Origin of the sequence: Allobosea sp. Leaf344, from assembly GCF_001426225.1 — a bacterium.
Lineage (GTDB): Bacteria > Pseudomonadota > Alphaproteobacteria > Rhizobiales > Beijerinckiaceae > Allobosea.
The window spans coordinates 56,471-111,220 of sequence record NZ_LMRT01000015.1 but is presented as its reverse complement, the minus strand read 5'-3'; the positions used below and the strand labels follow the sequence as shown (position 1 = coordinate 111,220).

55 protein-coding genes (2 of these 55 only partly in view) are annotated in these 54,750 nt (G+C 68.6%); 27 read left to right on the top strand and 28 right to left on the bottom strand.

The genetic code is table 11. From position 1 onward, the window contains the following. The 12 genes from ASG72_RS17600 to ASG72_RS17550 form a co-directional block, all read right to left on the bottom strand. Nucleotides 1-1,143, bottom strand: partial view of a phage major capsid protein gene (locus ASG72_RS17600; protein ID WP_056715556.1) — the 5' portion only. 108 nt of this gene lie to the left of the window's left edge; only the first 1,143 of its 1,251 coding nucleotides appear in the window; its start codon is at nucleotides 1,141-1,143; the stop codon falls past the left edge of the window. Between the two features lie 23 nt (nucleotides 1,144-1,166). Further along, on the bottom strand, nucleotides 1,167-1,688 hold the full coding sequence (locus tag ASG72_RS17595; RefSeq protein ID WP_056715189.1) for an HK97 family phage prohead protease: 522 nt from the start codon (nucleotides 1,686-1,688) through the stop codon (nucleotides 1,167-1,169). Continuing rightward, nucleotides 1,685-1,867 carry a hypothetical protein gene (locus ASG72_RS17590; RefSeq protein ID WP_056715186.1) on the bottom strand — a complete coding sequence of 61 codons (183 nt, stop codon included), beginning with the start codon at nucleotides 1,865-1,867 and terminating at the stop codon, nucleotides 1,685-1,687. The genes ASG72_RS17595 and ASG72_RS17590 overlap by 4 nt, the downstream gene beginning before the upstream one ends. Further along, a complete protein-coding gene (locus ASG72_RS17585; RefSeq protein ID WP_244488861.1) occupies nucleotides 1,864-2,064 on the bottom strand; it encodes a hypothetical protein in 201 nt (66 codons plus the stop codon). Before ASG72_RS17585 ends, ASG72_RS17590 begins: the two co-directional genes overlap by 4 nt. Further along, a complete protein-coding gene (locus ASG72_RS17580) occupies nucleotides 2,061-3,245 on the bottom strand; it encodes a phage portal protein (RefSeq protein ID WP_056715184.1) in 1,185 nt (394 codons plus the stop codon). The genes ASG72_RS17585 and ASG72_RS17580 overlap by 4 nt, the downstream gene beginning before the upstream one ends. Nucleotides 3,246-3,290: 45 nt before the next feature. After that, nucleotides 3,291-4,556 carry a terminase family protein gene (locus ASG72_RS17575; RefSeq protein ID WP_244488870.1) on the bottom strand — a complete coding sequence of 422 codons (1,266 nt, stop codon included), beginning with the start codon at nucleotides 4,554-4,556 and terminating at the stop codon, nucleotides 3,291-3,293. Continuing rightward, nucleotides 4,537-4,932 (bottom strand): hypothetical protein, encoded by a 396-nt coding sequence (locus ASG72_RS21345; RefSeq protein ID WP_056715181.1) that lies wholly within the window; start codon nucleotides 4,930-4,932, stop codon nucleotides 4,537-4,539. Before ASG72_RS21345 ends, ASG72_RS17575 begins: the two co-directional genes overlap by 20 nt. Nucleotides 4,933-5,100: 168 nt before the next feature. Further along, nucleotides 5,101-5,532: a hypothetical protein gene (locus tag ASG72_RS20895; RefSeq protein WP_156396036.1), complete on the bottom strand. Its 432-nt coding sequence runs from the start codon at nucleotides 5,530-5,532 to the stop codon at nucleotides 5,101-5,103. Nucleotides 5,533-5,629: 97 nt separating this feature from the next. After that, nucleotides 5,630-5,926 carry a hypothetical protein gene (locus tag ASG72_RS17565; RefSeq protein WP_056715179.1) on the bottom strand — a complete coding sequence of 99 codons (297 nt, stop codon included), beginning with the start codon at nucleotides 5,924-5,926 and terminating at the stop codon, nucleotides 5,630-5,632. Nucleotides 5,927-6,058: 132 nt separating this feature from the next. Then, nucleotides 6,059-6,640, bottom strand: a complete 582-nt coding sequence (locus tag ASG72_RS17560; protein ID WP_056715176.1) for a TIGR00730 family Rossman fold protein — start codon at nucleotides 6,638-6,640, stop codon at nucleotides 6,059-6,061. After that, on the bottom strand, nucleotides 6,637-8,034 hold the full coding sequence (locus ASG72_RS17555; protein ID WP_056715174.1) for a dipeptidase: 1,398 nt from the start codon (nucleotides 8,032-8,034) through the stop codon (nucleotides 6,637-6,639). The genes ASG72_RS17560 and ASG72_RS17555 overlap by 4 nt, the downstream gene beginning before the upstream one ends. A gap of 150 nt (nucleotides 8,035-8,184) precedes the next feature. After that, nucleotides 8,185-9,723, bottom strand: a complete 1,539-nt coding sequence (locus ASG72_RS17550; protein ID WP_244488860.1) for a helicase HerA-like domain-containing protein — start codon at nucleotides 9,721-9,723, stop codon at nucleotides 8,185-8,187. 146 nt (nucleotides 9,724-9,869) lie between these two features. Between ASG72_RS17550 and ASG72_RS17545 the strand changes: the two genes are divergently transcribed. The 4 genes from ASG72_RS17545 to scpA all read left to right on the top strand — a co-directional run bounded on the left by ASG72_RS17545 (nucleotide 9,870) and on the right by scpA (nucleotide 15,323). Beyond that, entirely contained in the window at nucleotides 9,870-10,256 is a 387-nt protein-coding gene (locus ASG72_RS17545) for a DUF2267 domain-containing protein (RefSeq protein WP_056715171.1), read from the top strand. Nucleotides 10,257-10,414: 158 nt separating this feature from the next. Further along, a complete protein-coding gene (locus ASG72_RS17540) occupies nucleotides 10,415-12,313 on the top strand; it encodes a methylmalonyl-CoA mutase family protein (RefSeq protein ID WP_082540450.1) in 1,899 nt (632 codons plus the stop codon). A gap of 20 nt (nucleotides 12,314-12,333) precedes the next feature. Further along, complete coding sequence (gene thiD, locus ASG72_RS17535; protein WP_056715544.1) at nucleotides 12,334-13,167, top strand: bifunctional hydroxymethylpyrimidine kinase/phosphomethylpyrimidine kinase; 834 nt, start codon at nucleotides 12,334-12,336, stop codon at nucleotides 13,165-13,167. Continuing rightward, a complete protein-coding gene (scpA, locus tag ASG72_RS17530) occupies nucleotides 13,164-15,323 on the top strand; it encodes a methylmalonyl-CoA mutase (protein ID WP_056715165.1) in 2,160 nt (719 codons plus the stop codon). The genes thiD and scpA overlap by 4 nt, the downstream gene beginning before the upstream one ends. A 49-nt stretch (nucleotides 15,324-15,372) precedes the next feature. On the opposite strand, the gene ASG72_RS17525 is transcribed toward scpA, so the two are convergent. The 5 genes from ASG72_RS17525 to ASG72_RS17505 all read right to left on the bottom strand — a co-directional run bounded on the left by ASG72_RS17525 (nucleotide 15,373) and on the right by ASG72_RS17505 (nucleotide 19,734). Then, complete coding sequence (locus tag ASG72_RS17525) at nucleotides 15,373-15,642, bottom strand: hypothetical protein (RefSeq protein ID WP_056715164.1); 270 nt, start codon at nucleotides 15,640-15,642, stop codon at nucleotides 15,373-15,375. A gap of 99 nt (nucleotides 15,643-15,741) precedes the next feature. Beyond that, entirely contained in the window at nucleotides 15,742-16,530 is a 789-nt protein-coding gene (locus tag ASG72_RS17520; RefSeq protein ID WP_056715161.1) for an ABC transporter permease subunit, read from the bottom strand. Continuing rightward, entirely contained in the window at nucleotides 16,527-17,435 is a 909-nt protein-coding gene (locus ASG72_RS17515) for an ABC transporter permease subunit (RefSeq protein WP_056715158.1), read from the bottom strand. The genes ASG72_RS17520 and ASG72_RS17515 overlap by 4 nt, the downstream gene beginning before the upstream one ends. Continuing rightward, nucleotides 17,432-18,625: an ABC transporter ATP-binding protein gene (locus ASG72_RS17510; protein ID WP_056715156.1), complete on the bottom strand. Its 1,194-nt coding sequence runs from the start codon at nucleotides 18,623-18,625 to the stop codon at nucleotides 17,432-17,434. Before ASG72_RS17510 ends, ASG72_RS17515 begins: the two co-directional genes overlap by 4 nt. Next, nucleotides 18,622-19,734, bottom strand: coding sequence for a polyamine ABC transporter substrate-binding protein (locus ASG72_RS17505; RefSeq protein ID WP_156396035.1), 1,113 nt, complete (start codon nucleotides 19,732-19,734; stop codon nucleotides 18,622-18,624). The genes ASG72_RS17510 and ASG72_RS17505 overlap by 4 nt, the downstream gene beginning before the upstream one ends. A gap of 177 nt (nucleotides 19,735-19,911) precedes the next feature. Between ASG72_RS17505 and ASG72_RS17500 the strand changes: the two genes are divergently transcribed. Then, entirely contained in the window at nucleotides 19,912-20,649 is a 738-nt protein-coding gene (locus ASG72_RS17500) for a DUF3750 domain-containing protein (RefSeq protein WP_056715149.1), read from the top strand. Nucleotides 20,650-20,757: 108 nt separating this feature from the next. Here the strand turns inward: ASG72_RS17500 and ASG72_RS17495 are convergent, their stop codons facing one another. Then, a complete protein-coding gene (locus ASG72_RS17495; protein ID WP_056715146.1) occupies nucleotides 20,758-22,041 on the bottom strand; it encodes a cystathionine gamma-synthase family protein in 1,284 nt (427 codons plus the stop codon). 166 nt (nucleotides 22,042-22,207) lie between these two features. Here ASG72_RS17495 and ASG72_RS17490 point away from each other — a divergent pair, with 166 nt between their 5' ends. Continuing rightward, nucleotides 22,208-22,666: an Lrp/AsnC family transcriptional regulator gene (locus ASG72_RS17490; RefSeq protein WP_056715143.1), complete on the top strand. Its 459-nt coding sequence runs from the start codon at nucleotides 22,208-22,210 to the stop codon at nucleotides 22,664-22,666. Between the two features lie 27 nt (nucleotides 22,667-22,693). On the opposite strand, the gene ASG72_RS17485 is transcribed toward ASG72_RS17490, so the two are convergent. From ASG72_RS17485 to ASG72_RS17475, 3 genes are all read right to left on the bottom strand, one after another. Further along, nucleotides 22,694-23,590 carry a hypothetical protein gene (locus tag ASG72_RS17485; protein ID WP_056715140.1) on the bottom strand — a complete coding sequence of 299 codons (897 nt, stop codon included), beginning with the start codon at nucleotides 23,588-23,590 and terminating at the stop codon, nucleotides 22,694-22,696. A 46-nt stretch (nucleotides 23,591-23,636) separates the two neighbouring features. Further along, nucleotides 23,637-24,647 carry an alpha/beta hydrolase gene (locus ASG72_RS17480; protein WP_056715137.1) on the bottom strand — a complete coding sequence of 337 codons (1,011 nt, stop codon included), beginning with the start codon at nucleotides 24,645-24,647 and terminating at the stop codon, nucleotides 23,637-23,639. Nucleotides 24,648-24,733: 86 nt separating this feature from the next. Further along, entirely contained in the window at nucleotides 24,734-25,933 is a 1,200-nt protein-coding gene (locus ASG72_RS17475) for an alpha/beta hydrolase (RefSeq protein ID WP_056715135.1), read from the bottom strand. A gap of 71 nt (nucleotides 25,934-26,004) precedes the next feature. On the opposite strand from ASG72_RS17475, the gene meaB reads away from it, so the two are divergent. From meaB to ASG72_RS17460, 3 genes are read left to right on the top strand one after another with little or no spacing between them, the layout of a single operon-like run. Then, a complete protein-coding gene (meaB, locus tag ASG72_RS17470) occupies nucleotides 26,005-27,003 on the top strand; it encodes a methylmalonyl Co-A mutase-associated GTPase MeaB (protein ID WP_056715132.1) in 999 nt (332 codons plus the stop codon). Next, on the top strand, nucleotides 27,000-27,671 hold the full coding sequence (locus ASG72_RS17465) for a hypothetical protein (RefSeq protein ID WP_056715129.1): 672 nt from the start codon (nucleotides 27,000-27,002) through the stop codon (nucleotides 27,669-27,671). Before meaB ends, ASG72_RS17465 begins: the two co-directional genes overlap by 4 nt. Nucleotides 27,672-27,697: 26 nt before the next feature. After that, nucleotides 27,698-29,074, top strand: coding sequence for a TIGR03808 family TAT-translocated repetitive protein (locus ASG72_RS17460; RefSeq protein WP_082540448.1), 1,377 nt, complete (start codon nucleotides 27,698-27,700; stop codon nucleotides 29,072-29,074). Nucleotides 29,075-29,094: 20 nt separating this feature from the next. On the opposite strand, the gene ASG72_RS17455 is transcribed toward ASG72_RS17460, so the two are convergent. After that, nucleotides 29,095-30,093 carry an asparaginase gene (locus tag ASG72_RS17455; protein WP_200939971.1) on the bottom strand — a complete coding sequence of 333 codons (999 nt, stop codon included), beginning with the start codon at nucleotides 30,091-30,093 and terminating at the stop codon, nucleotides 29,095-29,097. Between the two features lie 160 nt (nucleotides 30,094-30,253). Between ASG72_RS17455 and ASG72_RS17450 the strand changes: the two genes are divergently transcribed. Both ASG72_RS17450 and ASG72_RS17445 read left to right on the top strand, forming a co-directional pair. Further along, nucleotides 30,254-31,078 carry an alpha/beta hydrolase gene (locus ASG72_RS17450; RefSeq protein WP_056715119.1) on the top strand — a complete coding sequence of 275 codons (825 nt, stop codon included), beginning with the start codon at nucleotides 30,254-30,256 and terminating at the stop codon, nucleotides 31,076-31,078. Between the two features lie 51 nt (nucleotides 31,079-31,129). After that, complete coding sequence (locus tag ASG72_RS17445) at nucleotides 31,130-31,366, top strand: Lrp/AsnC family transcriptional regulator (RefSeq protein ID WP_056715116.1); 237 nt, start codon at nucleotides 31,130-31,132, stop codon at nucleotides 31,364-31,366. Between the two features lie 104 nt (nucleotides 31,367-31,470). Here the strand turns inward: ASG72_RS17445 and ASG72_RS20890 are convergent, their stop codons facing one another. After that, entirely contained in the window at nucleotides 31,471-31,653 is a 183-nt protein-coding gene (locus ASG72_RS20890; RefSeq protein WP_156396034.1) for a hypothetical protein, read from the bottom strand. Between the two features lie 575 nt (nucleotides 31,654-32,228). Beyond that, complete coding sequence (locus tag ASG72_RS20885; RefSeq protein WP_156396033.1) at nucleotides 32,229-32,414, bottom strand: hypothetical protein; 186 nt, start codon at nucleotides 32,412-32,414, stop codon at nucleotides 32,229-32,231. Nucleotides 32,415-32,676: 262 nt separating this feature from the next. On the opposite strand from ASG72_RS20885, the gene ASG72_RS17440 reads away from it, so the two are divergent. After that, complete coding sequence (locus ASG72_RS17440) at nucleotides 32,677-34,974, top strand: NADP-dependent malic enzyme (RefSeq protein ID WP_056715113.1); 2,298 nt, start codon at nucleotides 32,677-32,679, stop codon at nucleotides 34,972-34,974. A 6-nt stretch (nucleotides 34,975-34,980) separates the two neighbouring features. Here the strand turns inward: ASG72_RS17440 and ASG72_RS17435 are convergent, their stop codons facing one another. From ASG72_RS17435 to ASG72_RS17425, 3 genes are all read right to left on the bottom strand, one after another. Continuing rightward, complete coding sequence (locus tag ASG72_RS17435) at nucleotides 34,981-35,964, bottom strand: D-2-hydroxyacid dehydrogenase family protein (RefSeq protein WP_056715110.1); 984 nt, start codon at nucleotides 35,962-35,964, stop codon at nucleotides 34,981-34,983. Nucleotides 35,965-36,080: 116 nt separating this feature from the next. Then, nucleotides 36,081-37,055: a tripartite tricarboxylate transporter substrate binding protein gene (locus ASG72_RS17430; RefSeq protein ID WP_056715107.1), complete on the bottom strand. Its 975-nt coding sequence runs from the start codon at nucleotides 37,053-37,055 to the stop codon at nucleotides 36,081-36,083. Between the two features lie 145 nt (nucleotides 37,056-37,200). Beyond that, nucleotides 37,201-37,761 (bottom strand): hypothetical protein, encoded by a 561-nt coding sequence (locus tag ASG72_RS17425; protein ID WP_056715102.1) that lies wholly within the window; start codon nucleotides 37,759-37,761, stop codon nucleotides 37,201-37,203. Between the two features lie 265 nt (nucleotides 37,762-38,026). Here ASG72_RS17425 and ASG72_RS17420 point away from each other — a divergent pair, with 265 nt between their 5' ends. From ASG72_RS17420 to ASG72_RS17410, 3 genes are all read left to right on the top strand, one after another. Then, nucleotides 38,027-38,269 carry an AbrB/MazE/SpoVT family DNA-binding domain-containing protein gene (locus ASG72_RS17420; RefSeq protein ID WP_056715099.1) on the top strand — a complete coding sequence of 81 codons (243 nt, stop codon included), beginning with the start codon at nucleotides 38,027-38,029 and terminating at the stop codon, nucleotides 38,267-38,269. Next, nucleotides 38,223-38,612 (top strand): type II toxin-antitoxin system PemK/MazF family toxin, encoded by a 390-nt coding sequence (locus ASG72_RS17415; RefSeq protein ID WP_056715096.1) that lies wholly within the window; start codon nucleotides 38,223-38,225, stop codon nucleotides 38,610-38,612. The genes ASG72_RS17420 and ASG72_RS17415 overlap by 47 nt, the downstream gene beginning before the upstream one ends. Before the next feature lie 134 nt (nucleotides 38,613-38,746). Beyond that, a complete protein-coding gene (locus ASG72_RS17410) occupies nucleotides 38,747-39,604 on the top strand; it encodes a D-amino-acid transaminase (protein WP_056715093.1) in 858 nt (285 codons plus the stop codon). Between the two features lie 7 nt (nucleotides 39,605-39,611). Here the strand turns inward: ASG72_RS17410 and guaD are convergent, their stop codons facing one another. Then, nucleotides 39,612-40,925 (bottom strand): guanine deaminase, encoded by a 1,314-nt coding sequence (gene guaD / locus ASG72_RS17405; protein WP_056715542.1) that lies wholly within the window; start codon nucleotides 40,923-40,925, stop codon nucleotides 39,612-39,614. Nucleotides 40,926-41,033: 108 nt separating this feature from the next. Here guaD and xdhA point away from each other — a divergent pair, with 108 nt between their 5' ends. The 12 genes from xdhA to ASG72_RS17345 all read left to right on the top strand — a co-directional run. Beyond that, nucleotides 41,034-42,509, top strand: coding sequence for a xanthine dehydrogenase small subunit (gene xdhA / locus ASG72_RS17400; protein ID WP_056715091.1), 1,476 nt, complete (start codon nucleotides 41,034-41,036; stop codon nucleotides 42,507-42,509). After that, entirely contained in the window at nucleotides 42,502-44,856 is a 2,355-nt protein-coding gene (xdhB, locus tag ASG72_RS17395; RefSeq protein ID WP_056715088.1) for a xanthine dehydrogenase molybdopterin binding subunit, read from the top strand. The genes xdhA and xdhB overlap by 8 nt, the downstream gene beginning before the upstream one ends. Next, a complete protein-coding gene (xdhC, locus tag ASG72_RS17390) occupies nucleotides 44,853-45,689 on the top strand; it encodes a xanthine dehydrogenase accessory protein XdhC (protein WP_056715085.1) in 837 nt (278 codons plus the stop codon). Before xdhB ends, xdhC begins: the two co-directional genes overlap by 4 nt. A gap of 92 nt (nucleotides 45,690-45,781) precedes the next feature. Further along, nucleotides 45,782-47,320, top strand: a complete 1,539-nt coding sequence (locus tag ASG72_RS17385) for an ABC transporter ATP-binding protein (protein WP_056715083.1) — start codon at nucleotides 45,782-45,784, stop codon at nucleotides 47,318-47,320. 31 nt (nucleotides 47,321-47,351) lie between these two features. After that, nucleotides 47,352-48,377 (top strand): ABC transporter permease, encoded by a 1,026-nt coding sequence (locus ASG72_RS17380; RefSeq protein WP_244488858.1) that lies wholly within the window; start codon nucleotides 47,352-47,354, stop codon nucleotides 48,375-48,377. A 73-nt stretch (nucleotides 48,378-48,450) separates the two neighbouring features. Further along, complete coding sequence (locus ASG72_RS17375; protein WP_056715080.1) at nucleotides 48,451-49,374, top strand: ABC transporter permease; 924 nt, start codon at nucleotides 48,451-48,453, stop codon at nucleotides 49,372-49,374. A 30-nt stretch (nucleotides 49,375-49,404) separates the two neighbouring features. Continuing rightward, entirely contained in the window at nucleotides 49,405-50,484 is a 1,080-nt protein-coding gene (locus tag ASG72_RS17370; protein ID WP_056715077.1) for a BMP family ABC transporter substrate-binding protein, read from the top strand. A gap of 178 nt (nucleotides 50,485-50,662) precedes the next feature. Next, complete coding sequence (locus ASG72_RS17365) at nucleotides 50,663-51,832, top strand: ABC transporter substrate-binding protein (RefSeq protein WP_056715073.1); 1,170 nt, start codon at nucleotides 50,663-50,665, stop codon at nucleotides 51,830-51,832. Between the two features lie 196 nt (nucleotides 51,833-52,028). Further along, on the top strand, nucleotides 52,029-52,955 hold the full coding sequence (locus ASG72_RS17360) for a branched-chain amino acid ABC transporter permease (protein ID WP_056715069.1): 927 nt from the start codon (nucleotides 52,029-52,031) through the stop codon (nucleotides 52,953-52,955). Further along, on the top strand, nucleotides 52,952-53,947 hold the full coding sequence (locus ASG72_RS17355; RefSeq protein WP_056715067.1) for a branched-chain amino acid ABC transporter permease: 996 nt from the start codon (nucleotides 52,952-52,954) through the stop codon (nucleotides 53,945-53,947). Before ASG72_RS17360 ends, ASG72_RS17355 begins: the two co-directional genes overlap by 4 nt. After that, a complete protein-coding gene (locus ASG72_RS17350) occupies nucleotides 53,940-54,689 on the top strand; it encodes an ABC transporter ATP-binding protein (RefSeq protein ID WP_056715064.1) in 750 nt (249 codons plus the stop codon). Before ASG72_RS17355 ends, ASG72_RS17350 begins: the two co-directional genes overlap by 8 nt. A 5-nt stretch (nucleotides 54,690-54,694) precedes the next feature. Further along, nucleotides 54,695-54,750, top strand: partial view of an ABC transporter ATP-binding protein gene (locus tag ASG72_RS17345; RefSeq protein ID WP_056715061.1) — the 5' portion only. Its footprint extends 643 nt past the window's final position; only the first 56 of its 699 coding nucleotides appear in the window; it begins with the start codon at nucleotides 54,695-54,697; its stop codon lies beyond the right edge, outside the window.

Genomic DNA, 54,750 nt, shown 5'->3' with positions numbered 1-54,750 from the left:
CAGGATCCGCACCCCGGCCCGGTCGACCACGAGATAGCCGCGGCGGAAATCGCCGAAGGCGAGCGCCAGCGCGTTGTTGGCGGGATTGGGCATCTCCTCCGCTTCCGCCACGGGGAAGCCCATCAGCGTCGCGGCGGCACCGGCCGAGGCCGGTGGCTGCCAGAGGTAATGGCCGCTGGCATCCTTGAACTTGCGCAGCAGCGCCTGCGTCTTGCGGTTCATCACGAAGGCCGCATTCTGCCGGTAGCCGGCCTTCAGCGCATAGACGAGATCGACCAGGATGTCGGAGGGGTTGGCATTGGCGAAGCCGCCGGCGACGCCGGTGTTCAGCACGCCGATCTGGCCCCAGTTCCAATTCGGCTCGGGAGCGACGGGATAGGCGAGGAAGCCGCGGGGCTTGTCCACCCCGTCACCGCCCACGAAGGCGGCGCCTTCCTGCTCGGCGAAGACGGTCTCGACCTCCTCGGCGATCCATTGGTCGATGTTGACGATGGCGTCGTCCAGTAGCGTCTGGGTCGCGGCCGGCATCGCATAGAGCTCCATCGCCGGGAAGGAGAGCTCGGCCAGGACGGGCGAGCCGGTCTGCGGCCGCGCCGCCGTCTCTCCCACCCAGCCGGAAGCCGGGCCGGTGGTGGAATAGGCCTTCCTGTAGACGCCGGACGAGATCGTCCTGACGCTGGCGAGGCTGCGGATCGGCGAAGCCAGCGAGAGCCGGCGCATGATCTCCGTCTCCACCGTGGCGGGGGCGAGATAGCCGCCATCCGGGCCGGAGCCGGCGGAGAGCGCCTTGGCCTCCAGCCGCTTCAGCCCGCCGGCCTCGCCGCTGCGGATATAGGCGGCGAAGGCGGCCTTGTGCTCGGCGATCTCGGGATCGCCGGGGCCGTCCTGCGGCTGGCCGAGCGCCGGGCGGCCGCGGTCGAGCGTCAGCCGGTCGATGCGCGATTTCGCCTCGTCGAGCGCGGCGTCCAGGCGCGCCATCTTCTCCTCCGTCAGCGGATCGACGCCGCGGCGGGTTTCCATTTCGGCCAGGCGCTGGTCGTTGCTGAGGCGGTAGCTGTCGAGCGTGTAGCGCAGATCCTCGAAAGCCAGCGCGAGATCGCCGGTCGCCGCCTTGGTCTCGGGAGCTTGGGGCAGAATGGTCATGGTCTCTCCTTGCATGGACGGGGTCAGGCGTGGGCGGGGATCGCCGCGCCCGGCAGCGCCTTGACGGCGCTGACCCGGGCCTGCGGCAGCATCGGGAAGGTGACGAGCGAGATTTCCCAGAGATCGACGCGCTCGAGCCGCCTCAGACCGCTGCGCGGTTCGGTGCGGGCGCGCTCGCAGCGGAAGCCGATGGAGAGCCCGTCGACCGCGCCCTCCCGCATCAGCGCGTGGATCTCGCGGGCGCGGGCCACGGCCAGAGAGAGCTGGCCGCGGACGAAGAGCCCGCGCCGGTCCTCCACCAGGCTGAGCCAGCGGCCGATCGGCTCGGCCGGATCGTGCTGCCAGAGCAGCTTTACCCCGGCCGGGCCGCGCCGGACCAGGCTGTCGCGGAAGGCACCCGGCTCGACCAGATCCTTGCCGAGGTCGACGACGCGGAACAGGCTGGCATAGCCCTCGAACAGCCCGTCGCGCGGCAGCGGGCGGGGCGGCTGGGCCAGGAACTTGGATTCGCAGGCGAAAGGGTGCGGCAGCGGCCCCAGGCTCATCGCCGCGCCCCCTTGCCCTGCGGATTGCCGCGCTTGTCGCCCTCGAGTCGCGACAGCGTGCTGACGAAACGGCCGAACACCTCGCGGCAGGCCGGCGGGCGGCCGGTGCCGGCGCCCTGCCCGCGCTTGCCCCCCTGCGGGACCGGTGCGGCGGGGCCCTTCTTGCCGGAACGCGTCATGACTGTTCTCCTTCCTGGCGGGCGTTGAAGCGGTTGAGCTCGCGGACGAAATCGTCGAAGCGCCGGTTGGCCGCCGTCAGCTCGCGCAGCGAGAGCGCTGCGAAGAAGGAGGCGGCGAAGGCCCAGAGCAGCAGGCCGAGATGGCCGACATCGGCGCGTCCGACGAAGGCGGTGATGATCTGTTCGATGGCGTTCATGAGGTTGCCCCTTTCTCCGGATCGCGGCGGCCATAGCCGACCGCTTCGCGCTTTTCGTCGGCGCTGAGGAAGTCCGCCCCGCCGACCCTGCGCCAGAGCGATTCCCGCTCCTGCGCCAGGGCCTCGATGGCGTCGATGTCGGGCTCCAGCGTCAGCCCGTCGCCGAAGGCCGGGCCGAGCCATTGCGCCAGCGACTGGGCGCTGCGCCGCACCAGCGGGATCGCCGTCTGGCGCCAGAAGGCGCGGTTGGCCTCGGCGAAATTGGCGTGGGTATTGTCGCCCTGCAGGCCGAGCAGCAGCGGCGGCACGCCGAAGGCCAGCGCGATCTCCCGGGCCGAAACGCCCTTGGCCGCGACGAAATCGAGCTCGGCCGGCGTCAGCGACAGCGGCTTCCAGTCGAGCCCGCCTTCCAGCAGCAGCGGCCGGCCGGCATTGCGCGCGCCCTGAAAACTCTCCTCCAGCTCCTGCTTCAGCCTGGCGAATTGCGCCTCCGTCAGGCTCGCACCCTCGGGGCCGTCATAGACCAGCGCGCCGGAGGGCCTGGCCGCATTGTCGAGCAGGGCCTTGTGCCAACCGCTCGCGGCGTTGTGGATGTCGAGCGCGCAGGCCGCGGCCTCCATCGGCGAGAGGCCGTAATGATCGTCGCTGGGATGGAACAGGGTCAGATGCAGGATCGGCGGCAATGTCGCCGCGCCCTGCCGGAAGCGCATGGTGTCGCCGCCGACCGTGTAGTCATAGGCCTCGGGCCAGCCGTCCCGTCCGGGCACCACGCGCATCCGGTCCGGCCGCAGCGCATGGAGCTCGCGCGGCTCGTCGCCGACGCTGACGGCCTCGACATAGGCGTTGCCGGCCACGAGCAGATGGCCGTAGAGCGCCTCCAGGAAGGCGATGCCGCCCTGACGCGGATTGGGCCGCTCGATCAGCGCCAGCGCCGGATGCTCGGGCGTCTCCCGCCCCTGGCGCTTGGCGATCAGCGGGGTCTGCGCCGCCGCCTCGGCGATCAGCCTGATGCAGCGATGCGCGACCGGGTTGCGCTCATAGCCCTCCCGCGCCAGGGCGCCATAGTCGCGCGGGGTCCAGACCGGCCGCCCGGATTCGTGCAGAGCGATCAGAGGGCCGGTGCGCGAGCGCTTCCGGTCCGGCGCGGCGAGGCCGCGCAGGTTGCGGAGAAGATTGATCATGATGGATCCCGCTATTGACGAAAGGGCCGTCCCGCCGCGCTGGTTCTAGAGGCCGCGCACGCGTGGCCGGCCGCGTTGCGACAGCATCAGATGCGTCAGCGCCCAGACCAGCGCGTCCAGCCTGTCGGGCGAGCGTCCGGAACCGAGACCGCCGGGCCCGAAATCGCAGAGCTCGTCCTCCAGCGCCGGAAAGCAGCCGGCATGGCGGATGCGGCCCTGGGCGTAGAGCGCCGCGACCGGCTCGGCCCGCAGATATTTGCCGCGCGTCGCCCGCACCGGCGTCACCGGCACCCCCGGATCGACCTCGCGGATGACGCTGGTCGCCATCTCGCCGCCCTGGTTGATCTCGACGACGAGCGCATCCGCCTCGTGACGGCGATAGAGAGCCACCGCCTTCTCTGCCCATTCCTGCGGCCGCGCGCCGGAAAGCGTGCCATCCTCCAGCACATGGCCGATGCCTTGCGCATCGAGCCCGGCGACGACGAGGCCGCAGGCATCGGCCCGGCGCGAGGAGGAGGCCGGCGGATCGACCGCCACCACGATCCGCGCCAGCCCCGGCGCGGCCGCCTCGCGGCAGGCCTCGATCATCGCGCGGGTCCAGAGCGCATCGGCGTTTTCCTCCACCATCTCGCCCGCGATTTCCTGCCGTCCGAGCCTGGTGCCGCCATAGCTGCGCTCGATGCTGCGGATGAAGTCGGCCGCGAGATTGGCGCTGTTGGCATGGGTCGAGGCCCGGCTGACGGCGACATGCGCCTCGCCGAGCAGGCGTTTCAGCAGCGGCACGGGGCGCGGCGTGGTGGTGATGATCTGGCGCGGCCTGTCGCCGAGCCGCAGACCGAATTGCAGCATGTCCCAGCACTCCCCCGGATTGGGCCATTTCGCCAGCTCGTCGGACCAGGCGGCGGCGAATTGCGGGCCGCGCAGCCCTTCCGGATCCTCCGCCGAATAGACCTGCGCCACCGCGCCGTTGCGCCATTCCAGCTTGCGCAGCGACGGGTACCAGCTCGGCCGCTCCCAGCGATGATGGATCGCCATCAGCCCCGAAACGCCCTCGATCATGACGTCGCGCACCTGGCCCTGCGTCTCGCCGACCAGAGCGATGCGTCCGGCCGGCGCCTCGGCGAAGGGCGGCAGGCCGAGCGCCATGCCCTTCACCCATTCGGCGCCGGTGCGCGTCTTGCCGGCGCCGCGCCCGCCCATCACCAGCCAGACCGACCAATCCGCATGAGCGGGCGGCAGCTGGTCGGGACGGGCCCAGAACAGAAATTCGCTCTGGATCAGCAGCAGGAGCTCAGGGCTCGCCTGCTCCAGCAGCGCCTTCAGCAGCGGGATCCGCCGCCGTGGCGGCAAGGCTCTCCACGCGGCGTGCCAGCTCGGCGCGCAGGCTGGCGAGCCGGTCGAGGCCGGCTTCGGCGGTGAGGTCATCGCTGGCTTTCGTCGCTTGCGTGGATGTCGAGGCTTCGAGCGCCACCAATTCGCGGACCGTGCGCGCCAGGATCGCCAGCGCCTTGGCCTCGCTCTCGCCGGCGGCCGCTCCCGGCGCGAGCCGGTCGAGCCGGGCTTCATGCGCCGAGAGCTGGCGCCGCGCGGCGGCCCAGAGCTTGTTCACGACCAGCCTTCGCCCGGGCGGCATGCGGCCGCGCCTGCCGGCCGGCAGCGCCGGCGCGTCATCCTCATCATCGGACATGGGTTTGAAAACTCCCAGACCGGACATGCGAAAGCCGCCGGCGGAGAGCGCGGCGGCTGCGGTTCAGGTCAGATTTCTTGAGCGTGAGGAATGTCTAGCCGATCAGCGTGACGCTGTCAAGGATTGTTTTCCTATGTTACGCTGCTCGAGCAAGTTCGAGCCCATGGGTTAGGGGATTTTAGCAGGCGCAACCAGCTGCAGCTCCTTTTGAACCATGTCCCTGACTTGCGCCCCTAGCGTGAACGCAGACGGCCCCAAGGTCGTGATAAGCGCCGCAGTCCCGACGATCACACCGACTATAACCGCACAAACCGCCCAGATATTGGATCGTGTCGTACGGTTATCCGAGCGAACGTCATCCATTTTCTCGCCGAGACCCGCGATTTTTGCGAGCACAAGATCAAATTTGCTTTCCAGTTGAACTGACCGAGTCTCGCTGCGAGCCTCGGAAGCGGCAAGCTTAGCATCGATTTCTTCGCGCGTTGGACTGGCCATTGTTTCAGCTTCCCCACTCGCCCAGCCTTCTGAGGAGCTTCCCTTCAAGATATCTATGAGGCCCGCGACAGCTGATGCGGTTGCCGTGGCCTCCCCTTCGCGCATTAATTCGTGCGATCCTGCCGGGCGGCTGGGGCCGAATGGTCCACTAATCTCGCTTGAATACCCTAAGAGTCTTTCCAGCTCAGATGTCGACACCGGCTCAGCTACCATGAACCGCCCCCGCCATGATGGCCGCTAGAAACATGCGTATTTCGTTCTGGCTTTCGATAAGCAGTCTCTTTGAGCGCAGCAGTGCTTCGTTCGCTTGTGCGGTATCACCATTTGACCAGGCAATAATACAATTGTGGGTTTCTTCCTGAGCTTGCAAACCCTTCACCGCAGAAAAGAAGAATTTATCAATGTCCCTCTTTGTAAGACGGACGTCGATATAGTCCGTCGACTGCAGGTGCAGCCAAGGCTCGACAAGTTGCCTCGGGATATCGATCAGTTCTGGCATCGGGTGCTGCGTCGACGCTGGGGAATTCTGATCTTGCTGGCCCATTCTACGATTGAAGCAGGCCTGATTTGGATTTGCTAGTCCAGTTTGCGCAGCGTCTATCCGTTTGAACGCGACGTTCAGCTAATCCCCTCAAACCTCTTCCTTCTCCACCCATTTATAGACCGCCGCCGGCACATAGGCCTCCATCCGGTCGAGCAGCGCGGCCGGGTCGGTGTCGGTCATCGCCATGGCGCGGTGCTGGTCCTTGAGGAAGCCGGCGCCCACGGTCGCGTCGAGAAACTGCGCCAGCGGATCGTAGAAACCGGCGATGTTGAGCAGGCCGAGCGGCTTGGCGTGGATGCCGAGCTGGCCCCAGGTCCAGATCTCGAACAGCTCCTCGAAAGTGCCGATGCCGCCCGGCATGGCGACGAAACCGTCCGACAGCTCGGCCATGCGCGCCTTGCGGGTGTGCATGGTGTCGACCACTTCGAGCCGCGTCAGCCCGTGATGGCCGACCTCCTTCTGGCGCAGCGCATAGGGGATGACGCCGTGAACCTCGCCGCCGGCCTCCAGCGCCGCATTGGCGACGATGCCCATCAGCCCGACGGCGCCGCCGCCATAGACCAGGACGAGGCCGCGCCGGGCGATCTCGGCACCCATGGCGCGCGCGCCGGCGGCGTAGACGGGGTCGCTGCCCGGATTGGAGCCGCAGAAGACGCAGATCGATTTCATCGGCCGGCCTTCATCGCGCCCAGCGCCTCGAGGATCCGGGCCCAGGAGCGCTGACCCTTGTGGAAGGAGGAGAGGTCGTATTTCTCGTTGGGCGAATGAACGCGGTCATCGTCGAGGCCGAAGCCGACCAGCAGCGTGTCGATGCCGAGCAGCCGCTTGAAATCGCCGACCACGGGGATAGACCCGCCCGAGCCGATGGTCACGGCCTTGCGGCCCCATTCCTCGGTCAGGGCAGCGCGCGCCGCGGCGAGCGCCGGGGACTCCGCGGGCACGGCGATGGCCGGCGACGCGCCATGCGCGGTGAAGCTCGCCGTCACGTCGCCGGGCAGGCGCTCGCGTACGAAGGCCTGGAAGGCCTCGCCGATCTTCTGGGGATCCTGCTTGCCGACGAGCCGGAAGGAGATCTTGGCCGAGGCCTGCGAGGCGATGACGGTCTTGGTGCCCTCGCCGGTATAGCCGCCCCAGATGCCGTTGACGTCGCAGGTCGGGCGCGACTGGATCTGCTCGATCAGCATGCGCCCCTTCTCGCCGATCGAGTGCTTCAGGCCGATCTGGCCCAAAAACTCGTCCTCGGTGAGGTTGAGGTCGGCCCAATCGGCCTTCTGCTGGTTGGTCGGCTCCTCGACGCCGTCATAGAAGCCGGGGATGGTGATGCGGCCGGTCTCGTCATGCAGCTGCGCGACGATCTTCGCCAGCACATGGATCGGATTCGCCGCGGCGCCGCCGAACAGGCCGGAATGCAGATCGCGATCGGCGCAGGTGACGGTGACCTCCTGATAGACCATGCCGCGCAGCGAGGCGGTGATGGCCGGGGTCTCGCGGTCCCACATGCCGGTGTCGCAGACCAGAGCGACATCGGCCTTCAGCGCCGCCGCATTCTCGCGCACGAAGGCCGGCAGGTTGACCGAGCCCGATTCCTCCTCGCCCTCCACCATCACGGTCACGCCCACCGGCAGGTCGCCGGTTTCGGCGAGGGTGGCGCGCAGCGCCTCGATGAAGGTCATGACCTGGCCCTTATCGTCGCAGGCGCCGCGGGCGACGATGACGCGGCGGCCGGGGGCGATCTCCTTGACCACCGGCTTGAAGGGTTCGGAGTCCCAGAGATTCAGCGGATCGACGGGCTGCACGTCGTAATGGCCGTAGAACAGCACATGCGGCGCTCCCGGCTTCGGCCGGTGGGCCAGCACGATCGGATGGCCCGGCGTCTCGGCCAGAGCCGCCTCGAAACCCAGCGATTCCAGATCCTTCGCCAGCCATTCCGCCGCCCGGCGGCTATCCCCGGCATAGGCCGAATCGGTCGAGATCGAGGGGATTTCGAGCCAGGAGGACAGGCGCGCCAGCGAGGCTTCGAGATCGGCGTCGAGGCGAGAGAGGATGGCAGGCAGCTTTGTCATGGAATGCTCGTTTCCGCAGGAGGGCCGGCGGCGAACGAAAGCCGCGGCCCGGTATCGGACCCTCCGCCATCGCCCGGCGGCAGGTCAAGGCATGGCCGATGTGCGACCGCGGCATTCGCGGCCAGGCGGCACGCCGGCGCGAGGACCGGCTCAGCGTTTGCCGGTCATCGAGCCCAGCACGCCGCGCAGGATCGCATTGCCGATCTGGCGCCCGACTGAGGAGGCCACCGAGCGCGCGGCGGAGGTGATGATCTTCTCCGTCATCGTCTGCGGCACGCGCCCGCCGCGGCTGCCCGGCCCGGTCGCCGGCTTGCCGCCGCCGGCCGCGCCGCCGAGCCAGCCGCCGATCGTATCCATGATGCCGCCACCGCCGGCGCCGGCCTCGACCGGCGAGCCGTCCGGCCTCAGCCCCTTGCGCTCCATCAGCATCTCATAGGCGGAGTCGCGGTCGATCATCGTCTCGTATTTGCCCTTGAGCGGCGAGGCGTCGATCGCCTGCTGGCGCTGCTGGGGGGTGATCGGCCCGACCTGCGCCATGGCGGGCGCGATCAGCGTGCGCTCGACGATGGTCGGCGTGCCCTTGCCTTCGAGCGTCGAGGTCAGCGCCTCGCCGACGGCGAGCTGCGTGATCGCCTCCTCGGTCTTGAATTTGGGGTTCTGGCGGAAGGTTTCGGCCGCCGCGCGCACCGCCTTCTGGTCCCGCGGGGTGAAGGCGCGCAGTGCGTGCTGGACGCGGTTGCCGAGCTGCGCCAGCACGGTGTCGGGAATGTCGAGCGGGTTCTGCGTCACGAAATAGACGCCGACGCCCTTGGAGCGGATCAGGCGCACCACCTGTTCCACCGCCGTCAGCAGCACTTTGGGGGCGCCGTTGAACAGCAGATGCGCCTCGTCGAAGAAGAAGACCAGCTTCGGCTTGTCGAGATCCCCGACCTCCGGCAATTGCTCGAACAGCTCCGACAGCAGCCAGAGCAGGAAGGTGGCGTAGAGCCGCGGATTGGCCATCAGCTTGTCGGCGGCCATGATGTTGACGACGCCGCGGCCGTCGCGATCGGTGCGCATCAGGTCGCCGATCTCGAGCGCCGGCTCGCCGAAGAACATCTGCCCCTTCTGGTTCTCGAGCACCAGCAATTGCCGCTGGATCGCCCCGACCGACTGCGCCGAGACATTGCCGTATTGCGTCGTCAGCGAAGCCGCGTTCTCCGCGATATGCGCGAGAACGGCGCGCAGATCCTTGAGATCGAGCAGCAGCATCTTGTTCTCGTCGGCGATGCGGAAGGCGATGTTGAGCACGCCCTCCTGCGTGTCGTTGAGATCGAGCAGGCGAGAGAGCAGCAGCGGCCCCATTTCGGAGATGGTGGCGCGCACCGGGTGGCCCTGCTCGCCGAACACGTCCCAGAACACGGTAGTGAACTGGTCGGGCTCATAGGGCACCCCGATCTCCTGGGCGCGCTTGACGAAGGGCGGCTTGGAATCGCCCGGCGCCGCGATGCCCGACAGATCGCCCTTGATATCGGCGGCGAAGACCGGCACGCCATGGCGGGCGAAGCCCTCCGCCAGCACCTGCAGGGTCACGGTCTTGCCGGTGCCGGTCGCGCCGGTGACGAGGCCGTGGCGGTTGGCGAGCTTCAGCAGGAGCGATTCAGGCTTCCAGCTCTTGCCGATCAGGATCGTGCCGTCTTCCGCCATCATGTCCGCCTGTCCATTGCCGAGAATGCGAGGACAGGATGTAGCGAAAGGCGCCAGTTTGCGGAAGTCCGGCGCAGACTTGATTTGGATCGTCAATATGTGAACTATCCGCCGCGACCGCGCGAGAGCGCCAATGGGAGTGACAATCGATGGAAGAACTCGTCTCGCGCATCATGGCCGCATCCGGCCTCGACGATGCCACCGCCCGCAAGGCGATCGGCATCATCCTCGCCTTCCTGCAGAAGGAGGGTCCCCCGGCCGAGATCGGCCAGCTGATGGCCGCCCTGCCCGGCGCCCAGGAGCTCGCGGACAATGCCGATGGCGGCAAGGGCGGGCTGATGGGCATGGTCGGCGGCATGATGGGCGGCGGCGGCGGCGTGATGGCGCTCGGCGGCCAGCTGATGGCGGCGGGGCTGTCGATGGGGCAGATCCAGTCCGTCTCCAAGGAGATGTTCGCGGTCGGCCGGGAGAAGGCCGGCGAGGACACGATGGGCGCGATCGTCGGCGCCATCCCCGGGCTCGGCCAGTTCGTCTGAGATCGACGCCCGTATCGGCTCTTCGATGCCGCCGCGAGGCGGCATTGTCGTTTTGCGTAATCGCGTTGCGACGAAGTAGGCATGGCGCCCGATGGCTGCCCATGGCAATCAACCGCCCGCGACTGCACAATGCGGGATCACCGGGAGCATCTTCGCGCATGACAACGGTCTCAGCCCCAGAGGTCTCGGCCTCGGACCTGCCCTTCATGGCGGCTTTCCCCACCCCCGAGCTCGGGCAGTGGCGGGCCGCGGTCGATAAGGTGCTGAAGGGCGGCGATTTCGAGAAGCGGCTGGTCTCGCGCAGCGCCGACGGCCTGCGCATCGAGCCGCTCTATCCGGCGGCGGCCCCGTTGGCGCGGCAGCTGCGCGGGGAGACGGGCCGCTGGCGCGTCACCGCCCGGCTCGACCATCCCGATCCCGCCCATGCCCGCGACCTCGCTCTGGCCGATCTCGAAGGCGGGGCGGATGCGCTGGCCCTGAGCTTCGCCGGGGCGCCGGCCGCCCGCGGCTACGGGCTGCAGGCGGATGACGTCGCGGCGCTGGACCGGGCGCTGGATGGGGTGATGCTCGAGCTGATCCGGCTGCGGATCGACCCGCTGCCGCAGGGACCGGAGAAGGCGCTCCTCCTGGCGCAGCTGGTCGCCGAGAGGCGGCTGGCGCCGGCCCGGACGCAGATCGATTTCGGGCTGGATCCGATCGGCAGCTTCGCCGCCTCGGGGGCTGCGCCGCATTCGTGGAACGCCTGCGGACGGCAGCTGGCGGAGACGATCCGGCAGTTGCAGCGGCAGGGTTTCCGGGGCCCCTTCGTCACGGTCGATCTGCGCCCATGCCACGAGGCCGGCGCGAGCGAGGCGCAGGAGCTCGGCATCGCCATGGCGACCGCCATCGCCTATCTCAGGCTGCTGGAGGCGGAGGGGTTTTCGCTCGCCGAGGCCCGCGACGCGCTCTCTTTCCTAATGGTCGCCGATACCGACGAGTTCCTGACCATCGCCAAGTTCCGGGCGGCACGGCTGCTCTGGGCCCGGATCCAGGAGGCCTGCGGCCTCGCCCCGAGCAGCATGGTGCTGCATGCGGAGACGGCCTGGCGCTCGCTGACCCGGCGCGACCCCTGGGTCAACATGCTGCGCGCGACGGTGGCGACCTTCTCGGCCGGCATCGGCGGGGCCGATAGCCTCACCGTGCTGCCCTTCACGGCGGCGCTGGGCCTGCCTGACGCCTTCGCCCGGCGGGTCGCGCGCAATACGCAGCTGGTGCTGCTCGAAGAATCGCATCTCGCCAAGGTCGCCGACCCCGCGGCCGGATCGGGCGGGTTCGAGGCGCTGACGGAAGCGCTCTGCGAACAGGGCTGGGCCGCGATGCAGGCGCTGGAGCGGCAGGCGCAGTCCGGGCTGCCCGGCGTCGTCGCGGCCCTGGCGAGCGGGGCCTTGCAGGCGCAGCTGGAAGAGGCCTGGCAGAGGCGCGCGCAGGCCATCGCCACGCGGCGCGAGCCGATCACCGGCACCAGCGAATATCCGAACCTGCAGGAGGGCGCGGTCACGCTGCTTGATGCGGCGCCGGCCGGAAACGCGCCGGCCACGGACAATCCGCTCGCCCTGCCCTCGCGCCGCCTGGCCGAGCCGTTCGAGGCCTTGCGCGCCAAGGCGGAGGCCTGCCCCGGCGGGCGCCCCGGCGTCTTCCTGGCGACGCTCGGGCCCGTCGCCGACTTCACGGCCCGGGCCGGTTTCGCGCGCAATCTGTTCGAGGCGGGCGGGATCGCAGCCCCCGTGGGCGACGGTTTCGCGGCGGGCGACGGCACCGACAGCGCCGCGCTGGTTTCGGCCTTCACCGCATCCGGCGCGCGGCTGGCCTGCCTGTGCGGAACCGACGCGGCCTATGCCGCGGAAGGCGCTGAAGTGGCGCGCGCGCTGCGGCAGGCCGGCGCCGACATCTGGCTTGCGGGCCGCCCCGGCGAAAGCGAGGCCGGGCTGAGGGAGGCGGGCGTCAGCGAATTCATCTATGCTGGCTGCGACGCGGTGGCGGTGCTCGAGCGGGCACTGTCGATCGCCCAGCCGACTTGATCTCGACCGGAAAGAGCAGCGTGAGCGCCTCCCCTCCCATCGCCTTGACCATCGCTGGCTCGGATTCCAGCGGCGGCGCCGGCATCCAGGCCGATCTGAAGACCTTCGCCGCGCATCAGGTCTACGGCGCCAGCGTCATCGTGGCGCTCACCGCGCAGAACACGCGGGGCGTCAGCGCCATCCATGCGGTGCCCGCCTCCTTCGTGACGGCGCAGATGGATGCGGTGTTCGGCGATCTCGACGTGGCGGCGGTGAAGATCGGCATGCTGGCCACCGCCGAGCTGATCGAGGCGGTCGCCGACGGGCTGGAGCGGCATCGGGCCGCCAATATCGTGCTCGATCCGGTGATGGTCGCGGCCTCGGGCGCCAAGCTCCTGGAGGACGACGCGGTCGACGCGATCCGCCGCAGGCTGTTCCCGCTGGCGATGCTGGTCACACCGAACCTGCCGGAGGCGGCGGCGCTGCTGGAAACCAGCCTAGCCGAGACCGAGGCGGCCATGGCCGCACAGGCGGAGGGGCTGGCGGCGCTCGGCGCGGCCAATGTGCTGGTCAAGGGCGGGCATGGAGCCGGCGAGACCAGCAGCGACCTTCTGCTGCTCGCAGGCGGGCAGCGCCAGCGCTTCACCGCGCCCCGCCACGACACGCTCAACACCCATGGCACGGGCTGCACCCTGTCATCGGCGATCACGGCCGGGCTCGCCCGCGGCCTCGCCCTGCCGGAGGCGGTCGGCCATGCCAAGACCTACATCACCGCCGCGATCGCCGCCGCCGATTCGGTGAAGGTTGGCCACGGGCACGGGCCGGTGCATCATTTCCATCATTGGTGGGACAGGCCGGAGGGGGTTTCCAGATGACGACCATCCCGGATTTCGCGACGCTCTCCTACAGCCCGCCGGCCTCCGGCAGCGCGCCGATCCCGGCCGAGCCGTGGCAGACGCCGGAAGGCATTCCGGTCAAGCCGCTCTACACGGCCGAAGATCGCGAGGGGCTGCCCTTCGTCGCGACGCTTCCCGGCATCGCGCCCTATCTGCGCGGCCCCTACCCGACCATGTATGTCAACCAGCCCTGGACCATCCGGCAATATGCCGGCTTCTCCACGGCGGAGGATTCAAACGCCTTCTACCGGCGCAATCTGGCGGCGGGGCAGAAGGGCCTGTCGGTAGCCTTCGATCTCGCGACGCATCGCGGCTATGACAGCGACCATCCGCGCGTCGGCGGCGATGTCGGCATGGCGGGTGTCGCGATCGATTCGATCTACGACATGCGCACGCTGTTCTCCGGCATCCCGCTCGACCAGATGAGCGTCTCGATGACCATGAACGGCGCGGTGCTGCCGGTCCTGGCGCTGTTCATCGTGGCGGCGGAGGAGCAGGGCGTGCCGGCGGCGAAGCTGTCGGGGACCATCCAGAACGACATCCTCAAGGAGTTCATGGTCCGCAACACCTATATCTACCCGCCCGCCCCTTCGATGCGGATCATCGGCGACATCTTCTCCTACACCTCGGCCAATATGCCGAAATTCAACTCGATCTCGATTTCCGGCTACCACATGCAGGAAGCGGGAGCGACGCAGGATCTGGAGCTCGGCTACACGCTCGCGGACGGGGTGGAATATATCCGCGCCGGCCAGCGGGCGGGGCTGGGCGTCGACGCCTTCGCGCCGCGCCTCTCCTTCTTCTGGGCCATCGGCATGAATTTCTTCATGGAGGTGGCGAAGCTCAGGGCGGCGCGGCTGATCTGGGCGAGGCTCGTCAAGGATTTCGGCGCGCAGAACGAGAAATCCCTGCCGCTGCGCACCCATTGCCAGACCTCCGGCTGGTCGTTGACGGCGCAGGACGTGTTCAACAACGTGCCGCGCACGATGATCGAGGCGATGGCGGCGACGCAGGGCCATACCCAGTCGCTGCATACCAACGCGCTCGACGAGGCGCTGGCGCTGCCCACCGATTTCTCGGCTCGCATCGCCCGCAACACGCAGATCCTGCTGCAGCAAGAGAGCGGCACCAGCCGCATCATCGATCCCTGGGGCGGCTCCTATTACGTCGAGCGGCTGACGGCGGAGCTCGCCGCCAAGGCCTGGGCGCATATCCAGGAGGTCGAGGCGCTGGGCGGCATGGCCAAAGCGATCGAGGCCGGCATCCCGAAGCTGCGCATCGAGGAAGCGGCGGCCAAGACGCAGGCGCGGATCGATGGCGGCCAGCAGGCGATCATCGGCGTCAATCTCTACAAGCCGGAGAACGAGGCCAGCATCGACGTGCTCAAGGTCGACAACGCCTCGGTCCGGGCGCAGCAGCTCGACAAGCTGCGCCGGCTGCGCGCCGAACGCAGCGAGGCCGATGTTCAGGCGGCGCTGACCGCGCTGACGCAGGGCGCGGCGGGAGACGCCAATCTGCTCGACCTGGCGGTCAAGGCCGCCCGCGCCAAGGCGACGGTCGGCGAGATTTCCATGGCGATGGAGCAGGTCTTCGGCCGCCATCGCGCCGAGATCAAATCGATCTCCGGCGTCTACAAGCGGGAGGTCGGCACCATGAACCCTGCCGTCACGCGCGTGCAGATGATGACCGAGGCGTTCGAGGAGGCGGATGGGCGCCGCCCGCGCATCCTCGTCGCGAAAATGGGCCAGGACGGCCATGATCGCGGCCAGAAGGTCATCGCCTCGGCCTTCGCCGATCTCGGCTTCGACGTCGATATCGGGCCGCTCTTCGCGACACCGGGCGAGGCGGCGCGGCAGGCGGTGGAGAACGACGTCCATATCGTCGGGGTCTCGTCGCTCGCGGCGGGGCATCTGACACTGGTGCCGGAGCTCAGGCAGGCTCTGGCGGAAGCGGGCCGGCCGGAGATCATGATCGTCGTGGGCGGCGTGATCCCGCCCCAGGATTTCGACACGCTGATCCAGGCCGGCGCCAGCGCCATCTTCCCGCCGGGAACGGTGATCGCCGACGCCGCCGAGAAGCTGCTGATCGAGCTGAACCAGCGGCTGGGCTATGCCCAGCGCAGCGCCGCGGAATAGCGGAGGCGGGTGCGCGCCGGCGCGGCCCCGCCTCCCCCCGGCGCCGCCGTCAGCGCCAGCCGCCATAGCCGTAGCCATAGCGCGGCGGCGGCGGCGCACGGAAGCCGTAGCCGTCATGATGGCGGCGCCAGTGACGATGGCCCCAATAGCCGTGATGGACGGGCGGAGCCGGGCGGAAGACGTGGCCGCGCTCGAAGCCGGGGCCCGGACGGCCGTCCCAGGCCGCGGCCGGGGCTGCGCTCATGAGGCTCGATCCCGCCAGCGCTGCCGCGCCGATGACGAGGGTGGTCAGGCTGGTGGTGAGGCTGATGCGGGACATGGGTTAGGTCCTGTTGGCGGGCGGAGGTCATCCCCGCCCTGATCAGGACCGTCGCATGATGCGGCTGAATGGCGGTTGAGGCGGGTATTCAGCCGGCGTTTATCCCGCGGCCAGGCGCTGCCGCTTCAGCAGCAGCGAGGAGGCGATCACCGCCACGGCGACGGCCGCGATCATGATCGTGCAGGCGGCGTTGATCTCCGGCGAGACACCGAGGCGGACCGCCGAATAGAGCCGCATCGGCAGGGTGGTCGCGCCAGGGCCGCTGGTGAAGCTGGCGATGACGAGATCGTCCAGCGAGAGGGTGAAGGCGAGCATCCAGGCGGCCGCCACCGAGGGCCAGATCAGCGGCAGCGTCACGGTGGCGAAGGTCACCAGCGGGGTCGCGCCGAGATCCTGCGCCGCCTCCTCCAGCGACCGCTCGAAGCCGACCAGCCTGGCCTGAACCACGATGCAGGCGAAGCCGAGACCGAGCGTGGCATGGGCGATGGTGACGGTCCAGAAGCCGCGCTCGACATCGGCGGCCACGAACAGCAAGAGCAGCGACAGGCCGGTGATGACCTCCGGCATGACCAGCGGCGCCACCACCATGGCGGAGAAAAGCGTCCGCCCGCGGAACCGGCCATATCGCGCCAGTGCCAGCGCCGCCAGCGTGCCGAGGCAGGTGGCGAGCGTCGCCGAGACCAGCGCCAGGCGGATGCTGAGCCAGGCGGCATCGAGCAAGGGCTGGTTGTCGAGCAGGGCGTGATACCAGCGGGTGGAGAAGCCGCCCCAGACGGTGACCAGCCGCGAGGCGTTGAAGGAATAGGCGATCAGCGCCACGATCGGCAGATAGAGAAAGGCGAAACCGGCGATCAGCGCCAGCAGCAGGCCCGGGCCGAGCCGCCTCATGGCCCGTCTCCGGCGCGGCCGGCGCGCGCCATCTGCCACCGCTGCAGCAGAGCCAGCGGCAGGACCAGCACGAGCAGCAGGACGATCGCCACCGCCGAGGCGAGGGGCCAGTCGCGATTGGAGAAGAACTCCGTCCACAGCACCTTGCCGATCATCCCGGTTTCCGGCCCGCCCAGCAGATCGGGAATGACGAATTCGCCGATGGCGGGAATGAAGACCAGCGCCGCGCCGGCCAGGATGCCGGGCAGCGACAGGGGCAGCGTCACGGTCCGGAAGGCCGCGGCGGGGGTGGCGCCGAGATCGGCGGCCGCTTCCAGCAAAGACGGGTCGAGCTTCTGCAGCGTCGCGTAGAGCGGCAGCACCATGAAGGGCAGATAGGAATAGACCATGCCGATCAGCACGGCCGCCTCGGTGTTGAGCAGGCGCAGCGGCTCGCTCGTCAGGCCGAGCCCCATCAAGGCGGCGTCGAGCAGGCCGTCCGGTCGCAAGATCCCCGCCCAGGCGTAGACCCGGATCAGGAAGGAGGTCCAGAAGGGCAGGATGACGAGCAGCACCAGCAGGCCCTGCCAGCGTCGCGGCGCGGCGGCCATCGCATAGGCCAGGGGATAGCCGATCATGAGCGCGCTTAGCGTCGTCAGCGCGGCGATCCGCAGCGAGGTGAGGTAGCTCTGCCAGTACAGCGCATCGGCGAACAGCAGCTGCAGATTCTCGAGATCCAGCGCCGCCAGAAACGCCCCGAGCTGGCCCGGCCCCTCGAAATGCGGCGCGTAAGGCGGCAAGGCGGTGGCCGCGTCCGAAAGCGCCATGCGCAGCACGATGGCGAAGGGGAGCAGGAAGAACAGCCCCAGCCAGAGATAGGGAATGGCGACGAGGACGCGCCTCGCCGCGCCGGCGGAACGGCTCATGGCGGCAGGACCAGCCCGGCCTCGACGTCCCAGGACAGCCAGACCTCATCCTCCCAGGCGAAGGGCCTGGCGATCCGGCGGGTGCTGTTGGTCAGCGAGACCTTCAACAGCCGGCCCGCATCGCCGCCGATCATCACCTGGACCATGGTCATGTCGCCGAGATAGCCGATATCCCAGATCTCGCCGCGGACCTTGTTGACCGGCTGGGGCGGCTCCTCATGGCTCAGCATGATCTTTTCGGGCCGCAGGCCGATGGCGACGCTCTCGCCCGCGGCGAGCCGCACGGCCTCCTCGTCGAAGGCGATCGCGCCGATCAGCGGCGCGTCGGCGCTGACCAGCTCGCCCTCGACGGCCCGGATCCGGGCCTCGAACACATTGATGTCGCCGACGAATTCGGCGACGTAGCGGTTGGCCGGCGCCTCGTAGATCAGGTCCGGCGGCGCGATCTGGAGCAGGCGGCCGCGTTCCATCACCGCCATCCGGTCGGCCATGGTCATGGCCTCGTCCTGATCATGCGTCACCACCATGAAGGTCGTGCCGAGTTCGCTCTGCAGATCCATCAGCTCGAATTGCGTCGCCTCGCGCAGCTTGCGGTCCAGCGCCGCCATCGGCTCGTCCAGCAGGAGCAGCTTCGGCCGCTTGGCGAGGGAGCGGGCGAGCGCGACACGCTGCCGCTGCCCGCCGGAGAGCTGGTCGGGCTTGCGGCGGCCCAAGCCCTCGAGCTTGACCAGCGCCAGCATCTCCTCGACCCGGCGGGCGATCTCCGGCCTCGGCAGCCCCTCGCGCTTCAGCCCATAGGCGATGTTGTCGGCGACGCTGAGATGCGGGAACAGCGCATAGGACTGGAACATCATGTTGACCGGGCGCAGATGCGCCGGCACCGCCGTGATGTCGACGCCGTCGAGCAGGATCTCGCCTGCATCGGGCGTCTCGAACCCGGCCAGCATCCGCATCAGCGTGGTCTTGCCGCAGCCGGAGGCGCCGAGCAGCGCGAAGAACTCGCGCGGATAGAGCGCGAGGGAGACATGGTCGACCGCCGTCACAGCGCCGAAGCGCTTGACCACCTGCCGGAACTCGACGATCGGCCGGGCCTGCGGCTCGTTCCAGGGCTGGAAGGCGCGGCGCACGCTGCCCGGCGACACCCGGCGCGGCGCGTCCGGGGCCGGCCGCGCCCTGTTCGGCTCGCTCATTTGCCGGATTTGACGCGGGTCCAGAGCCGGTTGACCAGCCTCTGTGCCTTCTGGTCATAGGGGGTGATGGTGTAGAGCCGGCCCATCACCGCATCCGAGGGGTAGATCCCCGGATTGTCGCGCACGCTCTGGGACAGCAGCTCCTTCGAGGCGAGATTGCCGTTGGCGTATTGGATGAAGTCGGAATTCTTCGCCGCCATCGCCGGGCGATTGACGAAGTCGATGAAGGCCAACGCCGCTTCGGGATTGCCCGCATCCTTCGGGATGACGAAGGAGTCGAACCACATCAGCGCCCCCTCCTTCGGGATGGCATAGGCGATCTCGACCTTGTTCTTGGCCTCCTCCGCCCGCTTCTTCGCTTGCAGCACATCGCCGGAATAGCCGACAGCGAGGCAGATATCGCCATTGGCGAGCGCGTTGATATATTCCGAGGAATGGAATTTCTGGATGTGCGGGCGCATCTTGCGCAGCAGTTCGGCCGCTTTGTTGAGATCGGCCTCGGCCTTGGAATCCGGGTTCAGGCCGAGATGGCGCAAGGCGGCGGGGAACATCTCCTCGACCGCGTCCAGCACGTGCACGCCGCAATTGGAGAGCTTCTTCAACTGCTCGGGATCGAACAGGATCTTCCAGCTGTCGATCACCGCGTCGGGGCCGAGCCGCTCCTTGATCTTGGCGACGTTGTAGCCGATGCCGGTCGTGCCCCACATGTAGTTGACGGCATGCCGGTTGCCGGGATCGTATTTGGCGAGGCGGCCCTGGATCTCCGGCCAGACATGTTTGAGGTTCGGGATCTTGTCGCGGTCGATCGGGGCGTAGAGACCGAGCGGGATGTGGCGCGGCAGGAAGGAGGCGGTGACCACGATCAGGTCATAGCCCGTGCGGCCCGCCAGGAGCTTGGTCTCGACGGTCTCCATCTGGTCGAAAGTGTCGTAGACCACCGTGATGCCGGTTTCCTTCTTGAAGGCGTCCAGCACCTCCGGATCGACGTAATCCGACCAGTTGTAGATGCGCAGTTCCTTGCCCTGGGCAGCGGCGGCACCGCCTGCCAGCAGCGCGAGCCCCATCGCCACGCCGGAACACACGCTCCTCACCCATGCGCCTGCCATCATCTCGTCTCGACTCCCGTCTCGCCCTGAAGGGGGTGGCCGCGACCGCCCTGCCGCCGCGGCTCGGAGCGAAACTAACAGTTTGCGCCTGCGCCTCAACACGATTGTGACCGGGCGCGGCCGGCCGTCGCAGCCCCGCGGCCCTTGCGGGCGCCGGCCCGGCGTCCATATCGTCGCGTGATGCTGATCCTGCGCTCATTCCTGCTCGTCTTCGCGCTGCTCTTCCTCCTGCCTCTGGCGACGCATGCGGCCTGGTGGCTGTATCGGCCGCTCGCCGAGGATTGGCGGCGGGCCGATTGGTCGAGCGCGAAACTCCTGCCCGCCGCCGCGACCGAGCCCGAGGCGACGGTGCATGTCTTCGCGGCGCGGGTCGGCCGCTGGCGCGGTGTCTTCGCACATCATTCCTGGGTGGTGGTGAAGGAACGCAACGCCAGCGCCTATACCCGCTTCGACGTGGTCGGCTGGGGCACCCCCGTCCGCGTCAACCATCGCGAGGCCGATGGGCGCTGGTTCGGCAATGATCCCGAGCTGGTGACGGAGCTGCGGGGCGAGGTCGCCGAGCGGCTGATCCCGCAAGTCAGGGCGGCGGTGCAGAGCTATCCCCATGCAAAGCCGGGAACCTATCTCGCCTGGCCCGGGCCCAACTCCAACAGCTTCGTCCAGCATGTGCTGGCGCAGGTGCCCGACCTCGCCCAGGCGCTGCCGCCGACCGCGATCGGCAAGGATTGGCGAGAGGACGGGCTCTATGCGGGGCTGACGCCGAGCCGCACCGGGATCCAGGCCACGGCCTTCGGTGTCGCCGGCATCACGCTCGGCTGGGTCGAGGGTGTCGAGATCAACCTGCTGGGGCTCGTGGCCGGGCTCGATCTGCGCCAGCCGGCGCTGAAGCTGCCGGGCTGGGGGCGGATCGGGGTCTAGCGGCCGGCTGCGCGACACATCGCCCGCCGCCGCGCCATGCGCCGGCGGGAGATGTGGCGGAGGATGGCCGGCTGGATCGCGCCGCCCGAGCGCCCTCCGCCGCGCGGATCAGACCGCTTCGAGCGCCTGCGCCAGATCCGAGATCAGATCCTCGATATTCTCGATGCCGACGGAAATGCGGATCAGCGCGTCGGTCAGGCCGATCTCCTCGCGCAATTCCCGGGCGACGCCGGAATGGGTCATCGCGGCGGGGTGGGACACCAGGGTTTCGGTTCCGCCGAGCGAGACCGCGAGCTTCATGATCTGCAGATTGTCGAGCAGGGCGAAAGCCTCCTTCTCGCCGCCGACCACGTCGAAGGCGAAGGTCGAGCCGGCGGCCGAGCATTGCCGGTCGAACACCGCCTTGCGCGGATCATCCTCCGCGAGATTGCCGAGATAATGCACCCGCGCGATCTTGGGATGGGAGGCGAGGTAGTCGGCGACCAGCCTGGCGTTCTCGTTGGCGCGGCTCATGCGGATGTCGAGCGTCTCGAGCGAGCGCATCAGCATCCAGCAGGAATTCGGATCGAGCTGCGTGCCGAGCGAACCGCGCCAGCTCTTGACCTGCCGCACCAGCGCGTCCGAGCCGCTGATCGAACCGCCGACGAGGTCGGAATGCCCGCCGACATATTTGGTCAGCGAGAGCAGCGAGAGATCGGCGCCCTGCTTCAGCGGCTTCTGGTATTTCGGGCCGAGCATCGTGTTGTCGACCACCACCGGCGGACGATGACCCTGCGACGCCGCGAGCTCGTCGGCGATCTGCTTGCAGGCTTCGAGATCGACCAGGCCGTTGGTGGGGTTGGCCGGCGTCTCGACCAGGATCATGCCGACGCGCCCCTTGGCGGCCGCGGCCTTCGCCGTCTCGCGCATCTGCGCGATGTCGAGGCCGTTGGTGAAGCCGAAGGCGTTGACGCCGAAGGCGCCCATCTGGTTCTTCAGCAGGGTCTCGCTGCCGCCATAGAGCGGGCGGGAGTGAATGATGCTGTCGCCGGGCCGCAGGAAGGCGAAGCAGGTGGTGGCGATGGCGGCCATGCCGCTCGCGAAGACGGCGCAGCGCTCGGCCTCGTCCCAGATGGCGAGCCGATCCTCCAGGATCTCCATATTGGGGTGGTTGAAGCGGGAATAGACGAGCCCCGATTTCTCACCCGGCTTCGGCTGGCGGCGGCCCGAGGTGAGGTCGAAGAAGTCCTTGCCCTGCTGGGCATTCTCGAAAACGAAGGTCGAGGTCAGGAAGATCGGCGGCTTCAGCGAGCCTTCCGACATCGCCGGCGAATAGCCGAAGCCCATCATCAGCGTTTCCGGATGCAGCTTGCGGTTGGCGATGCGATCCTTGTGATAATCGTCCTGGCTCATGGCGCCCTCGCGGTCGGTGAAGAGAGGCTGCGGCCCCCCTGGCGGGGAACCGGCTGCGATGCGTTCAAGATAGGAGGGATGCGCCGCGATTGCTTGGATGCTTACGGCTCTCTACAGACAGATTTCAGCAGGTTTCTGCCAAATTTGAACGGGAGAGGAGCATCCCATGCTCGACAGCACCGATCGCCGGATCCTGGCCGTCCTCCAGGAGCATGGCCGCATCACCAATCAGGAGCTGTCGGAGAAGGTCGGGCTGTCGCCGACGCCCTGCCTCAGGCGGCTGAAGCGGCTGGAGGATAGCGGCGTGATCCAGGGCTATGCCGCGATCGTCGACGCCAAGGCCTATGGGCTGCCCTTCAGCGTCTTCGTCTCGGTGCGGCTCTCGCAGCAGACGCAGGAGAACATCGCCGAATTCGAGAAGGCGGTGGAGAGCTGGAGCGAGGTCGGCGAATGCTATCTGATGACCGGCTCGCAGGATTATCTGCTGCGGGTGCTGACCGACGGCATCGAAGGATATGAGCGCTTCCTGAAGCAGAAGGTGACGCGGCTGAAATGCATCCAGTCGGTCGAGTCGAATTTCGCGCTCGCCACGATCAAGAAGCGCAACGGCTTGCCGCCCCTGTGAGACCGCCTCCCGCGCGGCTGGAGCCGGCTATTTCGCCTCGAACAGCGCCTGCGCCGCCGCATTCGCCATCTTGCGCTGCTCATGCGCCGTGTCGGGCACCAGAATCTCGCGCCAGGGGCTCGCCACGCCCAGGCGCTGGGCCTCGGCGCGGGCGACGGCCATGAAATGCCGGCCGCGATCGAGCCGGCTGGCGCCCTGTGCCTCGGCACCCTTCGATTTGTTCAGCTGTTCATGGTCCGGGTCGTTGTCGCGTTCGCCCAGCATGACGAGGAGCGGCTTGGCCAAAGCCAGCTTCGCCGACGCCTCGGTCGCCGGCGTCCCGTCGAGCGAATAGGGATAGGAGAAGCCGCCGGCCGCCGCCTTGCCGACGGGCAGGGTGTAGAAGCCGGCATTGGCGCTGATCGCGGTGGTGAACCGCGCCTCCGGCATCAGGATCGCCATACGGTGCACGAATTGCGCACCGGCGGAATGGCCGAACAGGACGTAGCCGGTGCCCTCGACACGCCCGCTCCCGAGAGCCACGTCGAAGAATCGCTCGATCGTCGCGTAGATCCAGCGGGAGCGGTCCGGCTCGCCCCTCACCCCGCCCTGCTGGTAGAGGCGGGTGGGGAAGCGCTCCTTGTCGAAATGCGGTGCGGCGACCAGCAGGCCGTAGCGATCCGCCGCCTCGATCCAGTTGTCGCGCGCCGCCTCGGCGTTGCGCAGCAGCCCATGCATCGAGATCACCAGCCGGCAGGGCTTGGCGGCGCAGGCCTGCGGCACATAGGTCTCGATGTTGATGGTCTCGGTGCCGGCGGGCGAGACGTCTTCGTGCAGCACATGGCTGCGGCCGACCTCCTGGAACGGGCGCAGATCATGCGCCAGCGTCACGGAGGACGAGGCCAGCCCCATCACCAGCGCCAATCCGACGAGCCTGACCGCCATGACCACCTCCCTCGCAGGCGGATGGACCGTGGCCTCGGCCGGCGCCTCAGCTCTTGACGCGGTCCATCGCGCGCCTGACCACCATCGTCACTTCGCCGTCGGAAAGGAAGAGGTCGTGCCGCAGCATGCTCCAGCCGCGGCCCGAGGTGTCGGCGACGCGCACGCCGAGCTTTTCCAGCCTGGCGCGCTCGGCCGCGCCGGCCCGCGCGACGCCGCCTGCGATGCGGGCGGAAATCGCCAGCGCGCGATCGCCGGGATCGATGATCAGCGTCATGCGCTGGGCCAGCGAGCCGAGCTTCGACACCGTCTGCTCGAAGGCGTCGATATCGATGTCCGGCGAGGCGAAGACCACGGCGCCGATCCGGGCCGAGACGTCGGTCTCGCTGCGCAGCTCGCGCAGCGCCTCCAAGGTCAGGAAGGTGCCCATGGAATGGGCGACGATATGGATGCGGCCGACGGTCGGGTTGTTGACCAAAGCGCGCAGGGCCTGGACGAAGCCGTCGCGCGACCACAGGGCGCTCTCGCGATCATAGCCATAGTCGAAGAGCTTGCCGCCCGAGGGCCAGGTGAACAGCGCCGTCCGCCCCTGGAACTCCAGCGCATGCGACAATTGCCCGGCGCTGCGCGCGGCCGATTCGAAGGTCTCGTTATAGCCATGGACGTAGAGCAGCACGTCGCGGCCGGTGGCGGCCTGCGAGAAGCTCTCGGCGGCATTGCTCGAATTGCGCCGGTTGAGCCCGAGCACCGCCCAATCGCCATTGATCACCGAGGAGACCTGGCCGGAAATGCCGCGGCCGGGCGGGGACAGCGCGACCTCGGCGAAGGTCAGGCCGGAGCCGCGCTCCGGACCGAACCAGGGCTGGCCGCCGCCGGAGGGCTTGCGCGTCGTCATCACCAGCAGGCGCGGCTCCTTGCCGAGCGCCGAGGCATCGGCGCGGGTCGGCTCGGAGAAGGGCGAGACCGCGGCCTCGGGCGAGGCGCAGGCGGTCAGGCCGAGCGGCAGGAAGGCCGCCATCAATGCGAGGCGGCTGGAGAATTGGCGCCGGGAGACTGGCATGGGCAAGCGTATTCCGGATGAAACGGTTCGGCCGAATTGGCCAGAGCACGCTTAAAGACAGACTAACGCGGCCGTAATGCGGCGCATCAGCGGCGGATGATGCTCGCGGGGGTGCTGACCACGAGATCGACGGTGGAGCCGACGGTGCCGACGAGCCCGCCGGCGATGTCGCCGATCCTGTCGCCGAGCCCCGGCCCCGGGGTGGCGATGCCCTTGTCCTCGCGCAGACGGCGGCCGATCAGTTGCACGACCTTGGGCGATGCGGCGAATTTCGCGTGGTTCAAAGGGTCGCTGCTGGCGACGTCCGAGAGATCGATGATGGTCGCGCCCAGCTTTTCGAGATCGGCGACGACCTCCCTGTCCTTGGACGAGACGGCGCCGAGCCTGGTCTTGTCCCCGGCGAAGCGGCGGGAAAAGGCGAGCGCCCGGTCGTCGGCCGAGACGAACACCGTCACCGGCCGCTTGATCTGGCGCATCTGCGTGCGGAACACGTCGAGATCGACATCGGGCGCGGCCAGCATGACGTCGCGCAGCTTGCCTCCGAAACTGCCGTCGCCGCGGATCGAGGCCTGGCGCACGGCCTCAAGCGTCAAGAGCGTGCCCATCGAATGGGCCAGCACGTCGATCCGCGTGGTGCCCAGATCCTTGGCGATCGCGCGCAGGTTCAGCTCCAGGAAGTCGCGGGAGTAGAAGGCGCTCTCGCGATCATAGGGATATTCCAGCAATTGCCCGCGGGAGGGCCAGGTGAAGAGCACCGGCACGCCCTTGAAGCCGGAATCATGGACGATCTGGGCGAAGCGGAAGGCCGCGTCGGCGAAGCTGGTGTTGTAGCCATGGACGAAGACGAGGACGTCGCGCTCCGCGGCCGGCCGCTTCTGGATTTCGCGCTTCACCTGCGCCACCACCGGCGCGAGCTCGAGCCGATCGACCTCGGCGACGGCGAAATGCCGGGCGGGATCGACCGTGCCGCCGACGCTCGGCAATTCGAGCTCGCCCGGCCGGTGGGCCCGCGGCACAGTGACGTCCAGCTTCGCGAAAGCCAGCCTGGGGCCGCGCTCGCCGTTGAAATAGAGCGGCTCATCCGCCCGCTCGCGCGTCGTCGCGACGAAGACCCGGATCGTCCCGGCGATGTCGGCGGCATTGTGGCTGGTCACGGCCAGCGTGCGAATGTCGCCGGCGCAGCCGCCGAGCGCCAGCGGGGCGAGCACCAGCGCGAGAAGCAAACGGATCGGGAGAGAGCGGCCCTGCATGCCGCGATTGCTCTCACCGATGGTCCGGAGGATCAAGTGCGCGCCGGACACAGTCATCGACGCGCGTCTCCTTGTCGCCCCGCCCCTCCCCTTGCTAGGCAGGCGCGATGGACGAGCCCCAGCCCGCACCCACCCCGTCGCCGCGCGAGCTGGCGCAGCGCATCCTCGCGGGAGAGCGGGCGGCGCTCGCCCGCGGCATCACCTTGGTGGAATCGCGCCGGCCGGACCATCGCGACCAGGCGCTGGCGCTGCTGCAGGAGCTGCTGCCGCATGGCGGCAAGGCCATCCGCATCGGCATCACCGGCGTGCCGGGCGTCGGCAAATCGACGATGATCGACGCGCTCGGCAGCCATCTCACGGGTCAAGGCCATCAGGTGGCGGTGCTGGCGGTCGATCCCTCCTCGACGCGGACGGGCGGCTCGATCCTCGGCGACAAGACCAGGATGGCGCGGCTCGCGGTGGATCCGCACGCCTTCATCCGCCCCTCGCCCTCCTCCGGGACGCTCGGCGGCGTGGCGGCCAAGACCCGCGAGACCATGCTGCTCTGCGAAGCGGCGGGCTTCGACGTGATCCTGGTCGAGACGGTCGGGGTCGGCCAGTCGGAAACGGCGGTGGCGGAGCTGACCGACCTGTTTCTCGTGCTGATGCTGCCCAATGCGGGCGACGAGCTGCAGGGCATCAAGAAGGGCATCATCGAGCTCGCCGACATCGTCGCCGTCAACAAGGCGGATGGGGACGGCGCGAGCGCGGCCAGAGCAGCCGCCGCGCAATACCAGGCCGCGCTGCATATCCTCGCGTCAGCTTCGCCGGTCTGGCAAACGCCCGTCGTCACCCTGTCCGGCCTGACCGGCGCAGGGCTCGATGCGCTCTGGGCCAGGATCGAGGATCACCGCAGCCGGCACGAAGCCCGCGGCCTGATCACGGAAAAGCGCCGCAGGCAGGATGTGAAATGGATGTGGGCGATGGTGCAGGAACGGATGCAGGCCAGGCTGCGGCATGATCCGCAATTGAAGCAGCTGGCCCCCGCGCTGGAGGCGGAGGTGGCGTCCGGGCGGCTGCCGGCCACCGTCGCGGCGGACCGGATCGCCAGGGCCCTGGGGCTGTGAGCCGGCCGGTGGAGATCCTCGTCACCGGCTTCGGGCCGTTTCCGCGGGTGCGCGTCAACCCGACGACCACCCTCGCCCGCGCCGTGGCGCAGCGCCTGAAACGGGCCGGCTGGGCGGCCGAGGCGCTGGTGCTGCCGACGAGCTATGCCGGCGGGCTCCCGCGGCTTGGCGCGGCGCTGGTCGAGAAGCGGCCGCGCGCGGTGCTGATGCTGGGGGTGGCGGCGCGCTCCCGTGCCATCAGGGTCGAGCTGTTCGGACGCGGCAATGCCAGCCGCCTGCTGCCGGATGCGGCAGGGGCGGCGCCGGGACGGCGCGTGGCGGCGCCGAACCTGCCGCGGCGGAGCACGGCTTCGCCCCAGCCCGCTTTGCGGGCGCTGCGGCAGGAGGGGTTGCGCGCGAGCTTCTCCGCATCGGCCGGCCGCTATCTCTGCGATTCGAGCTATGCGCTGGCGCTGGAGGCGCTCGGACCGGCGCGGGTGCCGGTGCTGTTCGTGCACGTGCCCTATCTCCGGCCGCAGCCCGGGCAGCGCCCGGCCGATCGCGTCGCCGGATTTCGCCCGGGGGCCGAGCCGCTGGCGCGGGCGCTGGTGGAGATCGCGGCCGGGCTGGCGCGCAGCGGGCGCGGCGACCGTGCCGGGATGGGACAGACGCGACGGCACGATCCTTGATCCCGGCTCCGGCAACGGAGTTTCTCATGGTCTGGTCCCGGCGCCTCGTCCTGTCTGCGGCTCTTTCTGGCACGGCCATGCTGGCCGCGGGGCGCAGCCTGGCCCAGGCCCCGATAACAGCGCCGGCCACGGCTTTGGGCAGTCTGGGGCTGGAAGCGGCGCATTTCGGGCTGCGCGCCGGCGCTTCGGAGGATCAGTCGCGGCAATTGCAGGCAGGGCTCGCTGAAGCCGCCAGGCGCAATGCGCCGCTCCTCGTCGCCCCGGGGCGCTACCGCATCAGCCAGGTCGTGCTGCCGGAGGGGGCGCGGCTCGTCGGCGTGCCCGGAGCGACGCAGTTCGTCGCCGCGCAACCCGGCCCGATGCTGCTGGCGCGCCGCATCCGGCGCTGCGGGATCGAGGGGCTCGGCCTGGACGGCCTCGACATCAAGGTGGCGCAGCGGACCGGGCTGGTGGCCTTCGAGGAGGTGCTGGAGGCGGCGGTGACCGGCTGCGACTTCGCCAATGCCGGCGCGATCGGCCTGATGCTGGCGCGCAGCGCCGCGCGGATCGACCGCAATCGCTTCCGCAGCCTGCGCGAATCGGCGCTGTTCTCGCTGGATTCGCGCGGGCTCTCGATCGAGCAGAACCATGTCCAGGATTGCGGCAACAACGGCATCCAGCTCTGGCGCAGCCAGCAAGGCGACGATCAGTCGCTGATCCGCGGCAACCACATCCACCGCATCCGGTCGGATGCCGGCGGCGACGGCCCCAACGGCAACGGCATCAGCCTGTTCAAGGCCGGGGGGGTGATCATCGAAGGGAACAGCCTGCGGGATTGCGCGCTGACCTTCATCCGCAACAATTCGGGCTCCGCCGTGCAGATCCTGGGCAATCAGGGGAGGCGCTGCGGCGAGACCGCGCTCTATTCGGAATTCGCCTTCGAGGGCGCGATCATCGCCAATAATCTGGTGGAGGATTGCGCCCAGGGCGCCAACATCACCAATCTCGACCATGGCGGGCGCCTCAGCGTCTTCGCCAACAACATCATCCGCAATGCGCAGCGCGGCTTCGCGCCCAAGGGCAAGGAGCCGGTCGGCGGCATCGGCGTGCATGTCGAGGCCGAGGCGGCCGTGACCGGCAACGTCATCGAGGGGGCCAGCGATATCGGGATCTCGCTGGGCTGGTCCTGGGGGATGCGCAACCTCGCCGCGACCGGCAATGTGGTGCGCAAGACCGGCATCGGCATTTCCGTCTCGCTGGTGCCGAAGGAGCGCAATGCCCTGATCGCCAACAACATCATCAGCGAGGCGGCGCGCGGCGCGGTGGTCGGCACGGAATACGGCAAGAGCGTCACCGGCGATCTGACCCGCGGGCAGGACGTGCGGGCCGCCGGGGTCAGGGTCGAGAACAACGCGGTGTCCTGAGCCCGGCCGCGGCGGCTGCGTCAGGGCGCGGCGGCTCGCACCCGGCCGACCTCGATGCCGTTCCAGTTCTTCAGCACGACTTCGCGCAGCGGCGCGAATTGCGCGGTTTCCGCTTCGCTCATCGGCAGGAATCGCGCGATCAGCGCAGCCATCGCCACCTCCGCGGCGCGCCCGGCGCCATCGTCGCATTTCAGCGCGATGCCGTAGCCGAGCTTCGGCAAAGCGCCGCAATAGACCCCCTCCGCGCCGGTCTTGATGAACAGCCGCTCGCCCAGCAGTTCCATGGCGCGGGTGTCGAAACGGCCGGTGCCGGCCACCATGAACGGGTGGGCGGCGGCGGCCCGGCGGATGCGCGCCGCGGCGCGGGCGCGTTCGGGTGGAAGGCCGTGGCCGGTGCCGATGCGGGCGAAGCCCAGGGCCAAAGCCTGCAGCGGCACGGCATAGCTCGGGATCGAGCAGCCATCGGTCCCGGCCAGCGCGGGATCATGCGGGGCGCCCGTGACCGCCTCCAGCGCGCCGCGGACCTCGCGCTGCACCGCATGCTCTGCTTTGACGTAGCCGGCGGGGTCCTCGTCCAGCGAACAGGACAGGCAGATGAAGCCCGCATGCTTGCCCGAGCAATTATTGTTCAGCGCGGTCGGCTCGGCGCCCGAGCGCGCCAGCGCCCGTGCGGCCGCCTCATTGCTCGGCCAATGCGCGCCGCATTCGAGGCAGCCGGCGTCGCGGCCGGCCTTGCGCAGCATGCCGAGCGCGGTTTCCGCGTGGAGCGGCTCGCCCGAATGCGAGGAGACGGCGAGCGCGATCTCGGCCTCGCTCAGCCCGTATCGGTCGGCGGCGCCGCTCTCCAGCAGCGGCAGCGCCTGGATCGCCTTCACCGCGGAGCGCGGGAAGACGGGGCGCGCCACATCCCCCAGCGACAGCACCACCGCCCCCTCGGCATCGACGACGATGGCCGCGCCGCGATGGCGAGATTCGACCACGGGACCGCGCGTCACTTCGGCGAGAATCGGGTTGTCCAAGGCGCTCTCCATCGGGCTCTTCGCTGCGGGGCGCCTTGTCGCCGCTGGGGCGCGCGCTGTCAAAAGCCTCGACCTGCACCGAGGCTTGTCGCAAGATGCGGCACGGCGCGAAGCAGGGCCGGCACGCCACCTGCAAGCCGATCGAACCCAAGAGCCGCGGATGAAGCCCGACTACGAAGCCGAGTACAACAACCGCGCGCGGGTGCCGGAGCATCCCGGCATCATCGCCGGCTGGCAGGCCGATGCGGCCGCCTTCCGCCAGAGCGCGGTGGCCGAATTCGGCGTCGTCTACGGCCATGGCGAGCGCCAGCGCTTCGATCTCTTCAAGCCCGAGACCGCGAAGGGCGATTCGATCGTCCTGTTCATCCATGGCGGCTATTGGCAGGCGCTGGATCCCGGCTTCTTCTCGCATATGGCACGCGGTGTCACGGCGCTCGGCGTGCCGATGGCGGTGGCGGGCTACGATCTCTGCCCGCAGGTCACCGTCGGCACAATCGTGGAGCAGATGCGCCGCGCCGCCGCCTTCCTGTGGCGGGCCTACCGGCTGCCGATCATCGCCTGCGGGCATTCCGCCGGGGGGCACCTCGCCGCCTGCCTGCTGGCCACCGATTGGAAGGCGCTGGCGCCGGACCTGCCGGAGAATCTGGTGCGCGCCGCCTATGGCATTTCCGGGCTCTACAATCTGAAGCCGCTGACCGAGACCAGCGTCAACACCGCCCTCGGGCTGAGCTTCGAGGAGGCGGAGGAGCAGAGCCCACTCTTCTGGCCGGCGCCGGCGCGGCTGGTGATGGATGCGGTGGTCGGCGGGGCCGAGAGCGAGGAATACCTGAAGCAGAGCCGGCGGATCGTCGATGTCTGGGGGCTGGGCGGCGCGCAGACCCGCTATGAGGAGATCGCGGGCGCCAATCATTTCACCGTCATCGCCGGGCTCACCGATCCGGAGAGCGGCATGAGCCGCAGGATCGCCGCGCTCGCCGGCGCTTGATCTTGCAGGACCACAGGCCTTATCGAGGAGCGCGCAACTCCGGAGCCCGCGATGCAGACCTTCTTCGTCGAGATCAAGTGCAAGCTGGGCAAGACCTATGAGGTCGCCAGCGAGCTCGCCGATCGCGAGATCGCTTCGGAAATCTACTCCACCGCCGGCAATTACGACATTCTCGCCAAGTTCCATGTCGGCGCCGATGTCGATATCGGCCATTTCGTCGCCGAGAAGGTGCAGTCGATCCCCGAGATCGCGGATACGCACACGATCATCACCTTCAAGGCCTTTTAAGTTGCACAAATTCAATGATTTAGCCGCTATATCGGCAGTCGGGTCAACTTTTTGGTGTAGGCAAATCTGCGGATTGGCGTGCGGTCGATTGACAGACCACCCCGTCACCAGCGCCAAATGATAACCGGGACGCTGACCACGATCAGCGCAACGATCAGGGTCACGATCGGTAGTATGTATATGCCATGACCGGACGCGGCGCCTTCGATCCATTTCGAACGGAACTGGACCGTGTGAAGCGCCTGGGATTTTCGACGAGGCGCGGGAAGTTTGGGAGTGTCGGCCATCTGGAACGGTCCTCTCAGCAAGAAAAAATCTTGTGGACCATCTGGGCGACAAAGAATCTTTGGCCTTGAAACGGTTGTCGCTGCAAGCACGACACGCTGGGTGTCCACAGCGGATCAGCACCGCCCTCTCTTAACTCTATGTTTTCGCTGAAGAATTTTCTATCGGTAGAAAAAGGGCACAACGGCCGATTTCAGGCTCAGTTCGCTCATTTGGGCCGAATCAGTCGGGCGGTCAGGGCCGCATCACGACCGATCGCCTCTGATCACGGCCAAGACCGCCTCAGTAATCTCTTCTACCCGGTAAGCCTGAGTACGTCCAAGGAACGGCTCGATCGCAATGTATCGCATTCAGGTCTGCGTCCGCAGGTTACAGCAACGGCTACCAGTACGCTCATGAAGGAGTGGCCGGACAAGGTCGGGGACTAGGCGAACAGGGAAGCGCCACACAATGACCGGGAGGCCCCGATGGTTTTCAAGATTGACCACGCTCATTGCGATTTGGGCGGATTTTCTGGCAAACTGTTATACAGATTCAGTACCGCCGGACCGAATTCAGAGAGGGGCCTCTGATCGCATCAGCGCAGGATGTGAGTGTCGGATTCGATGGCATCATAGCCGGACTCTCGGTCCTGCCAGATGCCGCTCAGATCGAGGGCCTGGGTCTGGACGGTGCCCTCTTCGAGCAAGATGTCGCGGACGATTATCACCTTCTGAGTGTCACCCAATCGGCCAAGGGGTGAGACGCGGATCGATCCAATCACGATCAGGTCCGAAGTGGTGGCCTCTCGCCGAGCTTTTGGGCGGCTTTCGCCTAAGCCGTTTGAGGATTTGAGCGGCGCGTTTGGGCGTTCTAGCGGCCGCCTCGCAGGACGCTGCCGGCACGGCCGAGAGCGCTGCCATCTCCCGGCGAGGCCGGGCGCGCCGCCCATTCCGCCACAGCATTATTGCCCGATCGGTTCTTGACGGGCGGGGGGTTTCCGCGCGACCTCGACGCGTCACCCAAGCTGGTCGGGAAGCAGAGCGATGAAAAGCACCTTGTCCGCCGATTTGCGCTCGGGCGCGCTGGTCTACCATCGCTCGCCCAAGCCCGGTAAGATCGAGATCCAGGCGACCAAGCCGCTCGGCAACCAGCGCGACCTCGCGCTCGCCTATTCCCCCGGCGTGGCCGCCGCCTGCGAGGCGATCGTCGACGATCCTTCCCAGGCCGCGGAGCTGACCTCCCGCCAGAACCTCGTCGCCGTGATCACCAACGGCACGGCCGTGCTGGGCCTCGGCGATATCGGGCCGCTCGCCTCCAAGCCGGTGATGGAGGGCAAGGCCGTCCTGTTCAAGAAATTCGCCGGGATCGACTGTTTCGACATCGAGGTCGAGCAGAAGAACATCGAGCGTTTCGTCGAGGTGGTGGCGGCGCTGGAGCCGACCTTCGGCGGCATCAATCTCGAGGACATCAAGGGGCCGGAATGCTTCGAGATCGAGGAGCAGCTCAAGGCCCGGATGAACATCCCGGTCTTCCATGACGACCAGCACGGCACCGCGATCATCGTCTCCGCGGCGATCCTCAACGGGCTCGACCTCGCGGGCAAGAAGATCGGCGACGTCAAGATCGTCGTCTCGGGGGCCGGGGCGGCGGCGCTGGCCTGCCTGAACCTGCTGGTCGAGCTCGGCGCCCAGCGCCGCAACATCTGGGTGACCGATCTCGAAGGCGTGGTGCACAAGGGCCGCAACACGCTGATGGACCGCTGGAAGGAGGTCTATGCGCAGGATACCGATGCGCGCACGCTGAGCGAGGTCATCGACGGGGCCGACGTCTTCCTCGGGCTGTCGGCGGCGGGCGTGCTGAAGCCGGAGATGGCCGGGCGGATGGGTCCGAAGCCGCTGATCCTGGCGCTCGCCAACCCGAACCCCGAGATCACGCCCGAGGATGCACTGGCGGTGCGGCCGGATGCGATGATCTGCACCGGGCGCTCGGATTATCCGAACCAGGTCAACAACGTCCTGTGCTTCCCCTATATCTTCCGCGGCGCGCTCGACGTGCAGGCGACGACGATCAACGAGGCGATGAAGCTCGCCGCCGTCCGCGCCATCGCGGCCCTGGCGCGGGAGGCGACCTCCGACATCGCGGCGCGCGCCTATGGCGGCGAAGCCTCGACCTTCGGCGCGACCTCGCTGATCCCGAACCCGTTCGATCCGCGGCTGATCCTGCGGATCGCGCCGGCCGTCGCCGAGGCCGCCATGGCGACCGGCGTCGCCCGCAAGCCGCTGATCGACATCGAGGCCTATCGCGAGGACCTCTCGCGCTTCATCTTCCGCTCGGGCTTCATCATGAAGCCGCTCTTCGCCCAGGCGAAGGCCGATCCCAAGCGGGTGATCTATGCCGAGGGCGAGGATGAGCGCGTCCTGCGCGCCGCGCAGGTGGCGCTGGAGGAAGGGCTCGCGGTTCCGATCCTGATCGGCCGGCCGAGCGTGATCGAGACGCGCATCCAGCGTTTCGGCCTGTCGATCCGGCCCGGCGTGGATTTCGAGGTGGTCAATCCCGAGGACGACCCGCGCTACCGCGACTATGTCCAGACCTATCTCGACATCGCCGGAAGGCGCGGCGTGACGCCGGAGGCCGCGCGCTCGCTGGTGCGGACCAACAACACGGTCATCGCCGCGCTGGCGGTGGCGCGGGGCGAGGCCGATGCGCTGATCACCGGGCTCGAAGGCCGGTTCCTCTCGCGGCTGCGGCACATCAAGGACATTATCGGGCTGGAGCCGGGGGTCTGCGACATCTCCGCGATGACGCTGATCGTCACCAACAAGGGCGCCTTCTTCCTGGCCGACACGCATGTGAAGGCGGAGCCGACGGCCGAGGAGGTCGCCGACATGACGCTGCTCGCGGCCAGCCATGTCGCCCGTTTCGGCATCGAGCCGAAGATCGCGCTGTTGTCGCATTCCGATTTCGGGGCGGCCGACACGCCGTCCTCGCTGAAGATGCGCAAGGCGCTCGGGCTGATCCGCGAGCGCGCGCCCGATCTCGAATGCGATGGCGAGATGGAGGCGGATACCGCGCTGGTCGCCCTGGTGCGCGAGCGGGTGCTGCCCTCCTCGCGGCTCAAGGGGGTGGCGAATGTGCTGATCTTCCCCAATCTCGACGCCGCCAACATCGCCTATCAATTCGCCAAGGTGCTGGGCGACGCGCTGCCGGTCGGGCCGATCCTGATCGGCGCGGCCAAGCCGGCGCATATCCTGACCGGCTCGGTCACCGCGCGCGGCGTCGTCAACATGACGGCGGTGGCGGTGGTGGAGGCTCAGGAACGGGCGAAGGCGAAGCTCGGCTGAGGCGCGTCAGCCGGCCAGCACCTCCGGATTGACCACGCGGATCGGATTGCCGTCGAGGAAAGCCACGACGTTCTCGACGCTCTCGCCGTAATATTCGGCGAAGACCGGGGCGGCGGAATAGCCGAGATGCGGGGTCAGCACGACATTGGGCAGGCCGCGCAGCGGATGATCGGCCGGCAGTGGCTCCTTGTCATAGACGTCGAGCGCGGCGCGGATGCTGCCGGCCTGCAGCCGCTCGAGGAAGGGCCGTTCCGCCACCAGCGGGCCGCGCGCCGTATTGACGAGGCAGGCGCCGGGCTTCATCGCCCGCAGCTCGGCCTCGCCGACGATGCCGCGCGTCCGCTCCGACAGCACCAGATGCAAGGAGATGACGTCGCTCGTCGCGAAGAGCTCGGTCTTCTCGACCCGGCGCACCCCGGCGGCGGCCGCGGTTTCGTCGGTGAGGTTCTGGCTCCAGGCGACGACCTCCATATCGAAAGCCTTGGCATAGCGGGCGACGCGCTGGCCGAGCTTGCCAAGGCCGACGATGCCGAGCCGCTTCCCGGCCACGACCTCGCCGAGCGGGACGCCCTCATGCCAGCCGCCTTGATGCATGGCGGCATCGGCGCGGCCGAGCCCGCGCGCGCTGGCCAGGATCAGCGCGAAGGCGAGTTCGGATGTCGCCGCGCCGACCTGCGAGCCGCCGGTATTGGTGACGACGATGCCGCGGGCGGTGCAGGCCGCGATGTCGAGGGTCGAGGTCCGCGGGCCGGTCGTGGCGAGCAGCTTCAGCCTGGGCAGCCGGTCGAGCAGCGAGGCGGTGAAGACCGTGCGCTCCCGCATCGGAATGATGATCTCGGCATCGGCCAGGGCGGCCGCCACCGCTTCCTCGCTCGCGAAGGCCTCGCTCAGGATGCGCAGATCGGCCCGCGCTTCGACGGGCGACCAATCGGCCGAGGCGCGGGCGACGTTCTGGCTGTCGTCGAGCACGACGACGAGGGGACGACTCATATCGGATCCTTCGGACAAACGGGTCGCATCGGCGCGCGGCGGCTCTGGCCGCAGCGCCCGATGCGGCTGTGCTGGGAAGGGGCGCCGCGCGAGCCGGCGACGCTCCTCCCGGCGGCTCAATCCGGCTTGATGCCGTTATCCCGGACGACGGCGCCCCAGATCCGCATCTGCTCGGCGAAGAAGCTCCTGAACGCCTCCCCGCCCTGCAGGGCGAGCGTGACCTGCTGCTGCTCGACCAGCCGCTTCGCCGTGGCGGGATCGCGCACCGTCTCGACCAAAGCCGCGCGGAACTTGTCGATGATCGGCTTCGGCGTGCCGGCCGGGGCGAAGACGCCCCACCAGGCATCGGCGGTGAAACCGTCATAGCCGCTCTCGATCACCGTCGGCACGTCCGGCATGGTGCTGATGCGCTGGGCCGCCGTCTGCACGATGGGGCGCAGCGCCCCGCCCGCGACCTGCGGCGCGAGCAGCGCGGCCGAGCCGATGATCAGGTCGACATGGCCGCCGACGGCGTCGTTCACGGCAGGCCCGCCGCCGCGATAGGGCACATGGGTCAGCTCAACCCCGGCGCGCTTGCCCAGCAGCACCATGGCGAGATGGCCGAGGCTGCCATTGCCGATGGTGGCGTAGGTGAGCTTGCCCGGCGCGGCCTTGGCACCGGCGATCACATCGGCCAGCGTCTTGAAGGGGCGGGACTGGTGGCAGGCCAGCACCATCGGCGCGGTACCGAGCAGCTCGACCGGCTCGAGGTCCTTGACCGTGTCGAAGGGCAGGCTCGGCAGCAGCGCGGGGTTGACCGCATGGGTGTCGAACACCATCAGCCAGGTCTGCCCGTCGGGAGCGGCCTTGGCGACGGCGTTGGCGCCGATCGAGCCCGAGCCGCCGGCCCGGTTCTCGACGATCACGCTGGCGCCGAGACGCTGCTGCAGCCCCGGCTGCAGCAGCCTGGAGATCGCATCGACCGAACCGCCCGGGGGGAACGGCGCCACCAGCTTGATCGGGCCGGCCTGCGCCGCCGCGGCGCCCGGCAGCAGGACGGAGGCGCCGAGCGCGAGGATCACCTCGCGCCGCCGCAAACGCTTCTCGATCATGATGATTCTCCCTTGGTCGGGCCTGGCGTGCTTGCTGCCGCTCTTCGCCCTGGTTCGTTTCCGACGCGAAGCTAGGGCCGCCCGATCGGCTTGACCAGCCCCCTGCCCCGCAGATGATCCGGGTCGGAGGCCGCAGCCCCGCCGATCATCGCGGCCGCGGCAGTTCCGGACCCTCGGGAGCCGCTGTGCGCGCGCAGTTCATCACCGTCGCCAGTAGCTGATAGTAGCCCATCAGCGCCGCCAGCTCGACGACGCCGCGTTCGCCGAAACGCGCCGACAGCGCGGCATAGCTCGTATCGCAGAGCCGCCTGCTGCGGTCGATCTCGGCGACGCAATCCCAGATCAGGGCCTCGTCCTCGGTCATCCCGGGCGGCCGGCGATCTTCCGCCAGGGCCGTGATGACCGCCGCGGGCAGCCCGGCGCGGGCGGCGATCTCGGCATGGATCGCCCATTCCACCGGCTGGTCATAGCGACGGGCGGTGAAGAGAATCGCGATCTCGGCCAGGCGCACGCCGAAAACCAGCTCCTTGCGCATGAAATCCCCGACCGGGGCGAGGCGCAGCATCAGGTCCGGGCTGCGATGCAGCGGCACGAAGGGGCCGAAGACGGGCTGGTCGCGGATGGTCTTGAACACCTCCGAGGCGCGGCGTTGCTCCGGCGTCTGCTCCGCAGCGGCGAGGGGCGGCATCCGATCGAGCTGTGTCATCTGGCGATCCTGAAATCCTTCGGGCGAGCATCTCTCGGAGCCGCCTTAGAGCATCGCGCCGCAAAGCGGAATCCGTCGTTTTTGCACCCGTCGCATGAGTGGCGCGAGCCGGACGATGCGCGTCGAAGAAACGCGATCCGCATGAAACGCGCGCGGCGCCACCGCGTGACGCCATCCGCGCGTCACTTTGCAACTTGCATCGAAACCCTACGCATGTATCTTCGTTGTATCGACAGGCGCATCGAGCCTGAGGGGTGACATCGCCATGAACACGCGCTTCTCCAAGTGGGGCAACAGCCTCGCACTGCGGATTCCCGCGTCCTACGCGCAGGAGCTGTCCGTCGGGGAAGGCGCGCTCGCCGATATTTCGGTGAAGGATGGCTGCTTGGTCATCAAGCCGCTTGGTGTGCCGCGCTACGATCTTGCAGATTTGGTCAGTCGAATCACAGAGACCAATTTGCATGTCGAGAGTGACACGGGTTCTGCGGTCGGCAACGAGTTCTGCTAGCCCGCCTTACTGCCCTGATGCCCATGATGTCATCTGGCTTGATTTCGACCCGCAAATGGGCCGGGAACAGGCCGGGCGGCGCATGGCGCTAGTCTTCTCGCCCCGGGACTACAACGCCAAGACCCGTCTCTGCGTTCTGTGCCCCATCACCACGCAGGTCAAAGGCTACCCGTTCGAAACGGCTGTGCCCGTTGGCCTCGACGTGAAAGCCGTGGTCCTGAGCGATCACCTCAAAAGCCTGTCCTGGTCGGATCGGAGATCCGAATTCGTCTGCAAGATGCCGGCGGCGGTCGTCGCAGACGTGCTGGCCAAAATCCAAGCCCTGCTCGGCATCAAGCCCTGAGCGCTATCGGCTTCCAATTTCGAACCGAGACACGACCGATGCCGATCCGCGAGCCCGCTTTGTCGCTCGCATCGAGAGGAGCCCTCGGCTAGGAGTGTCGTCCCGTCCCGCTGAGAAGAACAGAGACCGTTCCCATGAGCCGCACCGTCTACGTCAATGGCGCGTATTGCCCCGAGGAAGAGGCCCGGATTTCCATTTTCGACCGCGGCTTCGTCTTCGCCGACGGCATCTATGAGGTGTCCGCGGTGATCGGCGGCCGGCTCGTGGATTGCGAGGCGCATCTCGCCCGGCTCGAACGCTCCTGTGGCGAGATCAAGCTGGCCCTGCCCTGGTCGCGGGCGGAGCTGATCGCGATTCACGAGGAGCTCATCGCCCGCAACGGGCTGGACGAGGGCGGCGTCTATCTGCAGGTGACGCGCGGCGCGGCCGATCGCGACTTCCCCTTCCCCAAGGATGCCACGCCGACCCTGGTGATGTTCACCCAGGCGCGGAACATGACCAGCGCTCCGGCGGCCAAGACCGGCATCAAGATCGTCTCCTGCCCCGACATCCGCTGGGCGCGCCGGGACATCAAGAGCGTCGGCCTGCTGGCGCAGGTGCTGGCCAAGCAATACGCCGCCGAGAACGGGGCCGCCGAAGCCTGGATGCTGGAGGGCGACGTGGTCACCGAGGGCGGCTCCTCCACCGCCTGGATCGTCAAGGGCAAGACGCTGATCTCGCGGCCCCTGTCGCAGAAGGTGCTGCCGGGGATCACCCGCCAGGCCGTCCTCGCCTTCATCGCGGAGAGCGGCTACGCCTTCGAGGAGCGGGAATTCACGCTGGCCGAGGCGCTGGACGCCGAAGAGGCCTTCATCACCTCCGCTACCAGCCTGGTGATGCCGGTGGTCTCGATCGACGGGCACAGCATCCACAACGGCGCGCCGGGGCCGGCCGCGATCCGGCTGCGCGAAATCTATCTCGACTTCGCCCGCAAGGGCGGCGCGCTCGGCTGAGCCGCTCTCACCGGCCGGCTTGCGGCATGATCCGCCGGCCCATCACATAGGTCGCGGCGACGTTGCGCTCGTCGCCGAGCGTGACGAGCACGAACAGCTCCTCCGCGAGATCGCGCGCCGTCTCCAGCCGGTGCGCCATCGCCCGCGTCGCGCGCGTATCCAGCACCACGAGGTCGGCTTCGCGGCCGGTCTCGAACGAGCCGATGCGGTCCGAGAGCCCGAGCGCCAGCGCATTGCCGCGGGTGATCGCATGCAGGGCGGCGAAGGCCGACAGCGACTGCCCCTGCAATTGCAGCACCTTGTAGGCCTCGGCCAGCGTCCGCAGCATGGAATAGGAAGTGCCGCCGCCGATATCGCTGGCGATGGCGACGCGTACCCCCTCGCGCCGGGCCCGGGCCCGGTCGAACAGGCCGGAGCCGAGGAACAGGTTCGATGTCGGGCAGAACACCGCCACCGCGCCGGCCGCGGCGAAGGCCGCCCATTCCCGGTCGGTCATATGGATGCAATGGCCCATCAGGCTGTTGCCGCGCAGCAGCCCGTAGCGCTCGTAGATTCCGGCATAGTCGGGCGCGTCGGGGTAGAGATCGCGGGTGAAGGCGATCTCGGCGCGGTTCTCGTTGATATGCGTCTGGACATGGCAGTCCGGATGCTCGGCCGCCAGCCGCCCGGCCGCGGCGAGCTGCTCCGGCGAGGAGGTGATGGCGAAGCGCGGCGTCACTGCGTAGAGCTGCCGGCCCTTGCCGTGCCAGCGCGCGATCAGCGCCTTGCTCTCGGCATAGCCGGTCTCAGGCGTGTCGGTGAGCGCCGCCGGCGCGTTGCGATCCATCATCACCTTGCCGGCGATCATGCGGGTGTCGCGCTGCGCCGACAGGGCGAACAGGGCCTCGACCGATGCCGGATGCACCGAGCCATAGACGCTGGCGGTGGTGGTGCCGCTCGCCAGCAGCTCGTCCAGGAAGAAGCGCGCCTGTGCGTCGGCATGGGCGGGATCGGCGGATTTCTGCTCCTCGACGAAGGTGTAGCGGTTGAGCCAGTCGATCAGCTGGGCGCCATAGGAGGCGATGACCTGGGTCTGCGGCAGATGCAGATGCGCGTCGATGAAGCCCGGCATGATCAGATGCGGCCGGTGGTCGACCGGCTCGACGCCTTCGGGCAGCTCCGGCAGCAGCGCGGCCGCAGGCCCGGCCGCCACGATATGCCCGTCCCGGATCAGCAGCAGCCCGTCCTCGATGAAGCGATGGGCGCCCGCACCGGCACTCTCAGGGTCGTCGACGAACCAGAGGAGACGGCCCCGCAACGCCCGTATCGCTGTGTTTTCCATCACGGGCTTCGGCTCCGGCATAAAATCAGATCATATCTGCACCAAATCAAAGCTTTCGGCCAAGCACCGAACATGCCTAATCTGGAGGCATGATTTGGGCATCCAGCCATGCGTAGAACCCTGCGCTTCATCCTCGGCGAGGAGCTGATCGAGATCGCGGCCTGCGATCCGACCCTGACGGTGCTGGACTGGCTGAGGCTGGAGCGGCGCCTGACCGGCTCGAAGGAGGGCTGCGCCGAGGGCGATTGCGGCGCCTGCACCGTCGTCGTCGGCCGGCTCGACCGCGGCCGCCTGCGCTATGAGGCGATCAACGCCTGCATTCGCTTCCTGCCGACGCTGGAGGGGTGCCATCTCCTGACGGTCGAGCATCTCAAGGCGGCGGATGGCGGCCTGCATCCGGTGCAGCAGGCGCTGGTGACGCATCACGGCTCGCAATGCGGCTTCTGCACGCCGGGCATCGTGATGTCGCTCTTCGCGCTCTGGCTGAACGAAGCCGCGCCTGATGTGGCCCGGATCGAGGATGCGCTGGCCGGCAATCTGTGTCGCTGCACGGGCTACCAGCCGATCATCGCCGCAGCGCTCGCTCTGTACCGCGGAGGCCGGCCCCAGGAGCGGCTGGCGCAGGCGGAGGCGGCGATCGCGGCGCGGCTCGCCGAGCTCGCCGATGGCGAGACGCTGGTGCTGGGCGAGGCGGGCCGCAGCTTCCACGCCCCCGTGACGCAGGCGGCGCTGGCGGAGCTGGTGATGCAGCATCCGGATGCGATCCTCGTCGCCGGGGCGACCGATGTCGGGCTCTGGGTGACCAAGGGTATGCAGATTCCGCCGGCGATCCTGTATCTGGGGCGCTGCGAGGAGATGCGGAGCATCGTCGATACCGGCGACACGCTGCGCTTCGGCGCCATGGCCAATCATGGCGATGTCCGCGCCGCGCTGGCTGCGCTCTCGCCGCAGCTCGACGAGCTGATGCGCCGCTTCGGCGGAGAGCAGGTGCGCAATGCCGGGACGATCGGCGGCAATATCGCCAATGGCTCGCCGATCGGCGATCTGCCCCCGGCCCTGATCGCGCTCGGCGCCAGGCTGTTGCTGCGTTCCGGAACTGGTTTGCGTGAGATCGCGCTCGAGGATTTCTTCCTGGATTACAGGAAGCAGGACCGGCGCAAGGGCGAATTCGTCTCCGAGATCATCGTCCCGAAGCCGCCCGCGGATGCGCTCTTCCACGTGTCGAAGATCAGCAAGCGCTTCGACGAGGATATTTCTGCGCTGTGCGCGGCGTTCTTCCTGCGCATCGACGCGGAGGGGCGCATTCTGGAGGCGAGGCTGGCCTATGGCGGCATGGCCGGGATCCCCAAGCGCGCCGCCGCCGCCGAGGCCGCCTTGCGCGGCCGGGTCTGGGACGAGGCGGCGGTCGACGCCGCCATCGCCCGGCTGCCGGCCGATTTCACGCCGCTGAGCGACATGCGGGCCAGCGCCGGCTATCGGCTCACCGTCGCGGGGAATCTGCTGCGGCGCTTCCTGATCGAAACCCGCGAGCCCGCCACCGCCACCCGCGTCGCGGGGCTGCTGGTGGAGGCCGCCCATGGCTGACGGCCTCGCCCAGGACGCCGCTGCGGCGACCGAACCGCAGGAGGGACCGGTCGGTCGCGGCAGCAAGCATGATTCCGCCCCCAAGCATGTGGCGGGCGAGGCGCTCTATATCGACGATCTGCCGGAGCCGGCGGGCCTCGCCCATGCCTGTCTCGGCCTCAGCACCATCGCGCATGGCAGGCTCGTCTCGCTCGATCTGGCAGCCGTCGAGGCGGCACCCGGCGTGCTGGGGCTGGTGACGGCGGCCGATATCCCGGGCGTCAACGACATTTCCTCGACGCATCGCCATGACGAGCCGATCTTCGCGACGGACCGCATCATGCATCACGGCCAGCCGCTCTTTGCGGTGGTGGCGCGGACGCGGGCGCAGGCACGGCAGGCGGCGCTGCTGGCGCGAGCCGTCTATGAGGAAGCCGCGCCGGTCCTGGACGTGGCCGCCGCGCGCGCCGCGGGGGGAGAGCTGGTGACCGAGCCGCTGAAGCTGGAGCGCGGCGACGTCTCCGCCGCTCTCCAGGCCAGCCCGCGCCGGCTCAAGGCGGCCATGACGATCGGCGGCCAGGATCATTTCTATCTGGAAAGCCAGATCGCGCTCGCCATCCCCGGCGAGGACGAGGACATGCTGGTGCTGTCCTCGACCCAGCATCCCAGCGAAGTTCAGCACATGGTGGCGCAGGTGCTCGGCGTCGGCTCACATGCGGTGACCGTGGAGGTGCGCCGCATGGGCGGCGGCTTCGGCGGCAAGGAGACGCAGTCCAATCTGTTCGCGGTGGTCGCGGCGCTGGCGGCGCGCAAGCTGAGACGGGCCGTGAAGCTGCGGCCCGACCGCGACGACGACATGATCATCACCGGCAAGCGCCATGATTTCGTCTGCGATTACGAGATCGGCTTCGATGATGACGGGCATATCCTCGCCGTCGACGCCGTCTATGCCGCGCGCTGCGGCTGGAATGCGGATCTCTCGGGCCCGGTGACCGACCGCGCGCTGTTCCACGCCGATAATTGCTATTTCTACCCGGCCGTCCGGCTCCGCTCGGAGCCCCTGCGCACCCATACCGTCTCGAACACGGCGTTTCGCGGTTTCGGCGGGCCGCAGGGGATGGTCGGTGCGGAACGCTTCATCGAGGAGGTCGCCTTCGCCACCGGGCTCGATCCGCTGGAGGTGCGCCGGCGCAACCTCTATGGCGGCGAGAATCGCGACATCACCCCCTATCACCAGCGCGTCGAGGACATGATCGCCGGCGAGGTGATGGCGCAGCTGGAGCGGGATTGCGACTACCGCGCCCGCCGGGAGGCGATCGCCGCCTTCAACCGCGAGAGCCGCATCGTCAAGCGCGGCCTGGCGCTGACGCCGGTGAAATTCGGGATTTCCTTCACCGCCACCTGGTACAACCAGGCCGGGGCGCTGGTGCATGTCTATACCGACGGGACCATCGCGCTGAACCATGGCGGCACCGAAATGGGCCAGGGCCTGTATGTGAAGGTGGCGCAGGTGGTGGCGCAGGCCTTCGGTGTGGGGCTGGACCAGGTCAAGATCACCGCCACCACCACCGGCAAGGTCCCCAACACCTCGGCCACGGCCGCCTCCTCCGGCTCCGACCTGAACGGCATGGCGGCGCTCGACGCCTGCGAGACGATCAAGGCGCGGCTCGTAGCCTTCGCGGCGAGGCATTGGCAGGAGAGCCCGGAGGCGATCCGGTTCCGCCAGGGCCATGTCCAGGTCGGCGGGCGCGAAATCGCCTTCGTCGATCTCGTCAAGGCGGCCTATGTCGCCCGCACCCAGCTCTCGGCAACCGGCTTCTACGCCACGCCGAAGATCAACTGGGACCGCAAGGCCGGACGCGGCCACCCCTTCTATTATTTCGCCTATGGCGCCGCCGCGACCGAGGTCGCGATCGACACGCTGACCGGCGAATACAAGGTGGAACGGACCGATATCCTGCATGATTGCGGGACCTCGCTGAATCCGGCGATCGATATCGGGCAGATCGAGGGCGGCTTCGTCCAGGGCATGGGCTGGCTGACGACGGAAGAGCTGGTCTTCGACGACAAGGGGCGGCTGCGCACCCATGCGCCCTCGACCTACAAGATCCCCGTCGCCTCCGACCGGCCGCGGATCTTCAACGTCGCGCTGCTGCAGAACGCGCCCAATCGCGAGCCGACGATCCACCGCTCCAAGGCGGTCGGCGAGCCGCCGCTGATGCTGGCGATCTCGGTGCTGCACGCCCTGTCGGATGCGGTAGCGAGCCTCGGCGGGCACCGGATCTGCCCGCGCCTCGATGCGCCGGCGACGCCCGAGCGCGTGCTCGCGGCGGTGGAGCGGGTGCGGGCGGAGGCCCTTGCAGGATGACCGTCTCCGCCTTCCTCGCGACGCATCTCGCGCAGGGCGTCGTGCTGGTGACGCTGGTCGCGGCCCGTGGCTCGACCCCGCGCGAGGCCGGCGCGACCATGGCGGTTTCCGCGGCGGCGATGGCGGGCACGATCGGTGGCGGGCAGCTCGAATTCCACTGCATCGACCTGGCGCGCGCCATGCTGACGACAGGCGAGGCGCGCCGCGAGCTGGCGATCCCGCTCGGGCCGCAAATGGGCCAGTGCTGCGGCGGCCATGTCGAGGTCGCGCTGCAGCGCGCCGGCGCGCCCGAGCTCGCCGCCGTCGCCGCGCGGGAGAAGGCGCAGGCCGCGATGCGCCCTTCGATCCTGATCTTCGGTGCGGGCCATACCGGGCGGGCGCTGGCCCAGGCCCTGGCCCCCCTGCCCTTCGCGACGCTGCTGGTCGATGATCGCGACGGCGTGCTGGACGGGCTGCCCCGCGCCATCACCTGCCTGCGCATGCAGGATCCCGTGCAGGCGGTGGATGCGGCGCGGCCGGGCTCCGCCTTCATCGTGCTGAGCCACAGCCATGCGCTCGACTACCGCCTGGCCGAGGCGGCGCTGGCGCGCGGGGATGCCGCCTATGTCGGCATGATCGGCTCCGCCACCAAGCGCGCCCGCTTCGAGAGCGGCTTCCTGCGCGGCGGCGGGCGCAGGGAGACCTTGGCGCGGCTGATCTGCCCGATCGGCGGCGGCGATGTGGACGACAAGCGCCCCGAGGTGATCGCCGCCTTGACGGCGGCCGAGCTGGTGCGGAGTTTGCTTGGCCGGCCGACGAAGCCGACCGTGTCGAGGGAGTTGCAGGGGATATGAGCGAAGCTGCGCGGCCGCGCCCGTCGACCCTTAGTCCCGGCAGCGCCACGGGGACCCGTCGCCTGCGGCTCGGCCGCCGGAGGGGCCGCTAGGTGTCGCCGCCTCGGCTCGCGCTGTCGCGTATCTCCAAGAGCTTTCCCGGGGTGAAGGCGAATGAGGATGTCAGCCTCAGCGTCCGCGCGGGCGAAATCCACGCGCTGCTCGGCGAGAACGGCGCCGGCAAATCGACGCTGGTGAAGATCATCTACGGCGTGCAGCAGGCCGATGAGGGCAGCATCGCCTGGGATGGGGAGCCGGTCGCCATCGCCTCGCCCAAGGCGGCGCGCCGTCTCGGCATCGGCATGGTGTTCCAGCATTTCTCGCTGTTCGACGCGATGACGGTGATCGAGAACATCGCGCTCGGCCTGGACGAGGCGGTGGACCGCGAGGGCTTGAAGCGTCAGGTCGCGGCGATCCTGGAGAGCTACTCGCTGCCGCTCGATCCCGAGCGCGAGGTGCATACGCTGTCGGTGGGGGAGCGACAGCGGGTCGAGATCGTGCGCTGCCTGCTGCAGAAGCCCAGGCTGCTGATCATGGACGAGCCGACCTCGGTGCTGATGCCGCAGGAGGTGGAGCGGCTGTTCCAGACCCTGCGCCAGATCGCGTCGCAGGGCTGCTCGATCCTGTACATTTCGCACAAGCTCCACGAGATCAAAACGTTGTGCGAGGCGGCGACGATCCTGCGCGGCGGCCGGGTGGTGGCGAGCTGCGATCCGCGCCTCGAAAGCACGACGCACATGGCAGAGCTGATGATCGGCGCCGAACTGCGCCGCGTCGAGCGGCGGCCGGCGCAGAGCGCGGGCGCAGTGCGGCTCGAGGTCGACGGTCTCTCGCTGCCGGGCGATCCGCCCTTCGGAACCGATCTCGCGGCGATCAGCTTCGAGGCGCGCGCCGGCGAGATCCTGGGCATCGCCGGGGTGGCGGGCAACGGCCAGTCCGAATTGCTGACCGCCCTGTCGGGCGAGCGGCCGGTGACGCGGGACGGGGCCATCCTGCTCGACGGCAGGCCGATCGGCGGGCTCGGCGCGGGCGCGCGCCGGTCGCTGGGGCTCGCCTGCGTGCCGGAAGAGCGCAACGGGCACGCCGCCGTGCCGGATTTCACCCTCGCCGAGAACAGCGTGCTGACGGCGCGCCACAGAGTGCCGCTGGCGCCGCTGGGCTTCATCAGCGCCGGCGACGTGGCGCGCTTCACCGATGCGGTGATCAAGCGCTTCGACGTGCGCACCACCGGCCCGAGCGCACCCGCGCGCGCGCTCTCCGGCGGCAATCTGCAGAAATTCATCATGGGCCGCGAGATCGGCCAGGAGCCCGGTGTGCTTGTGGTGTCGCAGCCGAGCTGGGGGGTGGATGCGGGCGCCGCCGCGTCCATCCGGCAGGAGCTGGTCGACCTCGCCGCCAAGGGCTCGGCCGTGGTGGTGATCTCGCAGGATCTCGACGAGCTGCTCGAACTGGCCGATAGGCTCTGCGTGCTGAACGAGGGCCGGCTGTCGCCACCGCGTCCGGTGGCCAGCCTCGGCATCGACGAGATCGGGCTGATGATGGGCGGCGTCCATGGCGAGGCTCCCCCGGCCGGAGCGGGCAACCATGCTTGAGTGGCGGCGCCGGCGCGAACCCAGCCGCTCAATGCTCTATCTGAGCCCGCTGATCGCGGTGGTGCTGACCATGGCGCTCGGCACGCTGGTCTTCACCCTGATGGGCTATGACGGCATCCGCGCCGTGCACGACATCTTCCTGACGCCGTTTCTGGAGCCGCAGCGCTGGCCCGATCTCGGCGTCAAGGCCGCGCCGCTGATCATGATCGCGCTCGGGCTCGCGATCGGCTTTCGCGCCAATGTCTGGAATATCGGCGCGGAGGGGCAATACATCATGGGCGCCATCGCCGGCACCGGCGTCGCCCTCCTGACCTATGAGATGAGCGGCTGGTGGATCCTGCCGGCGATGGCGCTGGCCGGCGTGCTGGGCGGCATGGCCTGGGCAGCGGTTCCGGCGCTGCTGCGGGTGCGGCTGCAGGTCAGCGAGATCCTGACCAGCCTGATGCTGACCTATGTCGCGGTGCAGGCGCTGTATTATCTGGTGCGCGGCCCGTGGAAGGACCCGGACGGCTTCAATTTTCCGCAGACGCGGATGTTCACCGCGGATCAGACGCTGCCGGTGATGCTCGAGGGTTCGCTGGTGCATCTCGGCATCCCCCTCGCGCTGCTCGCGGCGGCTCTGGCCTGGCTGGTTCTGGAGAAGACGGTCGCGGGCTATGGCGTGAAGGTGGTGGGGCTGGCACCCGCCGCCGCGCGCCATGGCGGCTTCAGCGCCGATGCGGTGACCTGGGCCTCGCTCCTCGCCGGCGGGGGGTTGGCCGGGCTCGCCGGGCTGTTCGAGGCGGCGGGCCCGTTCGGCCAGCTGACCCCGCAATTCCCCACGAATTACGGCTTCACCGCCATCATCGTCGCGTTTCTCGGCCGGCTGCACCCGCTCGGCATCGTCTTCGGCGGCGTGATCCTGGCCGCGACCTATGTCGGCGGCGAGGTGGCGCAGACCACGGTGAAGCTGCCGCAGGCGGCGACGGGGATGTTCCAGGCGCTGCTGCTCTTCGTGCTGCTCGCGACCGACGTGCTGGTGAAATACCGGATCGTCCGGCGGGAGCGCAGCGCGTGAGCCGGACCCTCCCCCCCGATCGCCCGCGCGGTGACGCGGCTGCGGCTGGCGCCGACCTCAGGAGCGCGGCGCCATGAACAGCGTCATCCTGGTCTCGATCGTCATGACCCTCGTCGCGGCCGCGACGCCGATCCTGCTCGCGGCGCTGGGCGAGCTCGTGGTCGAGAAGAGCGGCGTGCTCAATCTCGGCGTCGAGGGCATGATGCTGTGCGGAGCGGTCGCCGGCTTCGCGGTGGCCTATGGCACGGGCAGCACCGGGCTCGGCCTCGCCGCGGCCGCGCTCGCCGGCATCGCCACCGCCATGGTCTTCGCCGTCCTGACCCTGTCGCTCACCGCCAACCAGGTGGCAACCGGGCTGGCGCTGACGATCTTCGGCATCGGCGCCTCCTCGCTGATCGGCGCGGGCTTCGTCGGCCGCACCATCGAGCGGCTCGGCCCGGTCTTCCCCGAGGCGCTCGCCGGCCATCCTTGGCTGCGGGTCGTGTTCGGCCATGACGTCATGGTCTATCTGTCGCTGGCGCTGGTGCTGGCGGTCAGCCTGTTCCTGCGCCGGACGCGGCCGGGGCTGATCCTGCGGGCGGTCGGGGAAAACGACCAGTCGGCGCATGCGATCGGCTATCCCGTCATCGGCATCCGCTACGCCGCCATCGCCTTCGGCGGCGCGCTCGCCGGGCTCGGCGGCGCCTATTTCTCGCTGGCGCTGACGCCGATGTGGGCCGACAGGCTGACGGCCGGCCGCGGCTGGATCGCGCTGGCGCTTGTCGTCTTCGCCGCCTGGCGTCCGGGACGGCTGCTGCTCGGGGCCTATCTCTTCGGCGCGGTGATGACCCTGGAACTCCAGGCCAAGGCGGCGGGCATCGCCTGGCTGGCGCCCGAGGTGCTGGCCATGGCTCCCTATCTTGCGACAATCGTGGTTCTGACCATGATGTCGCTGAGGCGAGGCGCGGGACGGCTCGATGCGCCGGCCTGCCTCGGCAAGGCTTTCACGGCGTCCTGACGCCGCCGACACAACAGGAGACGACGAGACATGACCTCCATCATCACCCGCCGCCGCTTCACCTTCGGCGCCGGCGCCGCCGCCACCCTGCCCTTCGCCGCCGGCCGCGCGCTGGCCCAGGCGCCCTTCGGCGTCGGCTTCATCTATGTCGGGCCGGTCGGCGATCATGGCTGGACATGGACCCATGACCAGGGCCGCAAGGCGCTGGAGAAGGAGTATGGCGACAAGATCAAGACCAGCTTCATCGAGAACGTGGCCGAGGGGCCCGACGCCGCCCGCGCGATCCGGCAGCTCGCCCAAGCCGGCAACCAGCTGATCTTCACCACCTCCTTCGGCTTCATGAACCCGACCATCCAGGTCGCGAAACAGTTCCCGAAGCTGAAATTCGAGCACGCCACCGGCTATCAGCGCGCCGAGAACGTCGCCACCTACAATGCCCGCTTCTATGAGGGGCGCGCGGTGATCGGCACCATCGCCGGGCACATGTCGAAATCCGGCACGGCCGGCTACATCGCCTCCTTCCCGATCCCGGAGGTGGTGATGGGCATCAACGCCTTCACCCTCGCCGCGCAGAAGGTGAACCCGAACTTCAAGACCAAGGTGATCTGGGCCTCTACCTGGTACGACCCGGCCAAGGAGGCCGATGCGGCCAAGGCGCTGATCGACCAGGGCTGCGACATCATCACCCAGCACACCGATTCCGCCGCCGCCCTGCAGGCGGCCGAGCAGCGCGGCGTCTTCGCCTTCGGCCAGGCCTCGGACATGAGCGCCTTCGCGCCGAAGGCCCATCTCTCCGCGATCGTCGACGATTGGTCCGGCTACTATATCCGCCGGGTCAAGGAGGCGATGGACGGCAGCTGGAAGAGCGGCGACGTCTGGGGCGGCATCAAGGACGGGATGGTCAAGCTGGCGCCCTACAACGCCGCCGTGACGCCGGCTGCGCGGCAGGCGGCCGACGCCGTCCAGAAGGGCATCGTCGACGGCTCGCTGCACCCCTTCACCGGCGAGCTCAAGGACCAGAAGGGCGTGCAGCGCCTGAAGGCGGGCGAGAAGGCCTCCGACGAGATGCTGTCCAAGATGGACTGGTATGTCGACGGGGTGCAGGCCTGAGCCTGGGCGACCCCCGAGCCTTGGTCCCGAAGCGATCGGCCGGGGGCGGATTTTCTTCGCCCTCGACCCCTTGCAGATATTTTAAGCTTGAAACAATATGGGCCGGACGCGCGATGAGGAGGGTGAGGGCCCCCTGTCGCGCCGAGGCGTTCACGCTCGTCCCGGGAGGACATCGGATATGAGACTGAAACTCGCATTCTCGCTCGGCGCCGGGCTTTTCGCGCTGACCGCCGCCTCCGCTCAGGCCCAGGAGGCGCTGAAGATCGGCGTCGTCAGCGTGCTCACCGGCCCGGCCGCCTCGCTCGGCCAGCAGGTCCGCGACGGCTTCCAGCTCGCGGTCGACAAGAATGGCGGCAAGCTCGGCGGGGTGCCGGTGCAGATCACCGTGATCGACGACGAGCTCAAGCCCGACGTCGCCGTCGGCAAGGTGCGCAGCTTCATCGACAGCGGCAAGGTCGACTTCGTCGTCGGCCCCGTCTTCTCGAACATCCTCGGCGCCATCGCCAAGCCTGTGCTGGATTCCGGCGCCTTCCTCATCAGTCCCAATGCCGGCCCCTCGACCATGGCGGGCAAGGGCTGCCACCAGAACTTCTTCGTGACCTCATACCAGAACGACCAGGTCCATGAGGTTCTGGGCAAATACGCGCAGGATCAGGGCTTCAAGCGCGCCTATATCATCGCCCCGAACTATCAGGCCGGGAAGGATTCGCTCGCCGGCTTCAAGCGCTATTTCAAGGGCGAGATCGTCGACGAGGTCTATGCGCCGCTGACCTCGATGGATTTCGCCTCGGACCTGGCCAAGATCGCCTCCACCAAGCCGGATGTGGTCTTCGCCTTCCTGCCGGGCGGGCTCGGCGTGAATTTCGTGAAGCAATGGTCCCAGGCCGGGCTCCAGGGCAAGATCCCGTTCCTCAGCGCCTTCACCGTCGATGAATCGACGCTGCCGGCCCAGCAGGATGCCGCGGTCGGCCTCTATGGCGGCATGACCTGGGCGCCGAACATGGACAACGCGCAGACCAAGGCCTTCGTCAGCGCCTATGAGGCGGCCTACAAGATCGTCCCCGGCTCCTATGCCCAGCAGGCCTATGACGCCGCGATGCTGATCGACTCCGCCGTCAAGGCGGCTGGCGGCACGGGCGACAAGGACAAGCTGCGGGCCGCGCTGAAGAAGGCCGATTTCACCTCGCTGCGCGGCAAGTTCAAGTTCAACACCAACGGCTATCCGATCCAGGATTTCTACCTGGTCAAGGTGGCCAAGCGCGCCGACGGCAAGTTCCAGACCGAGATCGCGCAGAAAGTCTTCACCGATTACGCCGATCCCCACGCCAAGGATTGCGCGCTGAAGTGACGGCGTCGCGCTGACGGCGCAGGCGTCTCCGCCGGCCGGCTTGGGGCGCCTGACGATCAAGGGGCCGCTCCGGCATCGCCCGCGATGCCGTGGCCGGGTGCGAAAGCGACGCGGCGCCCGGGCCATCCTCTCACCCTGCCCCTCTCATCGCGGAGGGGCCCGGCCGCGCCCTTCCGGCCGGCGACCGCGGAACATCATGACCACCGGACTCCTCATCGTTCAGATCCTCAACGGCCTCCAGCTCGGCATCCTGCTGTTTCTGGTCGCCGCGGGTCTGACGCTCGTCTTCGGCGTGATGGACTTCATCAATCTGGCCCATGGCGTGCAGTACATGCTGGGCGCCTATCTCGCCGTGACCTTCATCGGGCTGACCGGCAGCTTCCTGCTCGGCTTGGCGCTCGCCTTGGCCGCGGCGCTGCTGATCGGGCTCGCGCTGGAATTCCTGATCTTCCGCCATCTCTATGAGCGCGACCATCTCGACCAGGTGCTGGCCACCTTCGGGCTGATCCTCCTGCTGAACCAGGCGGTGAAGATGGTCTGGGGCGCGGCCCCGCTTTCGGTCGCCGTGCCGGAGCTTCTGAGCGGCAATGTCCGGCTGCTCGACGGGATCCTCTACCCGACCTATCGCTTCGTGCTGATCGGGGCCGGGCTGGCGGTGGCGGCGCTGCTCTGGTTCATCGTCGAAAAGACCCGCACCGGCATGCTGCTGCGCGCCGGAGCCTCCAATGCGCCGATGGTCTCGGCGCTGGGCGTCGATATCCGCAAGCTGTTCATGATCGTCTTCGCCTTCGGCACCATGCTCGCGGGCTTCGCCGGGGTGATGGCCGCGCCGATCCTCTCCGTCGAACCGGGCATGGGCGACAACATCCTGATCCTGGCCTTCGTGGTCATCGTCGTCGGCGGCATCGGCTCGATCCGCGGCGCCTTCGTCGGGGCGCTGATCGTCGGGCTCGTCGACACACTCGGCCGCTCCTTCATGAACGATCTGCTGCGGCTGTTCATGTCGGCGCCATCGGCCCGGGCGACGGGGGCGGCGCTGTCCTCGATGCTGATCTATCTCGTGATGGCGACGGTGCTGTTCGTGCGTCCCGAAGGATTGCTGCCGGCCAAGGGCCGCTCATGACCGTCGAGGCCAGCACGCAAGCCGCGCCCCCTCGCCCCGCCGCGCCGGCGCGGCATCGCCCTGTCTTCGTGATCGCGCTGTTCCTGGCGCTGGCGGCGGTGCCGCTCGCCGTGACGCTCGGCCTGCCGGCGCATTGGCTGACGCTGGTGACGCGGGCCATGATCTTCGCCATCGCGGCCCTGTCGCTCGACCTGATCCTCGGCGTCGGCGGGCTGGTCTCCTTCGGTCATGCCGCCTTCATCGGCATCGGCGCCTATGCCACCGGGATCATGATCACCGAGGGGCAGACGGAGGCGCTGATCATCCTGCCGGTGCTGCTCGCGGCCTGCGCCGTCTTCGCGGCGGTGACGGGCGCGGTCTCGCTGCGCACCCGCGGCGTCGCCTTCATCATGATCACGCTGGCCTTCGGCCAGATGGCCTATTTTCTGGCGCAGGCCTTGTCGGCCTATGGCGGGGATGACGGGCTAACGCTCTATGAGCAGAGCACGCTGGCGGGCTTCGAGCCCTTCGCGAACCGGACGACGTTCTTCTATGTCGTGCTGGCGGTGCTGGCCTTCTGTCACGTCCTGGTCCGGGCGCTGGTGGCCTCGCGCTTCGGGCGCGTGCTGCGGGCGGCGCGGGAGAATGCGACGCGCGTGACGATGACGGGCTTCGATGTCGGGCGCGTCCGGCTGGTCGCCTATGTGATCTCCGGGATGATCGCCGGGCTGTCGGGCTTCCTGCTCGCCAACCAGACGGAATTCGTCAGCCCCGCCTTCATCTCCTGGCAGCGCTCCGGCGAGCTGATCTTCATGGTCGTGCTCGGCGGTGTCGGCAGCCTACACGGCGCGATATTGGGCGCGCTGGCCTTCCTGATCGCGGAGGATGTGCTGTCGGGGCTGACGGAGCATTGGAAGGTGATCTTCGGCCCGATGATCGTGCTGTTCGTGCTGTTCACCCGCGGCGGGCTGGTCGGCCTGCTCGGCAGGCTGACGGGGCGGCGCGATGGCTGAACCGGTCCTCGCCCTGATCGGGATCAACAAGGCCTTCGGCGCGCTGAAGGTGACGGATTGCGTCTCGCTCGCCGTCCAGCCGGGGGAGCTGCATGCCCTGATCGGCCCCAATGGCGCCGGCAAGACGACGCTGGTGCACCAGATTTCCGGGGTGCTGCGGCCCGATGCCGGGCAGATCATGTTCAAGGGCCGCGACATCACCGAACTCGCCTCGGAAAAGCGGGCACAGGCCGGGCTAGCGCGGACCTTCCAGATCACCTCGACGATCCCCTCGCTCTCGGTGCTGGAGAATGTCGCCCTCGGCGTGCAGGCGCGCGCGGCGCATCCGCTGGCGCTGCTGCGCAATGCGGCGGAGGATGCGGCGCTGAACGAGCCGGCCTGGGCCGCCATCGCCGCGGTGGGGCTGACCGAGCGCGCCCATGTTCTGGCCGGACGGCTGTCGCATGGCGAGAAGCGCGCGCTCGAGATCGCGATGGCGCTGACCTTGGAGCCGAGCGTCATCCTGCTGGACGAGCCGCTCGCGGGTGTCGGACGCGAGGAGGGCGAGCGGCTGATCGCGCTGTTGAACAGCCTGAAGGGACGCTATGCGATGCTGCTGGTCGAGCATGACATGGAGGCGGTGTTCGCGCTGGCCGATACGGTGTCGGTGCTGGTCTATGGCCGCGTAATCGCATCGGGCGACCCTGCCAGCGTGCGTGCCGACCCGGCCGTGCGCGAAGCCTATCTCGGCGAGGAGGGCTGATCCTCATGCTCGTCGTCGAACAGCTCGATGCCGGCTATGGCGAGGCGCAGATCCTGTTCGG

Coding starts and splice junctions, on each gene's coding strand:
- ASG72_RS17595 (WP_056715189.1), bottom strand. CDS start 1,688: ATGAGCCTGGGGCCGCTGCCGCACCCTTTCGCCTGCGAATCCAAGTTC.
- ASG72_RS17590 (WP_056715186.1), bottom strand. CDS start 1,867: ATGACGCGTTCCGGCAAGAAGGGCCCCGCCGCACCGGTCCCGCAGGGG.
- ASG72_RS17585 (WP_244488861.1), bottom strand. CDS start 2,064: ATGAACGCCATCGAACAGATCATCACCGCCTTCGTCGGACGCGCCGAT.
- ASG72_RS17580 (WP_056715184.1), bottom strand. CDS start 3,245: ATGATCAATCTTCTCCGCAACCTGCGCGGCCTCGCCGCGCCGGACCGG.
- ASG72_RS21345 (WP_056715181.1), bottom strand. CDS start 4,932: ATGTCCGATGATGAGGATGACGCGCCGGCGCTGCCGGCCGGCAGGCGC.
- ASG72_RS20895 (WP_156396036.1), bottom strand. CDS start 5,532: ATGCGCGAAGGGGAGGCCACGGCAACCGCATCAGCTGTCGCGGGCCTC.
- ASG72_RS17565 (WP_056715179.1), bottom strand. CDS start 5,926: ATGCCAGAACTGATCGATATCCCGAGGCAACTTGTCGAGCCTTGGCTG.
- ASG72_RS17560 (WP_056715176.1), bottom strand. CDS start 6,640: ATGAAATCGATCTGCGTCTTCTGCGGCTCCAATCCGGGCAGCGACCCC.
- ASG72_RS17555 (WP_056715174.1), bottom strand. CDS start 8,034: ATGACAAAGCTGCCTGCCATCCTCTCTCGCCTCGACGCCGATCTCGAA.
- ASG72_RS17550 (WP_244488860.1), bottom strand. CDS start 9,723: ATGATGGCGGAAGACGGCACGATCCTGATCGGCAAGAGCTGGAAGCCT.
- ASG72_RS17545 (WP_056715171.1), top strand. CDS start 9,870: ATGGAAGAACTCGTCTCGCGCATCATGGCCGCATCCGGCCTCGACGAT.
- ASG72_RS17540 (WP_082540450.1), top strand. CDS start 10,415: ATGACAACGGTCTCAGCCCCAGAGGTCTCGGCCTCGGACCTGCCCTTC.
- scpA (WP_056715165.1), top strand. CDS start 13,164: ATGACGACCATCCCGGATTTCGCGACGCTCTCCTACAGCCCGCCGGCC.
- ASG72_RS17525 (WP_056715164.1), bottom strand. CDS start 15,642: ATGTCCCGCATCAGCCTCACCACCAGCCTGACCACCCTCGTCATCGGC.
- ASG72_RS17520 (WP_056715161.1), bottom strand. CDS start 16,530: ATGAGGCGGCTCGGCCCGGGCCTGCTGCTGGCGCTGATCGCCGGTTTC.
- ASG72_RS17515 (WP_056715158.1), bottom strand. CDS start 17,435: ATGAGCCGTTCCGCCGGCGCGGCGAGGCGCGTCCTCGTCGCCATTCCC.
- ASG72_RS17510 (WP_056715156.1), bottom strand. CDS start 18,625: ATGAGCGAGCCGAACAGGGCGCGGCCGGCCCCGGACGCGCCGCGCCGG.
- ASG72_RS17505 (WP_156396035.1), bottom strand. CDS start 19,734: ATGATGGCAGGCGCATGGGTGAGGAGCGTGTGTTCCGGCGTGGCGATG.
- ASG72_RS17500 (WP_056715149.1), top strand. CDS start 19,912: ATGCTGATCCTGCGCTCATTCCTGCTCGTCTTCGCGCTGCTCTTCCTC.
- ASG72_RS17495 (WP_056715146.1), bottom strand. CDS start 22,041: ATGAGCCAGGACGATTATCACAAGGATCGCATCGCCAACCGCAAGCTG.
- ASG72_RS17490 (WP_056715143.1), top strand. CDS start 22,208: ATGCTCGACAGCACCGATCGCCGGATCCTGGCCGTCCTCCAGGAGCAT.
- ASG72_RS17485 (WP_056715140.1), bottom strand. CDS start 23,590: ATGGCGGTCAGGCTCGTCGGATTGGCGCTGGTGATGGGGCTGGCCTCG.
- ASG72_RS17480 (WP_056715137.1), bottom strand. CDS start 24,647: ATGCCAGTCTCCCGGCGCCAATTCTCCAGCCGCCTCGCATTGATGGCG.
- meaB (WP_056715132.1), top strand. CDS start 26,005: ATGGACGAGCCCCAGCCCGCACCCACCCCGTCGCCGCGCGAGCTGGCG.
- ASG72_RS17460 (WP_082540448.1), top strand. CDS start 27,698: ATGGTCTGGTCCCGGCGCCTCGTCCTGTCTGCGGCTCTTTCTGGCACG.
- ASG72_RS17450 (WP_056715119.1), top strand. CDS start 30,254: ATGAAGCCCGACTACGAAGCCGAGTACAACAACCGCGCGCGGGTGCCG.
- ASG72_RS17445 (WP_056715116.1), top strand. CDS start 31,130: ATGCAGACCTTCTTCGTCGAGATCAAGTGCAAGCTGGGCAAGACCTAT.
- ASG72_RS20890 (WP_156396034.1), bottom strand. CDS start 31,653: ATGGCCGACACTCCCAAACTTCCCGCGCCTCGTCGAAAATCCCAGGCG.
- ASG72_RS17440 (WP_056715113.1), top strand. CDS start 32,677: ATGAAAAGCACCTTGTCCGCCGATTTGCGCTCGGGCGCGCTGGTCTAC.
- ASG72_RS17435 (WP_056715110.1), bottom strand. CDS start 35,964: ATGAGTCGTCCCCTCGTCGTCGTGCTCGACGACAGCCAGAACGTCGCC.
- ASG72_RS17430 (WP_056715107.1), bottom strand. CDS start 37,055: ATGATCGAGAAGCGTTTGCGGCGGCGCGAGGTGATCCTCGCGCTCGGC.
- ASG72_RS17425 (WP_056715102.1), bottom strand. CDS start 37,761: ATGACACAGCTCGATCGGATGCCGCCCCTCGCCGCTGCGGAGCAGACG.
- ASG72_RS17420 (WP_056715099.1), top strand. CDS start 38,027: ATGAACACGCGCTTCTCCAAGTGGGGCAACAGCCTCGCACTGCGGATT.
- ASG72_RS17415 (WP_056715096.1), top strand. CDS start 38,223: ATGTCGAGAGTGACACGGGTTCTGCGGTCGGCAACGAGTTCTGCTAGC.
- ASG72_RS17410 (WP_056715093.1), top strand. CDS start 38,747: ATGAGCCGCACCGTCTACGTCAATGGCGCGTATTGCCCCGAGGAAGAG.
- guaD (WP_056715542.1), bottom strand. CDS start 40,925: ATGGAAAACACAGCGATACGGGCGTTGCGGGGCCGTCTCCTCTGGTTC.
- xdhA (WP_056715091.1), top strand. CDS start 41,034: ATGCGTAGAACCCTGCGCTTCATCCTCGGCGAGGAGCTGATCGAGATC.
- xdhB (WP_056715088.1), top strand. CDS start 42,502: ATGGCTGACGGCCTCGCCCAGGACGCCGCTGCGGCGACCGAACCGCAG.
- xdhC (WP_056715085.1), top strand. CDS start 44,853: ATGACCGTCTCCGCCTTCCTCGCGACGCATCTCGCGCAGGGCGTCGTG.
- ASG72_RS17380 (WP_244488858.1), top strand. CDS start 47,352: ATGCTCTATCTGAGCCCGCTGATCGCGGTGGTGCTGACCATGGCGCTC.
- ASG72_RS17375 (WP_056715080.1), top strand. CDS start 48,451: ATGAACAGCGTCATCCTGGTCTCGATCGTCATGACCCTCGTCGCGGCC.
- ASG72_RS17370 (WP_056715077.1), top strand. CDS start 49,405: ATGACCTCCATCATCACCCGCCGCCGCTTCACCTTCGGCGCCGGCGCC.
- ASG72_RS17365 (WP_056715073.1), top strand. CDS start 50,663: ATGAGACTGAAACTCGCATTCTCGCTCGGCGCCGGGCTTTTCGCGCTG.
- ASG72_RS17360 (WP_056715069.1), top strand. CDS start 52,029: ATGACCACCGGACTCCTCATCGTTCAGATCCTCAACGGCCTCCAGCTC.
- ASG72_RS17355 (WP_056715067.1), top strand. CDS start 52,952: ATGACCGTCGAGGCCAGCACGCAAGCCGCGCCCCCTCGCCCCGCCGCG.
- ASG72_RS17350 (WP_056715064.1), top strand. CDS start 53,940: ATGGCTGAACCGGTCCTCGCCCTGATCGGGATCAACAAGGCCTTCGGC.